This window comes from Pseudomonas sp. 1121_17 (genome assembly GCF_052850745.1).
The window spans coordinates 230,687-288,357 of record NZ_VXCX01000004.1; the positions used below are offsets into that span (position 1 = coordinate 230,687).

54 protein-coding genes (2 of these 54 running past the window's edge) are annotated in these 57,671 nt (G+C 62.0%); 2 read left to right on the forward strand and 52 right to left on the reverse strand.

What is annotated here, in order from left to right; genetic code table 11:
* Positions 1-1,316 carry the 3' portion of a flagellar hook-length control protein FliK gene (gene fliK, locus FW789_RS11190; RefSeq protein WP_446431456.1) on the forward strand. Its footprint begins 250 nt before the window's first position, so only the last 1,316 of its 1,566 coding nucleotides appear in the window; its start codon lies beyond the left edge, outside the window; the stop codon is at positions 1,314-1,316.
* Positions 1,313-1,651 carry an EscU/YscU/HrcU family type III secretion system export apparatus switch protein gene (locus tag FW789_RS11195; protein ID WP_340611527.1) on the forward strand — a complete coding sequence of 113 codons (339 nt, stop codon included), beginning with the start codon at positions 1,313-1,315 and terminating at the stop codon, positions 1,649-1,651. The genes fliK and FW789_RS11195 overlap by 4 nt, the downstream gene beginning before the upstream one ends.
* 66 nt (positions 1,652-1,717) lie before the next feature.
* On the opposite strand, the gene FW789_RS11200 is transcribed toward FW789_RS11195, so the two are convergent.
* The 52 genes from FW789_RS11200 to flgK form a co-directional block, all read right to left on the reverse strand.
* Positions 1,718-2,113: a DUF2802 domain-containing protein gene (locus FW789_RS11200; protein WP_103436666.1), complete on the reverse strand. Its 396-nt coding sequence runs from the start codon at positions 2,111-2,113 to the stop codon at positions 1,718-1,720.
* Between the two features lies 1 nt (position 2,114).
* Complete coding sequence (locus tag FW789_RS11205) at positions 2,115-2,594, reverse strand: chemotaxis protein CheW (protein ID WP_101317903.1); 480 nt, start codon at positions 2,592-2,594, stop codon at positions 2,115-2,117.
* 57 nt (positions 2,595-2,651) lie between these two features.
* Complete coding sequence (locus tag FW789_RS11210) at positions 2,652-3,557, reverse strand: chemotaxis protein CheW (protein ID WP_446431457.1); 906 nt, start codon at positions 3,555-3,557, stop codon at positions 2,652-2,654.
* Entirely contained in the window at positions 3,557-4,345 is a 789-nt protein-coding gene (locus tag FW789_RS11215) for a ParA family protein (protein ID WP_101317899.1), read from the reverse strand. The genes FW789_RS11210 and FW789_RS11215 overlap by 1 nt, the downstream gene beginning before the upstream one ends.
* Before the next feature lie 78 nt (positions 4,346-4,423).
* The gene (motD, locus tag FW789_RS11220) at positions 4,424-5,281 is read right to left on the reverse strand and encodes a flagellar motor protein MotD (protein WP_101317897.1); all 858 of its coding nucleotides are present in this window, start codon (positions 5,279-5,281) and stop codon (positions 4,424-4,426) included.
* A 3-nt stretch (positions 5,282-5,284) separates the two neighbouring features.
* Positions 5,285-6,025, reverse strand: a complete 741-nt coding sequence (locus tag FW789_RS11225) for a flagellar motor protein (protein WP_101317895.1) — start codon at positions 6,023-6,025, stop codon at positions 5,285-5,287.
* Positions 6,025-7,149 carry a protein-glutamate methylesterase/protein-glutamine glutaminase gene (locus tag FW789_RS11230; protein WP_340611519.1) on the reverse strand — a complete coding sequence of 375 codons (1,125 nt, stop codon included), beginning with the start codon at positions 7,147-7,149 and terminating at the stop codon, positions 6,025-6,027. Before FW789_RS11230 ends, FW789_RS11225 begins: the two co-directional genes overlap by 1 nt.
* Positions 7,150-7,195: 46 nt before the next feature.
* Complete coding sequence (locus FW789_RS11235; RefSeq protein WP_207072650.1) at positions 7,196-9,376, reverse strand: chemotaxis protein CheA; 2,181 nt, start codon at positions 9,374-9,376, stop codon at positions 7,196-7,198.
* A gap of 12 nt (positions 9,377-9,388) precedes the next feature.
* On the reverse strand, positions 9,389-10,177 hold the full coding sequence (locus tag FW789_RS11240) for a protein phosphatase CheZ (RefSeq protein WP_103436662.1): 789 nt from the start codon (positions 10,175-10,177) through the stop codon (positions 9,389-9,391).
* An 18-nt stretch (positions 10,178-10,195) separates the two neighbouring features.
* Positions 10,196-10,570, reverse strand: coding sequence for a chemotaxis response regulator CheY (locus FW789_RS11245; protein WP_181003786.1), 375 nt, complete (start codon positions 10,568-10,570; stop codon positions 10,196-10,198).
* 104 nt (positions 10,571-10,674) lie between these two features.
* Complete coding sequence (gene fliA / locus FW789_RS11250; protein WP_446431458.1) at positions 10,675-11,415, reverse strand: RNA polymerase sigma factor FliA; 741 nt, start codon at positions 11,413-11,415, stop codon at positions 10,675-10,677.
* Complete coding sequence (gene fleN, locus FW789_RS11255; protein ID WP_101317883.1) at positions 11,412-12,245, reverse strand: flagellar synthesis regulator FleN; 834 nt, start codon at positions 12,243-12,245, stop codon at positions 11,412-11,414. The genes fliA and fleN overlap by 4 nt, the downstream gene beginning before the upstream one ends.
* Positions 12,246-12,337: 92 nt before the next feature.
* Complete coding sequence (gene flhF / locus FW789_RS11260; protein ID WP_101317881.1) at positions 12,338-13,648, reverse strand: flagellar biosynthesis protein FlhF; 1,311 nt, start codon at positions 13,646-13,648, stop codon at positions 12,338-12,340.
* An 11-nt stretch (positions 13,649-13,659) separates the two neighbouring features.
* Positions 13,660-15,789 (reverse strand): flagellar biosynthesis protein FlhA, encoded by a 2,130-nt coding sequence (gene flhA, locus FW789_RS11265; protein ID WP_103436659.1) that lies wholly within the window; start codon positions 15,787-15,789, stop codon positions 13,660-13,662.
* Between the two features lie 93 nt (positions 15,790-15,882).
* A complete protein-coding gene (gene flhB / locus FW789_RS11270) occupies positions 15,883-17,025 on the reverse strand; it encodes a flagellar biosynthesis protein FlhB (protein ID WP_411561991.1) in 1,143 nt (380 codons plus the stop codon).
* Positions 17,026-17,027: 2 nt separating this feature from the next.
* On the reverse strand, positions 17,028-17,804 hold the full coding sequence (gene fliR / locus FW789_RS11275; protein WP_101317871.1) for a flagellar biosynthetic protein FliR: 777 nt from the start codon (positions 17,802-17,804) through the stop codon (positions 17,028-17,030).
* 6 nt (positions 17,805-17,810) lie between these two features.
* The gene (gene fliQ, locus FW789_RS11280) at positions 17,811-18,080 is read right to left on the reverse strand and encodes a flagellar biosynthesis protein FliQ (RefSeq protein WP_101317868.1); all 270 of its coding nucleotides are present in this window, start codon (positions 18,078-18,080) and stop codon (positions 17,811-17,813) included.
* 21 nt (positions 18,081-18,101) lie between these two features.
* Entirely contained in the window at positions 18,102-18,857 is a 756-nt protein-coding gene (fliP, locus tag FW789_RS11285; protein ID WP_103436657.1) for a flagellar type III secretion system pore protein FliP, read from the reverse strand.
* Positions 18,857-19,312, reverse strand: coding sequence for a flagellar biosynthetic protein FliO (gene fliO / locus FW789_RS11290; RefSeq protein ID WP_207072642.1), 456 nt, complete (start codon positions 19,310-19,312; stop codon positions 18,857-18,859). The genes fliP and fliO overlap by 1 nt, the downstream gene beginning before the upstream one ends.
* Positions 19,313-19,771 (reverse strand): flagellar motor switch protein FliN, encoded by a 459-nt coding sequence (fliN, locus tag FW789_RS11295; RefSeq protein WP_101317864.1) that lies wholly within the window; start codon positions 19,769-19,771, stop codon positions 19,313-19,315. It abuts the gene before it with no gap.
* 46 nt (positions 19,772-19,817) lie between these two features.
* Positions 19,818-20,786 carry a flagellar motor switch protein FliM gene (gene fliM / locus FW789_RS11300; RefSeq protein ID WP_101317862.1) on the reverse strand — a complete coding sequence of 323 codons (969 nt, stop codon included), beginning with the start codon at positions 20,784-20,786 and terminating at the stop codon, positions 19,818-19,820.
* 9 nt (positions 20,787-20,795) lie between these two features.
* A complete protein-coding gene (fliL, locus tag FW789_RS11305; RefSeq protein ID WP_103436656.1) occupies positions 20,796-21,293 on the reverse strand; it encodes a flagellar basal body-associated protein FliL in 498 nt (165 codons plus the stop codon).
* A gap of 161 nt (positions 21,294-21,454) precedes the next feature.
* The gene (locus FW789_RS11310) at positions 21,455-22,756 is read right to left on the reverse strand and encodes a flagellar hook-length control protein FliK (protein ID WP_411561992.1); all 1,302 of its coding nucleotides are present in this window, start codon (positions 22,754-22,756) and stop codon (positions 21,455-21,457) included.
* A 70-nt stretch (positions 22,757-22,826) separates the two neighbouring features.
* Positions 22,827-23,174 (reverse strand): Hpt domain-containing protein, encoded by a 348-nt coding sequence (locus tag FW789_RS11315; protein ID WP_186698644.1) that lies wholly within the window; start codon positions 23,172-23,174, stop codon positions 22,827-22,829.
* A 41-nt stretch (positions 23,175-23,215) separates the two neighbouring features.
* Positions 23,216-24,907: an ATP-binding SpoIIE family protein phosphatase gene (locus FW789_RS11320; RefSeq protein ID WP_446431459.1), complete on the reverse strand. Its 1,692-nt coding sequence runs from the start codon at positions 24,905-24,907 to the stop codon at positions 23,216-23,218.
* A gap of 8 nt (positions 24,908-24,915) precedes the next feature.
* Positions 24,916-25,221 (reverse strand): STAS domain-containing protein, encoded by a 306-nt coding sequence (locus FW789_RS11325; protein ID WP_101317852.1) that lies wholly within the window; start codon positions 25,219-25,221, stop codon positions 24,916-24,918.
* A 98-nt stretch (positions 25,222-25,319) separates the two neighbouring features.
* Positions 25,320-25,772, reverse strand: a complete 453-nt coding sequence (gene fliJ / locus FW789_RS11330) for a flagellar export protein FliJ (RefSeq protein WP_411561995.1) — start codon at positions 25,770-25,772, stop codon at positions 25,320-25,322.
* A gap of 3 nt (positions 25,773-25,775) precedes the next feature.
* Positions 25,776-27,137, reverse strand: a complete 1,362-nt coding sequence (gene fliI / locus FW789_RS11335; RefSeq protein ID WP_446431460.1) for a flagellar protein export ATPase FliI — start codon at positions 27,135-27,137, stop codon at positions 25,776-25,778.
* Positions 27,127-27,888: a flagellar assembly protein FliH gene (gene fliH, locus FW789_RS11340; RefSeq protein ID WP_103436651.1), complete on the reverse strand. Its 762-nt coding sequence runs from the start codon at positions 27,886-27,888 to the stop codon at positions 27,127-27,129. The genes fliI and fliH overlap by 11 nt, the downstream gene beginning before the upstream one ends.
* 127 nt (positions 27,889-28,015) lie before the next feature.
* Positions 28,016-29,035, reverse strand: a complete 1,020-nt coding sequence (fliG, locus tag FW789_RS11345; RefSeq protein WP_101317844.1) for a flagellar motor switch protein FliG — start codon at positions 29,033-29,035, stop codon at positions 28,016-28,018.
* Entirely contained in the window at positions 29,028-30,806 is a 1,779-nt protein-coding gene (fliF, locus tag FW789_RS11350; RefSeq protein ID WP_103436650.1) for a flagellar basal-body MS-ring/collar protein FliF, read from the reverse strand. The genes fliG and fliF overlap by 8 nt, the downstream gene beginning before the upstream one ends.
* 14 nt (positions 30,807-30,820) lie before the next feature.
* Positions 30,821-31,153 carry a flagellar hook-basal body complex protein FliE gene (gene fliE / locus FW789_RS11355; RefSeq protein WP_103436649.1) on the reverse strand — a complete coding sequence of 111 codons (333 nt, stop codon included), beginning with the start codon at positions 31,151-31,153 and terminating at the stop codon, positions 30,821-30,823.
* A gap of 107 nt (positions 31,154-31,260) precedes the next feature.
* Positions 31,261-32,643, reverse strand: a complete 1,383-nt coding sequence (locus FW789_RS11360) for a sigma-54-dependent transcriptional regulator (RefSeq protein WP_207072639.1) — start codon at positions 32,641-32,643, stop codon at positions 31,261-31,263.
* A complete protein-coding gene (locus FW789_RS11365) occupies positions 32,643-33,860 on the reverse strand; it encodes a sensor histidine kinase (protein WP_446431461.1) in 1,218 nt (405 codons plus the stop codon). The genes FW789_RS11360 and FW789_RS11365 overlap by 1 nt, the downstream gene beginning before the upstream one ends.
* Positions 33,861-34,000: 140 nt before the next feature.
* Positions 34,001-35,476 (reverse strand): transcriptional regulator FleQ, encoded by a 1,476-nt coding sequence (fleQ, locus tag FW789_RS11370; RefSeq protein ID WP_103436646.1) that lies wholly within the window; start codon positions 35,474-35,476, stop codon positions 34,001-34,003.
* A 167-nt stretch (positions 35,477-35,643) separates the two neighbouring features.
* Positions 35,644-35,940: a flagellar protein FliT gene (locus FW789_RS11375; RefSeq protein ID WP_103436645.1), complete on the reverse strand. Its 297-nt coding sequence runs from the start codon at positions 35,938-35,940 to the stop codon at positions 35,644-35,646.
* A 15-nt stretch (positions 35,941-35,955) separates the two neighbouring features.
* A complete protein-coding gene (fliS, locus tag FW789_RS11380) occupies positions 35,956-36,351 on the reverse strand; it encodes a flagellar export chaperone FliS (protein WP_150569774.1) in 396 nt (131 codons plus the stop codon).
* Between the two features lie 131 nt (positions 36,352-36,482).
* Positions 36,483-37,883, reverse strand: a complete 1,401-nt coding sequence (gene fliD / locus FW789_RS11385; protein ID WP_186698636.1) for a flagellar filament capping protein FliD — start codon at positions 37,881-37,883, stop codon at positions 36,483-36,485.
* A gap of 79 nt (positions 37,884-37,962) precedes the next feature.
* On the reverse strand, positions 37,963-38,334 hold the full coding sequence (locus FW789_RS11390) for a flagellar protein FlaG (RefSeq protein WP_150569776.1): 372 nt from the start codon (positions 38,332-38,334) through the stop codon (positions 37,963-37,965).
* Between the two features lie 73 nt (positions 38,335-38,407).
* Positions 38,408-39,259: a flagellin domain-containing protein gene (locus FW789_RS11395; RefSeq protein WP_186698632.1), complete on the reverse strand. Its 852-nt coding sequence runs from the start codon at positions 39,257-39,259 to the stop codon at positions 38,408-38,410.
* Positions 39,260-39,552: 293 nt separating this feature from the next.
* A complete protein-coding gene (locus FW789_RS11400; protein WP_186698630.1) occupies positions 39,553-40,488 on the reverse strand; it encodes a ketoacyl-ACP synthase III in 936 nt (311 codons plus the stop codon).
* A 162-nt stretch (positions 40,489-40,650) separates the two neighbouring features.
* Positions 40,651-41,829 carry a dTDP-4-amino-4,6-dideoxygalactose transaminase gene (gene rffA, locus FW789_RS11405; protein ID WP_186698627.1) on the reverse strand — a complete coding sequence of 393 codons (1,179 nt, stop codon included), beginning with the start codon at positions 41,827-41,829 and terminating at the stop codon, positions 40,651-40,653.
* Between the two features lie 51 nt (positions 41,830-41,880).
* Positions 41,881-42,567, reverse strand: coding sequence for a metallophosphoesterase family protein (locus tag FW789_RS11410; RefSeq protein WP_186698625.1), 687 nt, complete (start codon positions 42,565-42,567; stop codon positions 41,881-41,883).
* A complete protein-coding gene (locus FW789_RS11415) occupies positions 42,548-43,525 on the reverse strand; it encodes an ATP-grasp domain-containing protein (RefSeq protein WP_446431462.1) in 978 nt (325 codons plus the stop codon). Before FW789_RS11415 ends, FW789_RS11410 begins: the two co-directional genes overlap by 20 nt.
* Positions 43,522-44,370: an NAD-dependent epimerase/dehydratase family protein gene (locus FW789_RS11420; protein ID WP_446431463.1), complete on the reverse strand. Its 849-nt coding sequence runs from the start codon at positions 44,368-44,370 to the stop codon at positions 43,522-43,524. The genes FW789_RS11415 and FW789_RS11420 overlap by 4 nt, the downstream gene beginning before the upstream one ends.
* Positions 44,367-45,095 carry a class I SAM-dependent methyltransferase gene (locus FW789_RS11425; RefSeq protein ID WP_446431464.1) on the reverse strand — a complete coding sequence of 243 codons (729 nt, stop codon included), beginning with the start codon at positions 45,093-45,095 and terminating at the stop codon, positions 44,367-44,369. The genes FW789_RS11420 and FW789_RS11425 overlap by 4 nt, the downstream gene beginning before the upstream one ends.
* Positions 45,096-45,163: 68 nt before the next feature.
* Positions 45,164-48,697 (reverse strand): glycosyltransferase, encoded by a 3,534-nt coding sequence (locus tag FW789_RS11430; protein ID WP_446431465.1) that lies wholly within the window; start codon positions 48,695-48,697, stop codon positions 45,164-45,166.
* A gap of 19 nt (positions 48,698-48,716) precedes the next feature.
* A complete protein-coding gene (locus FW789_RS11435) occupies positions 48,717-49,418 on the reverse strand; it encodes a WbqC family protein (protein WP_186698615.1) in 702 nt (233 codons plus the stop codon).
* Between the two features lie 114 nt (positions 49,419-49,532).
* Positions 49,533-52,286: a glycosyltransferase gene (locus FW789_RS11440; RefSeq protein WP_446431466.1), complete on the reverse strand. Its 2,754-nt coding sequence runs from the start codon at positions 52,284-52,286 to the stop codon at positions 49,533-49,535.
* A 53-nt stretch (positions 52,287-52,339) separates the two neighbouring features.
* Positions 52,340-55,921, reverse strand: coding sequence for a glycosyltransferase (locus FW789_RS11445; protein ID WP_446431467.1), 3,582 nt, complete (start codon positions 55,919-55,921; stop codon positions 52,340-52,342).
* Positions 55,922-56,041: 120 nt separating this feature from the next.
* Positions 56,042-57,640, reverse strand: coding sequence for a flagellar hook-associated protein 3 (locus tag FW789_RS11450; protein WP_446431468.1), 1,599 nt, complete (start codon positions 57,638-57,640; stop codon positions 56,042-56,044).
* Between the two features lie 13 nt (positions 57,641-57,653).
* Positions 57,654-57,671, reverse strand: the 3' portion of a protein-coding gene (gene flgK, locus FW789_RS11455; RefSeq protein WP_186698607.1) for a flagellar hook-associated protein FlgK. The gene runs 2,022 nt beyond the window's last position; 18 of the gene's 2,040 nt are visible here — the last part of the coding sequence; its start codon lies off the right edge, out of view; the stop codon is at positions 57,654-57,656.

Below are 57,671 nucleotides of genomic sequence, written 5' to 3' on the forward strand. Positions count from 1 at the left end.
GCAGCCAACTGCTGCTGAGCCAGACCGACAGCAATCGCCTGGCAGTCATGGTGCAGCAGGCCAACGCCAACAATGTCACCACCCTCACCCGCCTCGACACCAGCCAGGTGCCGATCGGTACCCTGCTGCAGGGCAAGGTCCTGAGCAACCAGGCATTGCTTGTCAACCCCGGTGAAACTGCCAGTTTTCGCGCGTTGGTCAGCCTGCTCAACAGCAGCCAGGCCGGCGCCACCCTGAGTATCGACAGCCCGCGCCCGTTGCCGGTGGGCAGCCTGCTCAGCGCTTTGGTGCAGGGCGACCAGTCACTGCGCTTCGTGCCGTTGAGCGGGCGTCAGGATCAGTTGCTGATCAGCCAGCAACTGGCCAACCAGCAGGCTCGGCAAGCTTCGCTGCCCGGTGTGCTCAGCGCATTGCAGCAGCTCGCCAGCGATCCCGACACGGGCAGCCAACTGCGCGCCAGCGCCGAGCGCCTGCTGGCCAGCCTGCCGGATGCGCGCCAGCTCAGCGATCCCAAAGGCGTGGCGCAGGCATTGAGCAACAGTGGTGGTTTTCTTGAGGCGAAGCTGTTGGCCGGTTTGCCTGCGGGTATCGCCCCAGACCTCAAAGCGCAATTGATCAGGCTGGTTGCGCAGGCGCTGCCGAACGCCACCAGCCCCATGAGCAACCCCACCGTTGCTGCCAATACCTTGGCGCAGGTGATGCCCGGCTTCGCCCGCAGTGCACTGGGCATGCTTGACCGGGTCAGCCCCCGACCGCAACCAGGCAGTTTCCCACTACCGTCACGGTTGCTGCAGAGCCTGGAGCAGGAAGGCGATCTGGAGCAACTGCTGCGTCTGGCTGCGGCTGCCGTGTCGCGCTTGCAGAGCCACGCCCTGAGCAGCCTGCAACAGACCGGTGTGAGCGAAAACGGTAACCTGCAGACCACCTGGCAGGCCGAAATCCCGATCCGCCACGGCCAGGAGTTCATCCCTTTGCAAGCCAAGCTGCAGCGCGAAGAAACCCCGCAGCAGCACGCTGACGGCCAGCGCGAGCAACGCGATCCGCTCGAGTCGTTGTGGCGCATCGAACTGGCCTTCGACCTGCCGCCGCTCGGCCCGTTGCAGGTGCAGGCGCAGCTCAGTCAGGGCCGCTTGTCCGGGCAATTGTGGGCGGAGCTTGCGCAGACCGCGCAATTGATCGACAGCCAACTGGGCAGCTTGCGCACACGCCTGCTTGACCGTGGCCTCGAAGTCGGCGACCTGCAATGCCATGCCGGCACGCCGCCACAAGGTCCGAAAACACGTGTCGAACAACGCTGGGTGGATGAGACCGCATGAGTGACAAGCAATCACGTCAGGCCATTGCCCTCAGCTATGACGGTCAACAGGCACCGACACTGAGCGCAAAAGGTGAAGATGAGCTAGCTGAGGCGATCCTGGCCATTGCCCGCGAGCACGAAGTGCCCATCTACGAGAATGCCGAGCTAGTGCGCCTGCTGGCCCGCCTGGAGCTGGGTGATCAGATTCCCGAGGCGCTGTACCTGACCATTGCCGAAATCATTGCGTTTGCCTGGCAGTTGCGCGGCAAGGTCCCGGTCGGGTTTGCCGAGGCTGATGCGACACCGCGCGACATCACGCCCGCCAGCGTCCTGCTGGCGCCCCCGCAGTCTTGATTGACAACAGTTGCCTGGCACGTGCTGCGTGGCAGGGCCCAGATTGCTGGCCCCCGCCACGCAACTTCAGTTACCGCGATGCAATTTGCGCATCAGCTCCGCCTCGGCTTGGGTCAAACCACAGGTCTGGGTCAGCTCGCTGACACTGGCGCCCATGCCAACCAGCTTGGCCGCCTGGGAAAAGGTCACATCGTTGGGATCACGCTGCTCCAGTTGCTGCAGCTTGTCCGGCAGCGGCGCAACCACTGCACGCAACTCATGGATTGCCTCGCCCATGCGCACGGTGCCGTTCTGATAGTCGTCCACCCGCTTGGCCAGCTCCTTGATGCGTTGATCACGCACGGCATCGCCCTGGGCCTGCTGCGTTGCCAGCTCTTGCTGGTGCTTGCGGTATTTGAGGAAAAACCACAGGCTCAGCGCCCAAAGCAGCGCCAGGAAAACGACAGCAGCTTCGAAAATCAACTCAGATGTTCTCCAGCTCGGACCATTCTTCTTCGGTCATCATCTTGTCCAGCTCGACCAGGATCAACAGCTCGCCATTCTTGTTGCACACGCCCTGGATGAACTTGGCCGACTCTTCGTTACCCACGTTCGGCGCGGTTTCGATTTCCGACTGCCGCAGGTAAACCACTTCGGCAACGCTGTCGACCAGAATGCCGACCACTTGCTTGTCGGCTTCGATGATCACCACACGAGTATTGTCGGTGACCTCGGTCGGCACCAGGCCAAAGCGCTGGCGGGTGTCGATCACGGTGACGACGTTGCCGCGCAGGTTGATGATGCCCAGCACATAGCTCGGCGCACCCGGCACTGGCGCGATCTCGGTGTAACGCAGAACTTCCTGCACCTGCATGACGTTGATGCCGTAGGACTCGTTGTCCAGACGGAAGGTAACCCACTGCAGAATCGGATCTTCAGAACCCTGTGCGGACGACTTTTTCATTCCCCTACCCTCAAATGCCGCCAGCGGCGGTGTGCTCGGTGCGGCCGTGGCCGCGAATTATTGGTGTTTGGCGTGCATCTGCTTGACGGCGCCGCTGGCGATCAACTCGGCCAGTTCAGCGACGTCGAGCAACGCACACATGTGTTCGATGACCGTGCCGGCCAGCCAGGGCCGCTGCCCGCGCTGACTACGCCACTTGATCTCGTTGGGATCCAGGCGCAACGAGCGGCTGACCTGATGCACCGCCAGCCCCCATTCGTAGCCCTGCACTGAAATCACGTACTGCAAGCCCTCACGGAAGTCGTCGCGATAGCGATCGGGCATCACCCAACGCGCCGTATCGAGCACCTTGAGGTTGCCTGTCTGGCAGGTAAGGATGCCCAGGAACCAGTCCGGCTGACCGAACAATGGGGTCAGCTCCTGCCCGGCCAGGGTGTAAATCGAACCCAGGCACACCAGCGGCACCGCGAGGGTCAGCCCGGCTACATCGAACAACAGGCATTCGAACGGCTCCGCAGCCCAGGCCGGACGACCATCGCTGGTCGCAGGCGGCGTCGGCACATTGGCTGCCGGCAAGTGCACTTCGACCAACGGCGCGACCGGCTCAGGCGCTTCGACCTCGGTCAGCAACGGAATGCTCGCCTCAGCCACCACCGTAGTCTCGACAACGCTGAGCAGCGGTTCTGGCGCTGCCACAGCGGGTGCCAGCACGGTCGGCAGCAGCTTGGCCTGCGGCTCGGCAAACGGCCTGGCGCCAGCTACGTCGACAACAGCAGCCTTGCGCTGGGCATCACGTGCCTGCTCTTCGCGCACGGCGGCTTCGAAGTCGCTGCTTGGCGCCTCCTCGACCACTACTGCTGGCAGGTCAAGGTCGAGGGGCTCGGTAGCCTCCTGCAACAGGCCATCGAGGTAACTCTGCAAGGCCAGTTGCGGTTTGCTGGCAAGCTGTTGCGCGTGTTTCATCAGGCCACCTGCAATGCGGGTTTGTAGGTGAGCATATGTTTGAGCAAGGCCCGATAGGCCACAACGCCGCGGCTCTTGCCATCGAACTGCGATGGCGTGACCCCGGCCCGGCTGGCATCGCGCAGACGCGTGTCGACCGGGATATAGCCCTGCCAGACGCTGTCGGCATAGGTATCACGCAGCACCTTGAGGGTGCCCAGTGATGCCTGGGTGCGACGGTCGAACAGGGTCGGCACGATCTGATACGGCAGCGCCTGCTTGCGCGAGCGGTTGATCATCGCCAAGGTGCCGACCATGCGCTCAAGGCCTTTGACGGCGAGGAACTCGGTCTGCACCGGGATCACCAACTGCTGGCTGGCCGCCAACGCGTTAACCATCAGCACGCCGAGCAACGGCGGGCTGTCGATCAGGGCAAAGTCGAAATCCTGCCACAGCTGCGCCAGACTCTTGGCGATCACCAGGCCCAGGCCACTCTGGCCCGGCGACTGCCGCTCGAGCACCGCCAGCGCTGTGCTCGACGGCAGCAACGAGATACGTTCGTGGCTGGTCGGCAGCAGCAGCTGCCCCGGCAAGCCCTCGGGCACCGTGCCCTTGTGCAGGAACAGGTCGTAGCAGCTGTGCTCCAGCGCATCCGGGTTATGCCCGAAATAGCTGGTCATAGAGCCGTGCGGGTCGAGATCGACAACGACCACGCGCTTGCCCGCATCGGCCAGCAAGCCGGCCAGGGCGATGGTTGTGGTGGTCTTGCCGACGCCACCTTTTTGATTGGCTACTGCCCAGACTCTCATGGTGCGCTGCTTCCTCCCGGTATGGCCGCCTGCCCTCCCGGGAACGGTGTGAAATTCTGTGACGGGGATTTGACGGGGCTAGCCCCCTCCCGCCGCTACTGCGCTTGGCGGTGCACTTTGTGTGCCAGCCCGGCGCATCGCCGCATCCGGGGTCGCATTGGCGCTGCCGGTTGCGGTCAGGCTGCGGCGTACTTCCAGGTTGCGCGAAATCACCAGCACGACCCGTCGATTGCGCGCACGGCCCTCGGCCGTATCGTTGCTGGCGACCGGTTGATACTCGCCATAGCCGACCGAGGCCATGCGCCCGGGATTGACGCCGTTCATGGCCAACAGGCGGACGATACTGGCCGCACGCGAGGCCGACAGTTCCCAGTTGGTCGGGTACTGCGCAGTGCGGATCGGCAGGTTGTCGGTAAAGCCCTCGACGTGCACCGGGTTGGCGAACGGCTTGAGGATATTCGCCACCTTCTCGATGATCGCGAATGCAGCGTCGCTGGGCATGGCATCGCCACTGCCAAACAACAGCGCCGAATTGAGCTCAACCTCGACCCACAGTTCGTTGCCGCGCACGGTCATCTGGTTGGAGCTGATCAAATCGCCGAAAGCGCTGCGCACATCATCGCTGATGGTCTGCAGCGGGTCGGCGCTGGTCTGGCCGAGGCCCGCATCGGTCTGCTCGCTGTCTTTGATCAACGGCTCGGCTGGCTTGATGCTGAGCGGCTGTTCTTCGCCGATCGGGATGGCCCGCATGGCCCGCTCAGGGTCATTGAACACGCCGAGCAAGGCCTGCGAGACGACCTTGTACTTGCCCTCGTTGATCGAAGAGATCGAATACATGACCACGAAAAAGGCAAACAGGAGTGTAATGAAGTCGGCGTACGACACCAGCCAGCGCTCGTGGTTCTCGGGTTCTTCGGTATGGCGACGGCGACGCATGGCTTACTCCATGAAGCCTTGCAGCTTCAGCTCGATCGAGCGTGGGTTTTCGCCTTCGGCGATAGACAGCAGGCCTTCGAGCAGCATCTCGCGGTAGCGTGACTGACGCATGACGATGGCTTTGAGCTTGTTGGCGACCGGCAGCAGGATCAGGTTGGCACTGGCCACGCCATAGATGGTAGCGACAAACGCCACGGCGATGCCGTTGCCCAGTTGGGACGGGTCGGCCAGGTTGCCCATGACATGGATCAGGCCCATCACCGCACCGATGATGCCGATGGTCGGCGCATAGCCGCCCATGCTTTCGAACACTTTTGCCGCCTGGATATCGCGGCTTTCCTGGGTCAGGAAATCCACCTCGAGGATGCTCCGGATAGCCTCCGGCTCGGCGCCGTCGACCAGCAGTTGCAAGCCCTTGCGCGCATACGGATCAGGCTCGCCGTCAGCCACGCCTTCCAGGCCGAGCAGGCCCTCCTTGCGTGCGGTCAGGCTCCAATTGACTACCCGATCGATACCACCGGCCAGGTCGACCCGCGGCGGGAAGATGATCCAGCGAGCGATCTGCAGCGCACGCTTGAACGACGGCAGCGGTGCCTGCAGCATGGCCGCGCCGAGGGTGCCGCCGAGCACGATCAACGCAGCTGGCGCGTTGAGCAGCGCACCGACATGCCCGCCCTCGAGGAAGTTGCCGCCGACAATGGCGACGAAAGCGAGGATCAGGCCGATCAGGCTGAGTACGTCCATCAGACGCAGGCCTCGACCAGGTGCTTGCCGATATCGTCAAGACTGTACACCGCGTCGGCCAGGTTGGCCTTGACGATGGCCATGGGCATGCCATAGATCACGCAACTGGCTTCGTCCTGCGCCCACACCGTGCTACCGCCCTGCTTGAGCAGGCGCGCACCTTCACGGCCATCCGCGCCCATGCCGGTAAGTACTACCGACAGGACCTTGTCACCGTAGGACTTGGCCGCCGAGCCGAAGGTGATATCCACACATGGCTTGTAGTTGAGGCGCTCATCGCCCGGCAGGATTTTCACCATGCCGCGGCCATCGACCATCATCTGCTTGCCGCCAGGCGCTAGCAGCGCCAGACCTGGGCGCAGCATGTCGCCGTCTTCGGCTTCCTTGACGTTGATCCGGCAGAGCTTGTCGAGGCGTTCGGCAAAGGCCTTGGTGAACGCCGCGGGCATGTGCTGGATCAACACGATCGGTGCCGGGAAGTTGGCGGGCAGTTGCGTCAGGACACGCTGCAGCGCAACCGGGCCACCGGTCGAGGTGCCGATCGCAACCAGCTTGTAGGGCTTGCGCTTGGGCGCCGGCGAATGCGCCGCAGCAGGCGCTGCCGGGCTACGCACGGGAGCAGGCGTCGGAGTGCGCGGTGCAGGTGTGTGGCCAAGGCTGCTGGCCGGTGCAGGGCTGCTCGCAGCTGGCGCGGGCGCCGGTGCGGCATAGCTGCTCAAGCGGCGGTTGCTGCGCGAGATGGTATGTACCTTCTCGCAGAGCATCTGTTTAACCTTTTCTGGGTTACGCGAAATGTCTTCGAAGTTTTTCGGCAGGTAGTCGACCGCCCCGGCATCCAGCGCGTCGAGGGTTACCCGGGCGCCTTCATGGGTCAGCGACGAGAACATCAACACCGGCGTCGGGCAGCGCTGCATGATGTGCCGCACCGCGGTGATGCCGTCCATCATGGGCATTTCATAGTCCATGGTGATGACATCGGGCTTGAGCGACAGCGCCTGGTCGATTGCTTCCTTGCCATTGGTCGCGGTACCCACAACCTGGATCGTCGGGTCGGACGAGAGAATTTCCGAAACGCGCCGGCGGAAGAAACCGGAATCATCCACCACCAGGACCTTGACTGCCATAAACACTCCATTAGATGCCGCAACCGCGAGGCTGCGCCACCGAAAATCAATAACGCTTGGCGGCGTAACGCTTGAGCATGCTCGGGACGTCGAGGATCAACGCAATCCGGCCATCGCCAGTGATCGTCGCGCCAGACATGCCCGGGGTGCCCTGCAGCATCTTGCCCAACGGCTTGATCACCACCTCTTCCTGGCCGACCAGCTGGTCGACCACAAAGCCGATGCGCTGGGTGCCGACCGAGAGGATCACCACATGGCCCTCGTGCTGCTCTTCATGCACCTGGCCCTGGACCAGCCAGCGCTTGAGGTAGAACAGCGGCAGCGCCTTGTCGCGGACGATGACCACTTCCTGGCCGTCGACGACATTGGTGCGCGACAGGTCGAGGTGGAAGATCTCGTTGACGTTGACCAGCGGGAAGGCAAACGCCTGGTTGGCCAGCATCACCATCAGGGTCGGCATGATCGCCAGGGTCAGCGGCACCTTGATGACGATCTTCGAACCCTGGCCCTTGGCCGAGTAGATGTTGATCGAGCCGTTGAGCTGGGAAATCTTGGTTTTCACCACGTCCATGCCGACGCCGCGGCCGGACACGTCGGAAATCTCGGTCTTGGTAGAGAAGCCCGGGGCAAAGATCAGGTTGTAGCAGTCCGATTCGCTCAGGCGCTCGGCGGCGTCCTTGTCCATCAGGCCTTTTTCCACGGCCTTGGCCCGCAGCACGTTGGGGTCCATGCCTTTGCCGTCGTCCGAGATCGACAGCAGGATATGGTCGCCTTCCTGTTCTGCCGAAAGCACCACCTTGCCGGTGCGAGCCTTGCCTGAGGCGTCGCGCTCGTCGGGCATTTCGATGCCGTGGTCGACCGCGTTGCGCACCAAGTGGACCAGCGGGTCTGCCAGAGCCTCGACGAGGTTCTTGTCGAGGTCGGTTTCTTCGCCGACCAGCTCCAGGTTGATTTCCTTCTTGAGCTGGCGGGCAAGGTCGCGAACCAGCCGCGGGAACCGCCCGAAGACTTTCTTGATCGGCTGCATGCGGGTCTTCATTACCGCAGTCTGCAGGTCTGCGGTGACCACATCGAGGTTGGACACAGCCTTGGACATGGCTTCGTCGCCGCTGTTCAGGCCCAGGCGCACCAGCCGGTTACGCACCAGCACCAGCTCGCCAACCATATTCATGATCTCGTCCAGCCGCGCGGTATCGACGCGTACAGTCGTCTCGGCTTCGCTGGCGTGCTTCTCTGCGGGTGCAGCTGGCGCAGGCTTGGCAGCTGCCGGTGCTGGCGCAGCAGGCTTGGGCGCAGCTTTTACCTCAGCCTTGGCTGCTACCGGAGCAACGGCCACAGCAGCCGCTTCGGCGGCATCGGTCGAGAACTTACCTTTGCCGTGCAGCTCATCGAGCAGCGCTTCGAACTCGTGCTCGCTGATTTCGTCGCCGCTGGCAGCCGGCGCGGGGCTGGCTGCTGCCGCGGCAACCGCAGCAGTCGGCAGCGCATCTGCAGCAAAGGTACCCTTGCCATGCAACTGGTCGAGCAATGCTTCGAATTCGTCATCGGTAATCTCGTCACCGGCCGGCGCTGGCGCGACAGCCTCGGGAGCGACCGTGGCCGCCTCGACCGAGAACTGGCCCTTGCCGTGCAGTTGATCGAGCAGAGATTCGAATTCGGCGTCGGTGATTTCATCCGACTCGGCGCTGGCCGCGCCGTGCTGCGGCTGTTCGGCAGCCTCGGCCTCGGCCTTGACCGCATCGAGCGAGTCGAGCAGTTGTTCGAACTCGGTGTCGGTGATGTCTTCCTCGACCACCGCTGGCTCAGGCTCGACCACCGCAGCAGGCGCGGGCGCCGCACCCGGCTCGGCCAGACGCGACAGCGCTGCCAGCAACTCGCGGGAAGCCGGGGTCACCTCGGTGCGTTCGCGCACCTGGCCGAACATGCTGTTGACCGAATCCAGCGCTTCCAGAACCACGTCCATCAGCTCGGCGTCGACCCTGCGCTCACCTTTGCGCAGGATGTCGAAGACGTTCTCGGCAATGTGGCAGCACTCCACCAGCTCATTGAGCTGGAGGAAGCCGGCGCCCCCTTTTACAGTGTGAAAACCGCGGAAAATCGCATTGAGCAGGTCGGCATCATCCGGTCGGCTTTCCAGCTCGACCAATTGCTCGGACAACAACTCAAGAATTTCCCCGGCTTCTACCAGGAAATCCTGAAGGATTTCTTCATCGGCGCCGAAGCTCATTAAACGTGCTCCCTAAAAACCAAGGCTGGACAGCAGATCGTCGACATCGTCCTGACCGGACACAACGTCTTCACGCTTATCGGCATGAATCTGCGGACCTTCACCCCGAGTCGGATGTTTTTCTTGATCTTTTTCAGCGCGCAACTGATCGTGGTCATGTTCGATACCAGCAAAGCGGTCGACCTGACTGGCCATCAGCACGAGCTTGAGCAGATTGCTTTCAACTTCGGTGACCAACGCGGTGACGCGTTTGATCACCTGGCCGGTCAGGTCCTGATAGTCCTGAGCCAGCAAGATATCGTTGAGGTGCCCGGACACCTTGCGGTTGCCCTCGGCACTGTGCGTCAGGAAACTGTCGACCCGTTTGACCAGATCGCGAAACTCCGGCGCGGCTACTTCACGGCGCATGAAGCGCTGCCAGTCAGTGCTCAGCGCCTGGGCCTCACCGGCGAGGTCGTTGAGTACCGGGGTGCTCGCTTCGACCAGGTCCATGGTGCGGTTGGCGGCGCCCTCGGTCAGTTTGACCACGTAGGACAAACGCTCGGTGGCATCGGTGATCTGCGAGACTTCCTCGGCCTGCGGCATTGCCGGGTCGATCTGGAAACTGACGATCGCACTGTGCAGCTCGCGGGTCAGTTTGCCGACTTCCTGGTAAAGGCCACGGTCGCGTGTCTGGTTGAGCTGATGAATCAGCTGCACCGCATCGCCGAACCGGCCGCGCTCAAGGCTCTCGACCAGTTCCTGAGCGTGCTTCTTCAGGGTGTTTTCAAACTCACCCAAAGAGTTGTTGTTAGAGTCCATGGCGCCCCCTGGCGTGATTTAGCTATTCACGCGTTCGAAGATCTTTTCGATCTTCTCTTTGAGCACCTGGGCGGTGAACGGCTTGACCACGTAACCATTGACGCCGGCCTGGGCCGCTTCGATGATCTGATCACGCTTGGCTTCGGCAGTTACCATCAGCACCGGCAGCGTCTTCAGACGTTCATCGGCACGCACTTTGCGCAGCAGGTCGATGCCGGACATGCCGGGCATGTTCCAGTCGGTGACGAGGAAGTCAAAGTGGCCGCTTTCGAGCATCGGCATGGCGGTCAGGCCATCGTCGGCTTCCTGGGTATTGGTGAAGCCCAGATCACGCAAGAGGTTCTTGATGATCCGCCGCATCGTCGAAAAGTCGTCAACGATGAGGATTTTCATGTCTTTGTTCAATTAGACCTCCAAGCAGTCTTAAACGCGCTCGGCCCCGAGCGCGCATTCAATCAATTCGGTACACCGTCAAAACGACTGCAGCGACCCCGGTTTCAACGCGCTCGCCATTCACCCAGCCGGCTGCGCAGACGTGCCGCGCATTGGCTGTGCAACTGGCTGACACGCGACTCGCTGACCCCCAGCACCTCACCGATTTCTTTGAGGTTGAGTTCTTCGTCGTAGTACAGCGCCAGCACCAACCGCTCGCGTTCCGGCAGGTTGGCGATCGCATCGGTCAACGCCGACTGGAAGCGTTCTTCTTCCAGATCACGCAACGGTTCGACCTGCGCACTGGCGCCATCCTCGTGCAGACCTTCATGTTCGCCGTCCTGCAACAGGTCGTCGAAACTGAACAGTCGGCTGCCCAGGGTATCGTTCAGAATCCCGTAATAATCATCGAGACCTAATTGGAGTTCGGCAGCAACCTCGTGATCTTTAGCGTCGCGACCGGTTCTTGCTTCAACAGCGCGCATCGCGTCGCTGACCATACGGGTATTGCGGTGCACCGAACGCGGCGCCCAGTCACCCTTGCGGACCTCGTCGAGCATGGCGCCACGGATGCGGATACCGGCGTAGGTTTCAAAGCTGGCACCCTTGCTGGCATCGTATTTGTTGGAAACTTCGAGCAGGCCGATCATGCCGGCCTGGATCAGATCCTCGACCTGCACGTTGGCCGGCAAGCGCGCCAGCAGGTGGTAAGCGATGCGCTTGACCAGCGGCGCGTAACGCTCGACCAACTCGTACTGGGCGTCCTTGGAAGCCTTGCTGTACATCTGAAAACCGCTTGCACTCATAGCACTGGTCCCGCACTGGTGGGCTGCACCAGGCGCTCGACGAAGAACTCCAGATGCCCACGAGGGTTGGCAGGCAGCGGCCAGCTATCGACCTTCTGCGCGATGGCCTTGAACGCCAGCGCACACTTGGAGCGAGGGAAGGCTTCGTAGACTGCACGCTGCTTCTGCACCGCCTTGCGCACGCATTCGTCGTACGGCACGGCGCCGACGTATTGTAGGGCGACGTCAAGGAAGCGGTCTGTGACCTTGGTCAACTTGGCGAACAGGTTGCGCCCTTCCTGCGGGCTCTGGGCCATGTTGGCAAGGACGCGGAAACGGTTCATGCCATAGTCGCGATTGAGCAGTTTGATCAGCGCGTAGGCGTCGGTGATCGAGGTCGGCTCGTCGCACACCACCAGCAGCACTTCCTGCGCGGCGCGGACAAAGCTCACTACCGAATCGCCGATACCGGCAGCGGTGTCGATGACCAGCACGTCGAGGTTGTCGCCAATCTCGCTGAAGGCCTGGATCAGCCCGGCGTGTTGCGCCGGCTGCAGGTGGACCATGCTCTGGGTGCCCGAGGCGGCCGGCACGATGCGTACCCCACCAGGCCCCTGCAAGAGCACGTCGCGCAACTCGCAGCGGCCTTCGATGACGTCGGCCAGGGTGTGCTTGGGCGTCAGCCCCAGCAGCACGTCGACGTTGGCCAGACCCAGATCGGCGTCCAGCAACATGACCCGGCGGCCGAGTTCGGCCAACGCCAGGGACAGGTTGACTGAAACGTTGGTCTTGCCGACGCCACCTTTGCCACCGGTCACGGCGATAACCTGTACGGGATGCATGCTACCCATATTTGTTCTTTACCTTGTCGCGCTTGAACCGAGGCCACATGGAGGGCTGTGATTGAAGCCCTTGCTGTAGGTACTTTGCATTGTGTTCATCCTCAACCCACGCGTTTGCCGGAGTTGTGGTACAGATCAGCGAACATATCGGCCATGGCCTCTTCGCTGGGGTCTTCCTGCATTTGCACGCTGACGGCGCGGCTGACCAGTTGGTGCTTGCGCGGCAGGTGCAGGTCGTCAGGAATACGCGGGCCGTCGGTAAGATAGGCCACGGGCAGTTCATGACTGATCGCCAGGCTCAGTACTTCACCGAGACAAGCGGTTTCATCAAGCTTGGTCAGGATGCAGCCAGCCAGGCCACAGCGCTTGTAGCTGTGATAAGCGGCGGTCAGCACCTGTTTCTGGCTGGTGGTTGCCAGGACCAGATAATTCTTCGAAGCGATACCGCGCCCGGCGAGCGTCTCCAGCTGCATGCGCAGGGCCGGATCACTGGCCTGCAGGCCGGCGGTATCGATCAGCACCACACGCTTGCGCAGCAGCGGCTCCAGGGCCTGGGCGAGGGACTCGCCCGGGTCGACGTAGGTCACCGACACGTTGAGGATGCGGCCCAGGGTCTTGAGTTGCTCCTGAGCGCCGATACGGAAGCTGTCCATGCTCACCAGCGCCAGGTTCTGCGCGCCGTACTTGAGCACATAACGCGCTGCCAGCTTGGCCAGGGTGGTGGTCTTGCCCATGCCGGCCGGGCCAACCATGGCAATTACCCCGCCCTCCTCGATCGGTTCGATCTCGGGTACATCGATCATTCGCGCCAGGTGCGCGAGGATCATCCGCCAGGCTTGCCGCGGCTCGTCGATTTCGCCGGTCAGGTCGAGCAGTTCACGGGCCAGCGCACCGGTCAGGCCAACACGCTGCAGGCGCCGCCAGAGGTTGGCCTGCAGCGGTTTGCTGCCCTGCAACTGGCTCCAGGCAAGCGAGCCGAGCTGTACTTCGAGCAGTTCACGCAGGCCGGACAGCTCCGAGCGCATGGCATCGAACAGGCGCGGATCAACCGGCGCCACTGCCGGCGCAGCCGGGGCGGCGGGCTGTTCGACGTGCGGCTCGACCAATGGCTCGGAAGCGGTCAGCGAGAGGCCGGCAAACAACTGACGGTTGCCGTCATCGGCATCGCTGCGGCTGCTCAGTTCGGCCTGGGCGGTAGCGATGCGCGACTGGGTCTTGCGCAGCTCGTCTTCAAGCTCAGGGTTGGGCACCCGCGGCGCCAGCGCCGACAGCTTGTAGTCCAGTGCAGCGGTCAGCTCAACGCCGCCGGCAATGCGCCGGTTACCGATGATAGCGGCATCGGAGCCAAGCTCATCGCGGACCAGCTTCATGGCCTGACGCATATCTGCGGCGAAAAAACGCTTAACTTGCATACTCCACTACCTCAGCCGTTCGGGCCCACGGTGGCAACGATGGTGACTTGCTTGTTGTCAGGTATTTCCTGATACGCCAAAACATGCAAATTCGGTACAGCCAGACGGCCGAAGCGCGACAGCATCGCCCGGATCGGCCCGGCTACCAGAAGGATAGCTGGCTGACCTTGCATCTCCTGACGCTGGGCCGCTTCGATAAGCGAACGCTGTAGCTTTTCGGCCATGCTCGGCTCAAGAAGAACACCATCTTCCTGACCTTGCCCGGCCCTTTGCAGACTATTGAGCAAAATCTGTTCCAACCTTGGCTCCAAGGTGATAACAGGCAGCTCGGACTCAACGCCGACAATGCTTTGCACGATGGCGCGACACAATCCGACGCGAACTGCGGCGACCAGCGCGGCATTATCTTGACTCTTGCCAGCGTTGTTGGCGATAGCTTCGGCAATGCTGCGGATATCGCGCACCGGCACTTGCTCGGAGAGCAGAGCTTGCAGGACCTTGAGCAGCCCCGACAAGGAAATGACACCAGGTACCAATTCTTCAGCCAACTTAGGCGAGGCCTTGGCCAACACCTGCAACAGTTGTTGGACTTCCTCGTGGCCGATCAGTTCGTGGCAGTGCTTTTGCAGAATCTGGTTCAAGTGGGTCGCCACTACGGTGCTGGCATCGACCACGGTGTAGCCCAGCGACTGCGCCTGCGCGCGCTGGCCGATGTCGATCCAAACCGCCTCCAGGCCGAACGCCGGGTCACGCGCGGCGATACCATTGAGGGTACCGAACACCTGGCCTGGGTTGATTGCAAGCTCGCGGTCCGGGTAGATCTCGGCTTCCGCGAGGATTACCCCCATCAGGGTCAGGCGATAGGCACTTGGCTGCAGATCGAGGTTGTCGCGGATGTGAACGGTCGGCATGAGGAAGCCCAGATCCTGCGAGAGCTTCTTGCGCACGCCCTTGATCCGCGCCAGCAACTGGCCGCCCTGGTTGCGGTCGACCAGCGGGATCAGCCGGTAGCCTACTTCCAGGCCGATCATGTCAATCGGAGTGACGTCGTCCCAGCCCAGCTCCTTGGTGTCCATTGCGCGCTGTGGCGACGGCAGCAGATCCTGCTGGCGCTGCACTTCTTCCAGCGCCTTGACCGCCTTGACCTGCTGTTTGCGCCAGACCAGATAGGCACCACCGGCGGCCATTACACCGAGACTGAGGAAGGCCACATGCGGCATCCCCGGCACCAGGCCCATGACGATCATGATGCCGGCCGACACGGCCAAGGCTTTTGGCGAGTCGAACATCTGCCGGTTGATCAGCTTGCCCATGTCCTCGGAGCCCGAGGCGCGCGTCACCATGATTGCGGCGGCGGTGGACAACAGCAAGGATGGCAACTGCGCCACCAAACCGTCACCAATGGTCAGCAACGCGTAGACCTTACCGGCCTCCCCGCCCGACATGCCGTGCGAGAGGATACCGATCAGCACGCCGCCGATGAGGTTGATGAACAGGATCAGCAGGCCGGCAATGGCGTCACCGCGAACGAACTTGCTGGCACCGTCCATAGAGCCGTAGAACTCGGCTTCCTGGGCGACTTCGGCGCGGCGCGCCTTGGCCTGGCCCTGATCGATCAGGCCGGCGTTGAGGTCGGCGTCGATCGCCATCTGTTTGCCGGGCATGGCATCGAGGGTGAAGCGCGCGCTGACTTCTGAGATACGCCCGGCACCCTTGGTCACCACCACGAAGTTGATGATCATGAGGATGGCGAACACCACGGCACCGACCACGTAGTTGCCGCCGATCACCACCTCACCAAAGGCCTGGATGACCTTGCCCGCCGAGCCATGGCCCTCGTGGCCGTGCAGCAGCACCACCCGCGTCGAGGCGACGTTGAGCGCCAGGCGCAACAGCGTCGCTACCAGCAGAATGGTCGGGAACGCGGCGAAGTCCAGCGGCCGCAGGGCATAGACGCAGACCAGCAGCACCACCAGCGACAGGGCGATGTTGAAGGTGAAGAACACGTCGAGCAGGAACGGCGGGATCGGCAACATCATCATTGCCAACATCACCAACAGCAACAACGGCACACCCAGGTTGCCCCGACCGAGTCCGCTCAGGTTGCTGCGCGCGTTGCTGATTAACTGACTGCGATCCACCGCGATTCCTCTTCAAGCAAAACTTTGACGCCTGTAGAGCGCCTGCGCTGCCTTTGCAAGAAGCTGTCCAACTTTGCCAACGGGTGCCTGCGATCAGCTGTCGCGGCGCAAATCGTCCGGAATCGGCAGGTCTTTGTTCAGCGGATCAGGGCGCTTGCCCTTACCGGCGCGGTGCTGGCGGACCTGGAAGACGAACGCCAGCACTTGGGCTACCGCAAGGTACAGGCCGGCAGGGATTTCCTGCTCGATCTCGGTTGAGTAGTAGATCGCCCGCGCCAGCTCCGGCGACTCGAGAATCTGCACGTTGTGCGCGGCGCCGATCTCGCGGATCTTGAGGGCGATGAAGTCGCTGCCTTTGGCCAGCAGCAAAGGCGCAGCTCCGCCCTTCTCTGGGTCGTACTGCAGGGCAACGGCATAGTGAGTCGGGTTGGTGATGATCACGTCGGCATCAGGGATCGCCGCCATCATGCGCCGCTGCGAGACCTCGCGCTGCAACTGCCGGATGCGCTGCTTGACCTCGGGTTTACCGTCCGAATCCTTGTGCTCGTCGCGCACTTCCTGCTTGGTCATCTTGAGCTTTTTCTGCGTCTGCCAGAGCTGGAACGGCACGTCCGCCGCAGCGATCAGCAGCAGTCCCGCCGAGACCCACACCGCGCTCCAGCCGACCACTACCGCACTGTGGATGATCGCTTGCTCCAGCGACTCGTTGGCAATGGACAAAAGCGCTACACGGTCATTGAGCAGCACCATCCAGCCCACAAACAGGATCAGCACAAACTTGGCCATCGCTTTGAGCAGTTCGGTCAGCGCGTTCAGCGAGAACATCCGCTTGATCCCGGCCAGAGGATTCATCCGGCTGAATTTGGGTTGCAGCAGGCTGCCGGAGAAGATGAAGCCACCCAGAATGATCGGCGCCACAAAGGCAATCACGAACAGCATGATCAACAATGGCTGCGCCGCCCACAGCGCCTTCTGGCCTGATGCCAGCAGAAAAAGACCCATCGAGCGCTCGTCGATCAACACCTCGCGCGACAGCGAGAAATTGATTCGCATCAAGTCCATCAGGGTGTCAGCCAGATGACCGCCGAACACCAATAAGCCACCGGCGCCGGCCAAGGTCACCGCCACCGTATTGAGTTCTTTGGAACGGGCAATCTCACCTTTCTTGCGCGAGTCACGCTTGCGCTTGTCGGTGGGGTCTTCCGTCTTGTCCTGGCCGCTCTCGCTTTCTGCCATGCTCAGCGCGCCCGGGCCAGATCACGCAACCACTGCAGCGCTTCGCTGGCCAGTGCCTGGTAATGCGAGAGGATGTCGGCCAGGCCGACCCAGAACAGGCCAAGGCCGAGCACCAGGGTCAGCGGAAAACCGATCGAAAAGATGTTCAACTGCGGCGCCGCACGGGTCATTACGCCAAACGATACGTTGACCACCAGCAGCGCGGTGACCACCGGCAGAATCAACAGCACCCCAGCGCCAAATACCCAACTCAGGCGCCCGGCTATTTCCCAGAAGTGCTGGACCACTAGGGCATTGCCGACCGGCAAGGTGGTAAAGCTTTCGCTGAGCACCTCGAACACCACCAAGTGGCCGTTCATAAGCAGAAACAGGATGCTCACCAGCATGGTCATGAACTGGCTGACCACCGCCACGTTGACGCCGTTGACCGGGTCGACCATAGAGGCGAATGCCATACCCATCTGGATCGCGACAATTTGTCCGGCGATGACAAACGCCTGGAACAGCATCTGCAACGAGAAACCAAACAGCGCGCCCACCAGGATCTGCTCACCGCATAGCATCAGCCCGCGCAGGCTCAGCGGGTCGAACTCCGGCATTGGCGGCAGCCCCGGCACGATGGCCACGGTAATCGCCAGCGCGGCATACAGGCGCACCCGCGCCGGCAGCATCTTGGTGCCGAAAATGGGCATGGTCATCAGCACCGCAGTGACGCGGAACAAGGGCAGCATGAAGGTCGCTACCCAAGTGCCGATCTGCGCGTCGGTAAGCTCCAGCATCGCCGGCTAACCGATCAACTGCGGGATGCTGGTGTAAAGACCAAGCATGTATTCCATGAACTTGGTCACCAGCCAGGGCCCCACCACGATCAGCGTCACCAGCATCACCAGCAGGCGCGGCAGAAAGCTCAGGGTCTGTTCGTTGATCTGGGTAGCGGCCTGGAACATCGCCACCACCAGACCGACCAGCAGGCTCGGCACTACCAGCACGGCGACCATCAGGGCGGTCAGCCAGAGCGCATCACGGAACAGGTCAACGGCAACTTCAGGGGTCATGCCACGCTCTCCTTGACGGTGTCAGAGGCCACCGAAACTACCGGCCAGGGTGCCCATGATCAGTGCCCAGCCATCGACCAGCACAAACAGCATGATCTTGAACGGCAGCGAGATGATCAGCGGCGACAGCATCATCATACCCATCGCCATCAGCACGCTGGCGACCACCATGTCGATGATCAGAAACGGGATGAAGATCATGAAACCGATCTGGAACGCGGTCTTCAGCTCCGAGGTGACGAACGCCGGTACCAGAATGGTCAGCGGTGCCTGCTCGGGGCTGGCAATGTCGGTGCGCTTGGACAGGCGCACGAACATGTCCAGGTCGCTCTGCCGGGTCTGCGCCAGCATGAAGTCCTTGAGCGGCCCCTGGGCCTTGTCGATGGCCTGCTGAGCCGTCATCTGCTCGCTCAGGTACGGCTGCAGGGCGTCCTTGTTCACCTTGTCGAACACCGGCGCCATGATGAACAGGGTCAGGAACAAGGCCATGCCGGTGAGCACCTGGTTGGATGGCGTCTGCTGCAGGCCAAGGGCCTGGCGCAGGATTGAAAAGACGATGATGATGCGGGTGAAGCTGGTCATGAGAATGACGAACGCTGGAATGAAACTCAGCGCAGTCATGATCATCAGGATCTGCAGGCTGACCGAATACTCCTGCTGGCCGTCGGCGCCACTGGACAAGGTAATGGCGGGGATCGACAGCGGGTCGGCGGCCAGCGCCAGCGGCGCGGCCAGCAGCAGCGCCAGGGTCAACAGCATGCGCACGGCGCCGGTCATCACTTGGTGTCCTTCTGATCCTTGCCCATCAGCTCCAACAGCCGCTGGGCGAACTCTGGGGTCGCCGGGCGGGCACTGGCAGGCACCTCGACCGGCTCGGCCAGCACATGCAAAGCCTTGATGCTGCCTGGGCTGTGCCCGAGCAGGATCTGTTCCTTGCCGATCTGCACCAGCAACAGCCGGTCGCGCGGGCCGATGGTGCGACTGCCGATGATCTCGATCACCTGGCCACCGCGCGGCGCGGCGCCCTGCATGCGCCGCAGCAGCCAGGCCAGCGCGAAGATCAGGCCGACCACCAGCAACAAACCAAAGACCATCTGCGCCAGTTGCCCGCCCAGACCACCTGGCGGCGTCGCGGCGGTAACCGGGGCAGCAGCAGGCGCTTGCGAGGCAACCACCACTTCGCTGACCAGCAGCGTGGCGACAGCGGCCACAGCGCGTATCACCGGCTTCACTCAGCGCAGCTTCTTGATGCGTTCGCTAGGGCTGATCACGTCGGTCAGGCGGATGCCGAACTTCTCGTTGACCACAACCACTTCGCCATGGGCGATCAGGGTGCCGTTGACCAGCACATCCAGCGGCTCACCGGCGAGGCGGTCGAGCTCGATCACCGAACCCTGGTTGAGCTGCAGCAGGTTGCGGATGTTGATGTCGGTGCTGCCGACTTCCATCGAAATGCTCACCGGGATGTCGAGGATCACATCCAGGTTCGGCCCTTCGAGGCTGACGTTTTCATTGGGCTTGGGCGAGCTGGCGAACTCTTCCATCGGCAGACGCCCGGCGCCGCCACTGTCGGCGGCCAGCAGTGCATCGATGTCGGACTGGCCGGCATCACCGGTTTCTTCCAGCGCAGCGGCCCATTCATCGGCCAGGGCCTGGTCCTCGGCAGAGGTGATTTCGTTTTCGTTAGCCATAGTGTCCTCGACAAGCATTCAATTCGGGGTTGCGACCGGCACGCCGTCAGCGGCGCTCGATCGGATCGATGATCTGCAGGGCCAGATTGCCCTTGTGCGAGCCCAGCCGCGCCTTGAACGACGGCACGCCATTGGCGCGCAGCACAAGGTGCTCGGGCAGCTCAACCGGGATCACATCGCCCGGCTGCATATGCAGGATGTCGCGCAGTTTCAGCTGGCGGCGGGCAACCGTGGCGGTGACCGGCACGCTGACATCGAGCACGTCCTCGCGCAGGGCCTTGACCCAGCGCTCGTCCTGATCGTCGAGGTCGGACTGGAAGCCCGCGTCGAGCATCTCGCGCACCGGCTCGATCATCGAGTAGGGCATGGTCACGTGCAGGTCGCCGCCGCCGCCATCGAGCTCGATGTGGAAGGTCGACACCACTACCGCTTCACTGGGGCCAACGATGTTGGCCATGGCCGGGTTGACCTCGGAGTTTATGTACTCGAAGTTGACCGGCATGATCGCCTGCCAGGCTTCCTTGAGGTCAACGAAGCACTGATCCAGAACCATGCGCACCACGCGCAGCTCGGTCGGGGTGAACTCGCGCCCCTCGATCTTGGCGTGACGCCCGTCACCGCCAAAGAAGTTGTCGACCAGCTTGAATACCAGCTTGGCGTCGAGAATGAACAACGAGGTGCCGCGCAACGGCTTGATCTTGACCAGGTTGAGGCTGGTGGGCACGTACAGCGAATGGATGTACTCGCCGAACTTCATCACCTGCACACCACCGACCGCCACATCGGCGGAGCGGCGCAGCAGGTTGAACATGCTGATCCGGGTGTAGCGGGCAAAACGCTCGTTGATCATTTCCAGGGTCGGCATGCGCCCGCGCACGATCCGATCCTGACTGGTCAGGTCGTAGCTCTTGATGCTGCCGGGGTCGGCAGCACTTTCGGTCTGTACCAGGCCATCGTCGACGCCATGCAGCAGCGCGTCGATCTCATCCTGGGACAGCAGGTCCTGTACGGCCATTACGGACTCCTACTGCAACACGAAGTTGGTGAACAGCAACTGGTCGATGACCGGTTTGCCGACTTCTTTTTGCGCCACTTCCTGGACCACCGCAGTGGCCTTCTGGCGCAGCATCTCCTGGCCCACCGAACTGCTGGCCAGGGTGTCGAAGCCTTGTCCCGAGAACATCATCACCAGGTTGTTGCGGATCACCGGCATGTGCACCTTGAGTGCGTCGATGTCAGCCTGGTTACGGCCCTGCAGGGTGATGCTGACCTGCATGTAGCGCTGGCGGCCATTCTGGTTGAAATTGACCACAAAGGCCGGCGCCAGCGGCTCGTAGATCGCTGCCGGCTTGACGTTGGCCAGGGCCGGGTCGGTGGCTGGCGCCGCTTCGCTCTTGTGCATGATGAACCAGGTAGCGCCCACCGACAGGCCAACCGCCAGCAGCAGTGCCACTACCAACAGCAGGATCAACTTGAGTTTGCCTTTTGCGGCGGGGTCTTTCACTGCTTCGCTCTTCGCCATGCCAATAATCCGTCGTCCATCAGGGGTTCGTAGGTGGATGACGTGGCTTGAGCAAGTGTTATGCCAGATATTGCAACGTAGACAAAACGCCGGGCCCGCCCGTCGTCACCCAACAGAGTGACGGCAGACTGGCTCGGCGTTCGGGATCAGCAAAGGCTGGGTCAGGCGTAGTAATCGACTGCGCTGTCGCCGATCACCACTTGCTGCTCGGCCGTGCGTGAAGCCTCGCTCAGCTCGCCTTGTTCACCCTGCTCAGCCGCAGCGGCGGCGCCGCGCCGTGCCGCCACACCGGACAGCTGCGATGCCTCTTGCTGCGCCTGCTGTTGCTGACCGCGGGACTGATCGGCAACGTTGACGTCAGGCTGGGCCAGGCCCTGCTGCGCGAACAATTCACGCAAACGGTGCAGCTGGCTGTCGAGGCTGTCACGCACGCCGGCGTGACCACTGACGAAGGTAATCTGCGCGGCTTGGTCGGTGGCAATATTGACGCGGATGTCCAACCGACCCAGTTCGGCCGGCTCAAGCTGGATATCCGCCGACTTGAGGTTCTGGCTCGACAGGTACATGACCCGGTTGACCAGGCCTTCGGTCCAGGCGCCCTGGTTCATTGCCAACGGCTGTTGCAGCGGGCTGGGGTTGACCGGCACGGCGTTGGCGGTCTTGGCGGTGGCGGCCTGGGTCAGCGTGGCCAGGCGGTCAGCGAAGTTGTCGACGCGGGTATCACTGCTGGCGCTCTTGATGTCTTTCAGGCCGTCCTCGATCAGGCTGCCGAAGGCTTTGTGGCCTGACTCGGACTTGTCGCCTTCGTGCTCACCTTTCTCGACTACGTTCGCCAAGGTATTGACGGCAGCCTGGTTGCCGTCTGCCGGTGCCTTGCCAGTTTCTGACTGATTGGCCGCATGCGCCGAGGTCGTGCCTTTGGCCTGAGCACTGTGCTCAAGTGCAAAGCGCAGGCTTGGCAGGCCTGCCAAGGCGTCAGCTTCGGGGTCGAACGCAGCCTCGGCCGGCTCGCCGGTTTGCGGCGCTGCAGTTGCCGGCACACCCGCCTGCAAGACGGGAGCAATCGCCTGCGCCTGAGCCTGGATCAGTTGGGCACCGGCTGGGGCGTCGGTGACCTGGCCAGCAACCAGGCTGGCATCCACAGAAGCCTTGTTATCGCCGTCAGTGCTGGCGTCGGCCTGCTGCACCGGGTCGCTGCCTGGCAAGTTATTGCCGTCAGCGGCAACCTCAGGCTTGTCTGCGGTCTCGGCCTTGCCGGCCGAGGCGGCGTCGGGCTTGTCCTTCGGCTTGGCCGGGGCTACCTTGTCGTCACGTTGGCCGACACTGTCGCGGGCCTGCTTTGCCATCACTTGATCAAAGCCTTTATCCTGCGCAACAGCGGCCACTGGTGGCTTATCGGCGCCTACCCGGGTCTGCTTGATGGGGGCGCTGGCTTGGATCAGTGGGTTGGGTGCGACAGGCATCGAGGGTCTCCGCGCCGGCTTGCGGCAAAATCGTCTGCACAGAGACAGGCAAGACTCGCGCCAGTTTTGCTCAACTGCCGGAAACGCGCTCACATTCGAGTAGGTAGAAGCACTTCACCTGGCGGTATTCGGAGTCGATACGGTTGACCAGGTCTTCAACACCATAGGCCGGTGACTGCTTGACCCGCTCTTCGAGCTGCTGGCAAAGGGCGGCCAAACCGACCGCACCCATGTTGCTGCTGCTGCCCTTGAAGCTGTGCGCGGCCATGCCCAACTCACTGGCATTTCTCGCGCCATGCAATTGGCTCAGGCGCCGCTCGGAGTCTTCCAGAAAAATCTCCAGCAGTTGCTGATAGCCACCCTCCATGATTTCCTGCAAGTCACGCAGGACCCGCTGATCGATGTGCATGTCCATCATCCGTTCACTCCCTGTTGAGGCGGCTGGGCCTGGCAGCGTGCTCACCAGAGCACCTCTACCTTGGCGCATCGACCGCCCTCGATCCATTGTGCATCCTGACTCAGGCGCCGCACCAGCTGTATTCCGCGCCCACTGAAGGCATCCTGGCGTGGCAGCCGTGCCAGCACCTGCTCGACATCGAAGCCGACACCGCTGTCACGGATTTCAATGATCAGACGCCCTCCTCGCTCCCAGGGTTCAACCTTGAGATCTATCCGAATGTAACCGTCGACCTGCTGCGCAAGTCGCTCACCGCGCAACCGGTAAAACTCCGCAAACCCTGCCGCATCGCCCTTTAGCGCTGAATCAAGGCCGAGCACGCCGTGTTCCAGGGCATTGCTATAGAGCTCGGCAAAGACGCTGTGCAAATGTCCGGCAAGCGGTCGCAGGCCATGGATTTCCTGTAGCAGCTGCAGCAGTTGCGGAACTGGGTTGACCCACCGCAACGTCTCGCCGCGCAGCTCGAAGCCTAACGACCAATCGAGCGGGCTGCTGCGCCCCCTATCGGCATGACCGGCATTGGCGGGTAAATCCGCGGCTGGCTCGAGCATGCGGATATCACACAGGCTGACATCATCCCGAGCGCGTCCACCAAACGCCTGCAAGGCTTGCAGCAGCTCCTCGAACAACAGTGCGGGGGTGCGGTTCAGGGCGATCACCTGCTGCAGGCGCTCAACCCCAAACAGTTGCCCGCCGGCGTTGCTGGTCTCGATTACACCATCGGACAGGAGCAACAGCCGCTCACCTGGCGCCAGCGGCATCACCTGGGTACGGTCATCGAAGCGTTCCGGGGCCAGTACACCCAGCGGTAGCTGGGTAGACGGCAAGCTCGCCAGCAATTCGCCGCTGGCCGCCAGATGATAGCCATCGGGCATCCCGCCACCCCAGAACTCCACGGTGCCGCGCTGATAACTGATGTTCAGCAGCAACGCACAGCAAAACATGTCTACCGGCAGGATGCGCTTGAGCTTGGCGTTCATTTCGCGCAGCGTCTGCGCCAGACCATAGCCCTTGCCGGTCATGCCATAAAACGCCTCTGCCAGCGGCATGGCGCCGACCGCTGCAGGCAGGCCATGGCCGGTAAAGTCACCCAGCAGAACATGCAGGTCACCCGACGGCGTGTATGCCGCCAGCAGCAGGTCGCCATTGAACAGCGCAAAAGGTGACTGCAAATAGCGGATATTCGGCGCCTGCAGGCAGCCGGTATGGGCCACCTTGTCGAATACCGCCTTGGCCACACGCTGCTCGTTGAGCAGATGCTGGTGGTGCAGGGCTATTTCGTCGCGCTGCTCGAGGACCTTGGCCTGCAACCTGTGCAGGCGCTCCATGGCGCCGATCTTCGCCGCCAGAATCACCGCACTGTAGGGTTTGGCGATGAAGTCGTCACCCCCGGCTTCAAGACAGCGCACCAGCGCCTGCTCCTCGCTCAGTGACGTGAGAAAGATGATCGGCACCAGGGTCTCGCCGGCCAGCGCCTTGATCTGCCGCGCGGCCTCGAAGCCATCCATCACCGGCATCAAAGCGTCGAGCAGCACCAGTTGCGGCCGGTGCTGGCGAAACAGCGCCACCGCCTCGGCGCCGTTTTCGGCCGTCAACACCTGATGACCCTGGCGGCGTACGATCTGCGCCAGCAACAGGCGATCGGCAGCGCCATCCTCGGCAATCAGCACGTGCAAGGTGGCTTCAGCCGGCATGAGCGCGGTCAACTGATGTCGAACAGTTTTTCGAAGTTGGAGATCGCCAGGATCTTGCGCACATCGGCTGTGGCGTGCACCACGCGCACGTCGGAGTCGTCACCGCCAACATGGTCGCGCAACAGCAACAGCATGCCCAGCGCAGAACTGTCCAGATAGGTCGCCTCACTCAGGTCGACCACGACCTGCTCGGGCCGGCCGTTCTGCCGCTCGTAAGCATCGCGAAACGCCTGATGCTTGGCGAAATCGAAACGGCCCTTGATCGCAATCGTCAGCTTCTTGCCGTCGGGGGAAAGCGTAGGTTCCACTGCCATGCTAGCGATTCCTTCGATGATGGCGGATGCAGCTTCAGAAGGTTTAGAAGACGCGCCGACAAGTTGCAAGCGACAGCGCCAACAAACTCGACAATGCCCTAGTAAGCGCTGGATCGCGGCAGGCGCTGGGACAGCTCGTCCAGCAGCTTCTGCTCGCGCTTGTCTTCGAGCCGGCGCGCCTCGTCCATGTAGCGCTGCACCAGCTTGCGCAAGCCCTCAACCCGGGCGTAAGCCTGCTGCCATGTGGCACGGGCATTGTTGAGGTTGCCCTGGTGCCAGGCCAGGCTCTGCCGCTGCTGGGTCATGGCCGTTTCCAGCTGGGCCAGAAAGCGCTGATAGTTGAGCAGCCAGCTGCCGTTGACGCCCTGCCCACCGCGGTTGATCCACTGCAGCTGGTAGTCTTCGCGAAAGCGCTCGAGCTCGGCCAGCTTGGCCTGGGCCTGGGCTACCTGCTGCTGGAAGTGACCAAGGCGCTGGACCGCTTTGCGCTCAGCCTCTTCGGCAATGTTCACCACCGGCGCCAGGCGCGCGGCACGGCTTGGCGTGCTCATGGCTTAGCCACCGCCTGTGGGCGTGGCAAACACGCCGGCCAACTGCTCACGGCTCTGCGTGCCGCTGACGTTTTCGTCCAGGCCCTGACGCAGGAAGCCGACCAGGCGCGCCTGCAAGGCAATCGCCAGGTCGGTCTCGGGATCGCCGCCTGCAACATAAGCGCCCACGCTGATCAAGTCGCGGCTCTGCGACAGGCGCGACCACAACTGCTTGAATTTCTGCGCTTGGCGCAAGTGATCGGAGTCTACTACCTGCGGCATGACCCGGCTAATCGAGGCTTCGATGTCGATCGCAGGGTAATGACCTTCTTCAGCCAACCGCCGCGACAGCACAAAGTGGCCGTCGAGCACACCCCGCGCCGCATCGGCGATCGGGTCTTGCTGGTCATCACCTTCGGACAGCACGGTATAGAAGGCCGTGATCGAGCCACCGCCGGCCTCGCCATTACCGGCGCGCTCGACCAGCTTGGGCAGCTTGGCGAAGACCGACGGCGGGTAGCCGCGGGTCGCTGGCGGCTCACCGATGGCCAGGGCGATTTCGCGCTGGGCCTGGGCAAACCGGGTCAGCGAGTCCATCAGCAACAGGACATTCTTGCCCTTGTCGCGAAAGTATTCCGCGATGCGCGTGCAGTACATCGCAGCGCGCAGGCGCATCAGCGGCGCATCGTCGGCCGGCGAGGCGACTACGACCGAACGCTTCAGACCTTCCTCACCAAGGATATGTTCGATGAACTCCTTGACCTCCCGCCCCCGCTCGCCGATCAGGCCGACCACGATGATTTCGGCTTCGGTGAAGCGCGTCATCATGCCCAGCAACACCGACTTACCGACGCCGGTACCAGCGAACAGACCCAGGCGCTGGCCGCGGCCGACGGTAAGCAGACCGTTGATGCTACGGATGCCGACATCCAGTGGCTGGCTGATCGGGTCACGGTTCAGCGGGTTGATGATCGGCCCATCGATCGGCACCCAATCTTCGGCCTTCATCCCACCTTTGCCATCCAGCGCCCGGCCAGCGCCATCGAGCACCCGGCCAAGCATGCTCATGCCCATCGGCAGGCGCCCGCTGTCATCCAGCGGCACCACCCGCGCGCCCGGCGCGATCCCGGCAATGCTGCCAACCGGCATGAGGAACACCTTGGTCCCGGCAAAGCCCATCACCTCGGCCTCGACCTGCACCGGGTGGTAGCTGTCGTCGTTGATCACCAGGCAGCGACTGCCGACTGCGCCGCGCAGGCCTTCGGCCTCAAGCGTCAGGCCGACCATGCGCAACAGGCGACCCTCGACCACCGGCTGCTCAGGCAGGCTGATCGCCTCGGCGTAGCCGCCCAGGCGCTTGCCGAAGCTGGTGCGGTCAAGGCGCATCGGTGCTGCCCAGGTCCAGGCTGATATCGGCAGGCGCCGGATGCAGCGCCTGATCGTGCAACTGATCGAACAGCTGCGCTACGGCCTTCTCGATGCGGGTTTCCATGCTGGCGTCGATGCGGCTGTGGGCGGTTTCGATACGGCACCCGCCGGGCAACAACGCTTCGTCTTCAAGGATTTTCCAACTCTCTTCGTGGCGTTCGCGCAGGGCCTTGGCCAGTTCGAAGTCCTGCGGATTGAGGTGGATGCGAATATTGTCGGCGCCCATCGGCAGCAGCTTCAGCGCGCTGCGCAGCACCTGGGTGATCTGGCTCGAATCAGTGCGTAGCTCACGGCCGATGACCTGCCGCGTCATGTGCGCCACCAGGTGCACCAGCGAGCGCTCGATCTGGGTGTCCTGCTCGGCAATCGGCTCCAGCAGATGCGCCATCAACTGCTCAAGCTCACCCAGCTTGGCGGCGAGGGCTTCTTCGGCTTCCTGGCGGACCTTGAGCTGAGTGCTGTGGAAACCCTCGCGCTCACCAGTGGCAAAGCCTTCGTTGTAGGCTTCCTGGCGAATCGCTTCGAGCTCTTCGAGGGTCAGCGGCTGGACCTCGTCGAGGGGCACCTCTTCGATTTCCGGCTCGATGACTTCAGGCTCAGGCTCCGGTGCTGGCGCAGGCGCAGGGTCAAAGCTGGGCAGCGCCCAGACATCGACGCCTTCTAGGTCGCGGGCACGGATCAGGTCGCTGGGGTGTTCGGTGGTGGACATGCTGTGGGGCTCTCAAAAACCATGTTCGGCCAACGTACGCCCGGCTCGCGCGCGCGTCGGTGGAAAAATCCAGCGTGCCAGCGCTGGCGCCTGAGGTCGAACCTTTCAGCGCCAGCCTGAACAAGGCTTAGATCATTTCTTCGGCGCCCTTGCCGCCCAGCACGATCTCGCCGGCATCGGCCATACGCCGCGCGATGGTGAGGATTTCCTTCTGCGCGGTCTCGACGTCGCTGACCCGCACCGGGCCCTTGGCTTCGAGGTCGTCACGCAGCAGCTCGGAAGCACGTTTGGACATATTCTTGAAGATCTTGTCCTTGACCCGCTCGTCGGCGCCCTTGAGCGACACCACCAGCACGTCCGAGGCAACTTCGCGCAACAGCGCCTGAATGCCACGGTCGTCGACGTCGGCAAGGTTGTTGAAGACGAACATCAAGTCTTCGATCTGTTCGGACAGGTCGCCATCGATCTCGCGGATCGAATCCATCAGCTGACCTTCGACCGAACTGTCGAGGAAGTTCATGATATCGGCAGCCCGCTTGATACCACCCAGGGTGGTCCGCGCGGCATTGGAGTTGCCGGAGAACTGCTTCTCGAGGATCTGGTTGAGCTCCTTGAGCGCGGCTGGCTGTACGGTGTTCAACGACGATACGCGCAGGATGATGTCCAGGCGCACCTTGTGGTCGAAGTTACCCAGCACCTCACCGGCCTGGTCAGGGTCCAGGTAGGCCACCACGATGGCCTGGATCTGCGGGTGCTCGAAGCGGATCACGTCAGCCACGGCGCGTGGCTCCATCCACTTCAGGCTGTCCAGGCCGCTGGTGTTGCCACCGAGCAGAATGCGGTCGATCAGGCCGTTGGCCTTGTCCTCACCAAGGGCTTGGTTGAGCATCTTGCGGATGTAGCCGTCGGAGCCGACGCCAAGGCTGGTCTGCTCGCCGACGATTTCGACGAACTCGCTCATCACCTGCTGGACCTGGTCGCGGTGGATGTTGCCCACCTGCGCCATGGCCACGCCGACTCGCTGCACTTCCTTGGGGCCCATATGGCGCAGGACCTGCGCGGCATCGGTTTCGCCCAGCGACAGCAGCAGGATCGCGGCCTTGTCGGTGCGGCTCAGTTTGGCGGTAACGGCTCGGTTATCACTCATCGGCGTTGATCCACTCTTTCACGACCTGAGCGACACGGCCCGGGTCTTCGGCCACCAGGCCTTTGATTGCGTTCAACTGCGCCTCATATCCCTCACTCGGGCTTGGCAACAGAATGCTTTGCGGGCCACCCAGGCTGACACGGTCGTTGGCCAGATCGCCATCCAGACCAATCATCCCACCCAGCTCCATGTCGCCGTCGGCAGCAGACTGCTTGCCACCGCCGGTGATGTTGTTGAGCACCGGACGCAATACGCCGAACACCAACACCAGAATGAACAGCACACCCATCATCTGCTTCATGATGTCCCAGAACCAGGGCTGCGAGTAGAACGGGATATCGGCGATTTCCAGGCTGCGATCAGCGGCGAACGGCACGTTGATCACGGTCACGCTGTCGCCACGACTGGCATCGAAGCCCACCGCGTCCTGGACCAGGCGGGTGAAGCGCGCCAGATCTTCGGCGCCCCACGGTGCACGGGTGGTTTCGCCAGTCGCTGCGTCGAGTTTGGCCTGATCGTCCACCACCACTGCCACCGACAGGCGGCTGAGGCGGCCCTGTTGCTGACGGGTATGGCTGATCGAGCGGTCCAGCTCGAAGTTCTTGGTCGACTGCTTGCGCTTGTCGGCCGGGTACGGTGCGAGCATAGGCTGGCCGGTGGCCGGGTCCATGATCTGCGCGCCATTGGCATCCAGCAATGGCTGGCCAGGCTGAATGGCACCCGCTGGGGTTGCCGCGGCGGTGGCGTTTTGCGGTGCGGCAGCGGCAGCTGGCGGCTGGTTGCTCAGAGCACCCGGCACGCCTTGCGGCCCCTGGCTGCTGGTGCGCTGCTCGTCGACCGACTGTTCGCTGCGCAGGGCTGGCTGATCAGGGTTGAACTGCTCGGAGGTCGACTCGACTGCACTGAAGTCGACATCGGCCGACACTTCAGCCTTGTAGCGGTCATTGCCCAGCACTGGCTGCAGAATGTTGTGCACGCGCTGGGTGAGCATGCCTTCCATGCGTCGGCTGTAATCGAACTGCTTGCCGGCCATGGTCAGCGAAGAGTCCTGCAGTTGATCGGAGAGCAGGTTGCCTTTCTGGTCGACCACCGTGACCTGGGTCTTGTCCAGTTCCGGCACGCTGGTCGCCACCAGATTGACGATCGCCATCACCTGGCCCGGCTCCAGCGCACGGCCCGGATACAGTTCAACCAGTACCGACGCACTTGGCTTGCGCTCGTCGCGCACGAATACCGAGCTTTTCGGGATCGCCAGATGGACGCGGGCGGCCTTGACGTTGTTCAGGCTCGACACGGTGCGCGCCAGCTCGCCTTCCAGGCTGCGCCGGTAGCGGGTCGCCTCCATGAACTGGCTGGTGCCCAGACCCTGCTCTTTGTCGAGCATCTCGAAGCCGACGTTGCCGTCGCTTGGCGCCACGCCAGCGGCTGCCAGTTTCAGGCGCGCACGGGAGAGGTCGTCGGCCTTGACCAGCAGAGCGCCGGAGTTGGGCTCCACGTTGTAGGGGATGTCGGCGGCGCCAAGCACTTCCATGACCTGCTTGGTGTCCATGCCGGCCAGGCTGCCATACAGCGGCCGGTAGTCCGGCTGCTGCGACCAGAGCACCACGGCAAAGCCGATAGCCACACTGGCAGCCAGGCCGACCAACAGGCCGACCTGACGCAGGGCGGGCATCCGCGAGATGTTTTCCAGGAACGACATGCCGAACAGCGGCGGCTTGGCCACTGGCGGCCCGCTCTTGGCGGGGGCGTTATCGACGACTGCTTCGGCCATGAGTCAATTAGTCCTCAAACCGGCATCTGCATGATGTCCTGGTACGCCTGAACCAGCTTGTTGCGCACCTGGGTCAACGCCTGGAATGACACCGAGGCTTTTTGCGAAGCAACCATCACGTCGGTCAGGTCCACGCCGCTCTTGCCAATTTCGAACGCGTTGGCGAGCTGGCTCGAGGCCTGCTGGGTTTCATGGACCTTGCCAATGGCCTGGCCGAGCATGTCGGCAAAACTGCTCTGCCCTGGCGCCAGCTCAGGCGCAGCTGCCACTTTGGGCAGGGACATGGCATCGGCCTGCATGGACCGCATGTCCAACATCAGACGATTGAATTCAATACCTTGGCTCATGAACTTCTCTCTCCGGCGGCCGCATTTTTTTGACACTCATGCAGCGGATAGGCTGGTGCTAGCAAGAGCGATGCCAGCCATCCTGTAAGCGGGTTAATTAAGGTGAATCAGCCGAACAGGCTGGCCTCGACATCAAGGCCGGCATCGCGCATCTGCGCCAGCTTGTAGCGCAGGGTGCGTGGGCTGATGCCCAGCCGATCGGCCGCTTCCTTGCGCCGCCCGCGCTCGGCGCGCAGGGTGTCGATGATCATCTGGAATTCGTGCCGGCGCAGGTCGTCGCCCAACACCCCGGAATCAGCAGGTAAATCGCTAGCGACTGCCAATGCAGGCGCGACCAGCGCTGCCGGTGCAGACAAGGCAATGACCCCACCCAGACAAAAATCCGCCGCCTCGATCAAGCCGCCCTGCTGCAGAATCAGCGCCCGCTGCAGGGCATTGTCGAGTTCGCGCACGTTGCCCGGCCACGGATGGTTCTGCAGGCAGTGGCGCGCCTCGGCAGACAACCGGACCGGCGCGTGCTTCATCTTCGCCACATGGCGCGCCAGCAGGCGCTCGGCCAGCGGCAGAATATCGCCGCTGCGCTCGCGCAGCGGGCACCAGGCCAAGGGGAACACCGACAATCGATAGAACAGGTCTTCACGGAAGCGCCCCGCCGCTACTTCAGCGCCCAGGTCGCGATTGGTGGTAGCCAGCACGCGAATATCCAGCGCGATTGGCTTGCGTCCACCCACCCGCTCCACTTCGCGCTCCTGCAACACCCGCAGCAGCTTGGCCTGCAAGCCCAGCGGCATTTCGGAAATCTCGTCAAGGAGCAAGGTACCGCCATCGGCCTGCTCGAATTTGCCTGGCTGAGCGGCAATGGCGCCGGTGAAGGCACCCTTCTCGTGGCCGAACAAGGTTGCCTCAAGCATGTTGTCCGGGATTGCTGCGCAGTTGATCGCCACAAACGGCTGCGCCGCTCGCGAGGACCGGCGATGGATGTACTGCGCCAAGACCTCCTTGCCGGTTCCCGATTCGCCAGAAATCAACACCGTCGAATCACTCTGGGCGACGCGCGCAGCCAGCTCCAGCAAGCGCCGGCTGGCCGGCTCGCATGCCACCGGGCCGTCTTCATCGGCACCGCCGACGCGACCGCCAGCATGACGCGCCACCAGACTTAACAGCGCCTGCGGCTCGAACGGCTTGACCAGGTAATCCACCGCGCCTTGGCGCATGGCCTGGACTGCACGCTCAACCGCAGCATGGGCGGTCATCAGCAGCACCGGCAATTGCGGATGGCTGCTGCGCAATTGCAGCAGCAACTGATGGCCGTCCATGCCAGGCATGTTGACGTCACTCACCACCAGACTGAACGCTTCACCGGCCACAGCGGCCAACGCCTCTTCGGCACTGCCCACCGCCCGGTAGGCAAAACCGCCGATCTCGAGGGTATCGCCAAGCGCTTCACGCAGCACCCGGTCATCCTCGACCAGCAGCACCTTGATCCCCATCAGCGCGCCTCCCCAGGCAACTCGCCCAGCAGCGGCAGGATCACCTGCACGCAGGTGCCCCGACCTACTCGCGAGCGCATGTGTACTTCGCCCTGATGTGCACGCACCACCGCCTGAACCACGGCCAGGCCGAGTCCGGTACCGGTAGTCTTGGTGGTCAGAAACGGCTCACCGAGGCGCGCCAGCAGCGCCGGCGCGATGCCGCAGCCGGCATCACTGACGCACAGGTGCAGCGCATGCCCACGACGGAACAAATGAATTTTTACCCGCGCCGGCAGCGTGCTTGCCTGCAGGGCGTTTTCCAGCAAATTGAGCAGTGCCCCGACCAGGGTGTCGCGATTGCACAGCAACTCACCCAGGTGGGTGTCGCACTGCCAACGCACCGCATGGCCCTGCACATGCACCTGCGCGGCTTGTTGCAACGCTTGGAACAAACCCTTGGGGCTGACCCGATCAGCCAGCGGCAACTCACCGCGGGCGAACACCAGCATGTCGCGCACCTGATGCTCAAGCTCGTGCAGTCGCTCCTTGAGGTTTCCAGCAAAGCGCTGACGGGTTTCGCTGGTCAACTGTTGCTGCGGATCCGCCAGGTGGCTGGCATAGAGCATGGCCGCCGACAGCGGCGTGCGGATCTGATGCGCCAGCGAGGCAACCATGCGCCCGAGCGAGGACAAGCGCTCATGCCGGGCGAGTTGATCCTGCAGGCGACGGGTTTCGGTCAGGTCAGTCAACAGGACCAACTGGCCAGGCTCGGCATCCAGCGAGCGGGTGGCGATAGACACACGGCGGCCATCGCGCAGGGACACTTCATGGCCGTCGTCCTTGCGTGGGGCGAAACTGCGGGCAATGATCTGGCGCCACAATTCGCCGAGCAAGGGCTCGCCCAGCAACTCGCAGGCCGCAGGATTCGCCTCGCGCACCCTGCCGTGCTCATCAATCACCACCACCCCGCCAGGCAACAGGTCGAGCAGGTTCTGCAGGCGATTGGCCAGGCGTTCCTTTTCGTCCAGTTCAGCCATGCGCTGTGCACTGACTACAGCAAGCTCGCCCTTGAGCTCGCGCACCCGCGCCTCGAGCATGCCGTAGGATTGATTCAGTTGGCTGGAAACCTGATTGAACAACGCGAATGCGTGCTCAAGGCCCTGTCGGCTTTCCTGCTCGACCGGGATGCGACCCTGCGGATCAGCGGCTCGGGAAATCGGGGCGGCGTGGGGCATGGTGCTCTCTCGCGTGGCTGACCGTCATAAAAACGGTGTGTTGCCTGCGATATAGCAATAGCCGTGCCGGAGATAGGGTTAACGGAGTGGAGGGCTTATCAGGGCTGCGCTGCAGCCCTATGCAAGGGGAACGGCAGGCGTCAATCCTCTGCCTGTTCCTCGCCGTCGCGACGGCTCATGCCGTATTTGCGCATTTTCTCCACCAGCGTCGTACGGCGAATCCGCAAGCGCTCGGCGGCCCGCGCAACGATGCCATTGGCGTCGTCCAGCGCCTGCTGGATCAAACCTTGCTCGAGGCTACCGAGGTAGTCCTTGAGGTCGAGGCCTTCGGGCGGCAGCATCGCGTGATTGGAGAAATTCGGCGTATGGCCGTTGATCGCAACACGCTCTTCCAGGTCGCTGCGCATGCTGTCGACCAACTGCTCGTCTTCATCGTCGACGTAGCGGAATTTCTTCGGCAGCTCGGACACCCCGATCACACCGTAGGGATGCATGATCGCCATGCGCTCGACCAGGTTGGCCAGCTCGCGAACGTTGCCAGGCCAGCCATGGCGGCACAGCGACATGATCGAGGCCGAATTGAACCGAATCGACCCACGCTTCTCGTGCTCCATGCGCGAGATCAGCTCGTTCATCAGCAGCGGGATGTCTTCAACTCGCTCACGCAGCGGCGCCATCTCGATCGGGAACACGTTCAGGCGATAGTACAAGTCTTCGCGGAAGGTGCCCTCTTCGATCATGACCTCAAGGTTCTTGTGCGTAGCGGCAATGATGCGCACATCGATGCTCTGGGTCTTGTTGCTACCCACACGCTCGAAGGTACGCTCCTGCAACACACGCAGCAGCTTGACCTGCATCGGCAGCGGCATGTCGCCAATCTCGTCGAGGAACAGCGTGCCGCCGTTGGCCAGCTCGAAGCGCCCAGCGCGACTGGTGATCGCACCGGTGAACGCGCCCTTTTCGTGACCAAACAGTTCGCTTTCGAGCAACTCGGCCGGGATCGCGCCACAGTTGACCGGCACGAACGGTGCTTCACGGCGCTTGGAATGATAGTGCAGGTTACGCGCGACCACTTCCTTGCCAGTGCCCGACTCGCCGAGGATCAGCACGCTGGCGTCGGTGTCGGCCACCTGCTGCATCATCTGCCGCACGTGCTGAATGGCGCGACTGGTGCCAACCAGGCTGCGGAACAGGTTCGGTTCGCGCTGACGGCCACGCTCGCGGGCATGGTCGTACATTTCGCGATAGACCTGGGCGCGGTGCAGGGAGTCGAGCAGCTGGCTGTAGCTGGCAGGCATTTCCAGGTTGGACAACACCCGGCGGCGCAGGTCCTCAGGGAACTCCGCAGCAGAAACATCGCCAAGCAGCAACATCGGAAGGAACTCATCCCAGCCTGCCACTGTCTTAAGCAGCCCTTGCACACTGGAAGGCGCGTTGACCGCACCGATAAGTACGCACAGCACCTCACGACTGGAGGCCAGCGACTCTACCGCTTGCTGCCAGTCCTGGCTTGAGCAAGACAGGTTGTCTTCGCCGAGAAAGTTCAGAACCACTGCCAGATCGCGGCGGCGGGCGCTGTCGTCATCGATCAGGAGAATCTTGGTTTCACGCCACATGCAATAGCAACTTCCCTAGTCATATCGGCGCCCTGAGGGCGTGCTCGACATCATTCCGACTGAATGGTCAGTGTTCGGACGTCTGAAATTCGAATACAGCCACTAGTAAAGTCAAAAAAAAACGCACAGTCAAATTTATGGCGCTCAGTTTTTGCATCTCATCAGTGTCAGCTGAACAGATGGTATACCTTAGCGGCATTTTTCGCCTGACGGATTTGCGTCATCTCGTCGACTAAAGTTTGACGTTCCCCACTTGCAACATCAATCAGATGCCGATAGACCTCGAGCAGCTGCTCCAGGCTGGCACGTACCTGGCTTTCATTGTGCGATGCTTCGGACAACACGTCATCGACGCACAGGCGGCACTCGAGATCGAGTTCGCTCACTGCATCCCAGTCGCGGCCGGCGAGCGCTGCCAGCAGCGCCTCTCGGGTCTGTTCGATACGCTCGATCACCATGCTCATGCCACGCTCCTTGGATCAGCCTTCCGGCTGTTGGTCAGCGATCGCATCCCAGCCTTCCTTGACCGTGATCAGCAGGCGGGCGACTTCGTCGATGATCGCGGTGTCGGTCTTCAGGTTCGCCTCGACCAGGCGCCGGCTCATGTAGGTATACAGGTTGTCCAGCTCGGCCAGGCTGTCGGCGTGGTTTTCCAGGTCGAGACCTTCACGCAGGCCGCCGATGATGTCGATGGCTTTGCTGAGGAGGATGCCTTGCTGGGCGATATCTTTGCGCGCGATAGCACCCTTGGCTTGCGCCAGGCGGTCCAGCCCGCCCTGCATGAGCATCTGCACCAGACGATGCGGGCTCGCCTCGGACGTCTGCGCCACACCGTTGACTTTCTGGTACTGCCGAAGGGCCAGCATCGGATTCATGGATCTGCCTCGTTACCGCGAAAAAGGTTGCGTATACCCTGTATATCGCCGCCACGTCAAAAAACTTTAGCCGCGAAAAAAAACCCGGTGCGTCTTGGCAACGCTACCGGGCTTGTTTCATCTGCTCATGTTCAGGACTTTCTGGCCTGCGCATTGATGGCTTCGAAGATCGAGGTAATCTGGTTGGCCTGAGCCTTCATCTTGCCCAGAGCGGTGTCCAGCGCTACGTACTTCTTGGTCAGCGATGTGGTCAGCGCCTCGGTACGACGATCCAGGGCAGCCTGCTGATCGGCAAGGTTCTTGGCGACCTTGTCGAGGTTGTTCTTGCGTGTCACCAGGCTGCCATCGACCGCGTTATACGGATCAATGACTTTGGTCATGCGCTCGAAAATACCATTGGTGCCACTGAACAGCTGCTGTATCTCGCTGCCAAGTTTCTTGTCATTCATGGCACTGTCGAACTTGCTGCTGGTGAACTCCAGCGTGCCGTCTTTCTGCGTGTTGATGCCAAGCTGACTCAAGGTGGTCAGCCGGTCACCTGCGCCAACTTCGGCCAGAACACCGCGCACATCGGCCAGCAGCGACCGGGTCGTCGGATCGTTACTCAGCGGGCCGAGCGTTACGCTGCCATCAGCATTGGTGGTGGCTTTGGTCAGCGCAGCAACCGTTTTCTGCAGGGTGTTGTATGCGTCGACGAAACTCTGCACCGACGTTTTCAAGCCGTCGGTGTTGGATGCCACGGTGACCTTGGTCGGCGACCCAGCGAGGCTGGCGCCGGTCAATTCGAGCGATAGCCCGCTCACTGCAGTGGTGACGGTATTGGAAGCGCTCTTGACCTCCAGGCCGTCCACCAGCATGACCGCATCCTCAGCTAGCGCAGTGATATAGCCAGCGCCTTCGGTCTTCATCGATTTGGTGCCGTCGATCTCCAGATCAGGGATACCGCTGACCTTGATATCGGTATTGGCGCCTGTGGTAGTGGAACCCAGCACCAAACGAGCACCATCTTCACCGGTGATGATGTTGGCAGAGATGCCGCTGGCGCTCAGCTCCTTGTTGATCTGGTCGCGCACAGTCTGCAGGGTCGCATCATCGCCAACAGTGATCTTGTAGCTCTTGCCACCTTGCTCGATGACCAGCTCGCCCGGATCAATGCTTTTACTCGGACCTTCAAGGAACGCCTGGCTGGCGACCTTGGAACTGGTGGCGAGGTTTTTCACTTCGATGCTGTAAGAGCCCGCCACAGCCGTGTTGCTGGCTTTGGCCTTGACCACGCTCTCGCTTGCCGACGTTGCCGCGTAGGCATTGAACGACGGCGCATTCTTGTCGTTGAGCTTGCCCATCGACGTAGTGAAAGCAGTGAGGGCACTACGCAGCGCGCCAACCCCGGAAATGTACGCAGCATTGTTGCTGGTCTGCCGGGTGATCTGAGCCTTCTTGGCGGCAGTATCGGAATCGACCAGCACTTTTACGATTTCAGTGATGTTGATTCCAGAGCCGAGGCCCAAGGAGGAAACGATCGAGCTTGCCATGGTGGTGCTCCTCTCTGCTTGTGCGGTCACCCAAGGTTACAGGGCCGCCACGATTCATTATTGCTGAATTCGCCGCCAATCATACCTTGGCGTCGAATAGAAGACTGTTGACATCACTCAAGCTGCTGGCGATCCGCAACGCCTCTTCCGAGGGTAGCTGACGAATGAGCTCGCCAGTTTCGCTGGCGATGACCTTGACCACGATCTTGCCGGAATCCTCATCGGTGGAGAACTCCAGATTACGTCGAGACGTGCTCAGGAATTTTTCTATTTCCGATACCGCATTGCGAACCTGCTCGGCATCGATCACGGCCGGCGGTTGTTTCGTTTCACTGACACGATCAGTATCTGCCGAGCGCAACACAGGCGCATCTGCTACTGGCTTGTCGGCGACCACCTCGACCGGACGCACGGCCGGGTAAGACTGGTTCAGCTTGACGCTCATGTCCATGTCTGCCACCTCGCAACGAAAAAAGCGGAGAAGCGCAGCATCCTGCGCTCCTCCGCCAACGACCAATCAACTATTACTGAAGCAGCTTCAGTACAGCGGATGGCAGCTGGTTGGCCTGAGCCAGAACCGAAGTGGAAGCTTGCTGCAGAGTCTGCTGCTTGGTCAGCTGGGCAGTTTCAGCGGCGAAGTCGGTGTCTTGTACGCGACCACGAGCAGCTTCGGCGTTTTCGTTGATGTTTTGCAGGTTGTTGATGGTGCTGGTCAGACGGTTCTGCACGGCACCCAGGTCAGCACGAGTGGTGTTGATGGCGTTCAGGGCGTCATCGATCGCGCTCATGGCGGCGGTGAAAGTGGCCTCGGCCGCGGAGCTGTCTGCACCGGTGATGTTCTGGCCGGTCAGACCGCTCAGTGCACCAGTGGTGTTCAGCGCGTCGCTCAGGTTGATGGTGATCTGGTTGTCAGTACCGGTGTTGGAACCGACCTGGAAGGTCATCTCGCCAGCGTCGCCGTTCAGCAGGTTCTTGCCGTTCAGCTGAGTGCTGTTGGCGATACGGTCGATTTCTTTCAGCATCGACTGGAACTCTTTGTCCAGTGCGGCACGGTCGTCTTCGCTGTTGTTGTCGTTTCGCGACTGAACAGCCAGTTCACGCATACGCTGCAGAATGTTGGTCTGCTCTTGCATCGCGCCTTCAGCAGTCTGGGCGATCGAGATAGCGTCGTTGGCGTTTTTGATCGCCATGGTCTGACCTTTGATCTGCGAGGTCATGCGGGTAGCGATCTGCAGGCCGGCAGCGTCGTCTTTGGCGCTGTTGATTTTCAGGCCGGAAGACAGACGGGACATCGAGGTGCTGAGTGCGTCGGTAGCACGGTTCAGGTTCTTCTGAACGCCCAGGGAGGTAGTGTTGGTGTTAACGGTCAAAGCCATGACGAATTCCTCGTTAATTGGGTACTACGGCTTCCGGCCTTGGCAATTCGCCGGGTGGGGGCACAGAGAACCTTCGTAATAGTTATCGTCGTCAGCGGGCGTTGCTTTAGCGGATTTTCGAAAAAAATTGGTGGCATCCTGCCAGCCCAGAGAATTCGCGGACTTGACGCCATGATTCAGGCGCGCATTTAAAGACCGCAGGGCAAAAATATCCTCCTGACGCAAGCTTGCCAGCACACCAACAAAAACGCCGCCCGGGATATGGCGGCGTTCTATGCATACAGCGGCAGTGCTCAGTCACATCGTTCGATGATCGCCGAGCCCCATGACAAACCTACGCCGAAGCCGCTCAACGCGACGCGCTGGTGACGTGAGCCAAATACGTGTTTTTCCAGTAGCAAGGGAATGCTCGACGACACAGTGTTACCCGTCTCGACCATGTCCTTGACGAACCTGGCCTTGTGTTGCCCTTCCTGGAAGCGCAGCGATACCGCATCGACGATCGCCGCGCTACCCTGGTGCAGGCAGAACAGGTCAATGTCATCAGCCTGCAATTGGCTGGCATCGAGCAACTGCTGCAGGTGAGCGGGGATCTTCACCAAGGCAAAGTTGTAGACCTGGCGGCCGTTCATGTAGAACTTGCCTTCAGTGGTGCGCAGGTGTTCAGCGCCACTGCCGTCGCTGCCGAACAGCGACTTGCCGAGCTTCCAGCTGGCGTCCTCACCCATCCAGGTGGCGGTTGCAGCATCGCCGAACAGCATGGTGGTGTTACGGTCTTCCGGATCGACGATCTTCGAGTAAGGATCGGCGGTGATCAGCAAGCCATTCTTCAGGCCCGCGGCTTCCATGAAGCCCTTCATGGCATACAGACCGTAGACATACCCAGAGCAGCCAAGAGAAATGTCGAACGCCGCGATATGGGTGGGCAGGCCCAGCTTGTGCTGGACGATCGCAGCGGTATGCGGCAGCCCTTCGGCGTCACCGTTCTGGGTAACGACGATCAACACATCAATTGCCGCCGGGTCCAGCGCTGGATTATTTGCAAACAAGGCTTTGGCAGCCTCGACAGCCAGATCGGATGTTTCCTGGCCAGCGTCCTTGCGCGGCAAGAACGTCGAACCGATCTTGCCGAAGATGAAATCCTGGTCTTTGCCAAATTTCGCACCCTGGGCGTAGTTGTCCACCCCTTCGGTGGGCACGTAGCTGGCAATGCTTTTAATGCCAATCATATGGCTTCCCAATTCAATAACAGCGAAACACCCACTGCATGCACAACGACAAAAAGCCAGGCGATACGGTGACTACCGATCCCTGACCCGTTTTGCAGGCGCTATGCAGCGGCTCCCGGTTTCCGACAATATACAGTGAAGATGCGCGTTCTGACTCTCAAGTCACGCTCTTTTTGTCGAATACGCGTTTGCTGCGGACTGCCCGGTCAGGCAATCGCCGAGCACCTCGACGAGCCGATCCTGGCCCGCTCGCGGCAGCCCCCACCAGAGTGGCAGACGCAACAGCCGCTCAGCACTGCTGTCGGTGACTTGCATCGAGCCGTGCACGCGTCCGTAGCGTTGTCCCGCAGGGGACGAGTGCAGCGGCACATAGTGAAACACGGCATAGATCTCGTGCTGCCTGAGCGCATCGATCACAGCCTGGCGATCAATCCCGGGCGCGAGCAGTACATAGTACATATGGGCGTTGTGCTGAACGTCGAGGGGGATGATCGGCCGACGCAGCAAGCCTTGCTGCTCGAGCGGCTCCAGGGCGCCATGGTAGTAATCCCAGCTGGCCAGGCGGTTGTCGGTGATCGCTTGCGCTTCCTCGAGCTGAGCCCAGAGAAACGCTGCAATCAACTCACCAGGCAAGAACGACGAGCCGACCTCCTGCCAGGTGTACTTGTCTACCTCGCCGCGGAAGAAGCGACTGCGGTCAGTGCCCTTCTCGCGGATGATCTCGGCGCGCAGCACCTGCTTCGGGGTATTGACCAACAGCGCTCCGCCTTCACCGGAAATGACGTTCTTGGTCTCATGGAAGCTGAATGCACCCAGATCACCAATGCTGCCCAGCGCCCTGCCTTTGTAGCTGGACATCACACCTTGGGCGGCGTCCTCGACCACGGCCAGGCCATGCTTGCGGGCAATGGCCATGATGCTGTCCATTTCGCAGGCCACTCCAGCGTAGTGCACCGGCACGATCGCCCTGGTTCGCGGGGTGATGGCGGCTTCGATCAGGCGCTCGTCGAGATTGAGCGTATCGGCACGGATATCGACGAATACCGGCACAGCGCCACGCAGCACGAACGCGTTCGCAGTCGAGACGAAGGTGTAGGAAGGCATGATGACTTCATCGCCCGGCTGGATATCCAGCAACAGCGCCGTCATTTCCAGCGCGGCGGTACAGGAGTGGGTCAGCAGGGCCTTGGCGCTGCGGGTGTGGGCTTCCAGCCACTGGTGGCAGCGCTTGGTATACGGGCCATCGCCAGCCAGCATGTTGCCGAACTTGGCCTCGGCAATGTAGTACAGCTCTTTGCCCGTCATGTGCGGGCGATTGAAGAACATCTTTTCTGTGTTCATTGCTGATTTTCCGCAGTCGCCACCCGAAGCCATGGGTCGCTGGTTAGCCATTCAGAGCCCCGGAACGGTGCTGATCCTGCCACCTATCTGAGTGCCCTTCTCAAGGTTCTGGTAAAAGTATGGGGTGAATCCGGCAGCGGCCATCGCCCGCTGCGTCCTGCCGATGTCATAGGCGACGCGGTGCAGTACAAACGTCTCACCGTCCCAGGTGGCGAAACCCGCGCGCGGGTCTCCGTCACGCGGCTGGCCAACCGAACCCGGATTGCAATAGACCTTGCCTTGGCCTTGCCATAGAAACTGCACATGGGTGTGCCCTGAGGCGAAGCGACAGCCCGGCAGCGCATCGAAATAGCCTTGCGAGGGACGCAGATATTCATCCAACGGATCATTCCAGCCGCCATGCACCATGTGGATGTCCTGCTCCACGGCATGCGTGGCCAGGCGTTTCAACCAGTCAAGGTTACTCGCGCTGATAACACCCGCCTGATAGTCCAGGCACGCATTGGCACTGTTCGAGCGGGGGCAGCGCTCTTGATTGGCCAGGTACCAGTCGTGGTTACCCATCACCGAAAGCACCTGGCGCTCGCGCAGTGCATCGCAGCACGCATTGACCTCGCTGTAGTAGCCAGCGGTGTCGCCCAGGCAGATGATCCGCGACACGCCAAGTGCATCAAGCCGGTCAAGCACCGTACACAGTGCGCTGTAGTTGCCGTGGACGTCAGAAATGATGCCGATCATAGACAACGTGATCCTCTATGTAGCGGACCGCGAAGCCCTGCCTGAGTGTCGGCTGCTGGGCAATCCTACCGTCCAGATAATAGTCCAGGCACATCGCCGCCTCGTTGTAGCCAAAGGCAGTACGGATCGAGCTGGTCGAAGAAATCCGCGGATTGATCTCGAGCAAGCGCCAGCCGCCCTGGTCATCGCGGCGAAACTGCAGATTGGTCGGACCCACCGGTTTGAACGCACGGCACAATCGGGCGACGGTGCCGTCCAGGCTATCGGCCTGATAGACCCACGCCTTGGCGGTCGAACCGTCGGAGGCCAGACTGCGCTGGAAGGCAATGCTCGCACCGGCATTGCCCAGGCCGTCGCCGAACACCGCCACGGTGTACTCCTGAGCTGCAGTGCCAATGATCGGCTGCGCCATCATCACCTCACCGACAAGCGGCGCATAAGGCGTGAAGTCCTGCTCCTGGTGGACCCATACCAGCCCTTTGGAGGCATAACCCTTGCGCGGCTTGAGCAGAAACGGCAGACCCAGAGCCTGCTTCAGCGAATGGAAATCACCAGCGATCAGGCTTGGGATGCGGCAGCGCTCGTCAAGCGCCAGCAGGGCCTGATCCATGGCCCACTTGTCGCGCGACAAGTCGATCAGAGCCTGGGTATTGAGCGCCACCTGAGTACTCGTCTTCGCCAGCAGCGCACGGTGGTCGCAAAGCCAGTGGACATCCTGCTCGATGCCCGGAATCAGCAAGTCGACCTGGTACCTGAGCACTACCTGCTGTAGCCAGTGGCCGTAGCTGGCATCGGCAGTCAGCGGCGCCTGTTCGAACACATCGCACCATGCCCGGCCGACCGCATCGTCATAGATATCGGTGCCGACCAGGCGCACTGCGGGGTCGGCCGCACGCAGCGATTTTAGCAGGCCATAGCCCATGATGGCGCCCACGCCGGTGACCATTACCGTTCTCATCCGTGCATCCCTCGCTGTGCCCGCATCAATTCGAAGCCGCGCCGGATATCCACCTTGGGCGCGTAGCCAATCCGTTCGAACAGCGCGTGCGCGCAGGCGAACATTGGCAGATCGGGGATATCGGCCCGATCCGGCAGAAACTGCACATCAACCGGCTGACCGAAAGCCTCGAACGCCGCTCGGGCAATCTGCGACAGGCGCGGGTCTTCTGGATGGCCACAGTTGTGCAAGCCCTCGACCCGCTGCTCGGCGACCCGTGCGCAGATCTCGGCGAGATCATCGACGTGCAGGTAGTTGCGACGAGGGTCGTTGCTGCCGTACAGCTTGACCGTGTTGCCGGCGGCTGCACTGTCGGCAATGGCGTACAGCAGCGGTTGGTGGATTCGACACTGGGCCTGACTGTCATAGACCTGGCTGATACGCAGAATCGTCAGGGCCATGCCCCGTGACTGACAGTACAGGCTGACGACTTCTTCGGCGTGCCGTTTGGACAGCGCGTAGATACCGTAATACGGGTCTTGCGCTTGATGCGCGGCCCAGCGCGATGACAACAGAATGAAGTGCCGCGCGCCACACTGTTCGGCCAGGCGACAGGCTGCCAGCGCACCGACGCTGTTGACCTGCTCGGCACGCACCAGATCGTCAGGTTCTGAGCCACCGAAATCGGCTGCGGCGTGCACCACTACATCGAACGATTGCCCGCAGACCGGCCTATCCAACCGACTCAGGTCAAACACAATGTCAGCCTCGCGACGCCCCGCCAACTGGACCGGGCCGTGGCGTGTCAGCGCCTGGGCGATTGCTTTGCCAAGGGTCGAAGTGCTGCCGATCACCAGGCTTTTCATAGGTCGGCGACGGTCGCTTCGAGCATCAGCGCGCAGCTGAGCTCCGGGTAGTCGATGGCCACGGTGCACATGGCAGTGGTAATGCTTTCGCTGAGTTCGAGTGATTTCATCTGCGAGGTCATGAACGGCTTGAGGAACAGGCCTTCCTTGCGCACAACCTGCAAACCCGCCTGCTCGAGCTCTTGCGTCAGTGTGTCCAATGAGTAGGCGCGCAGATGCCCCAGTTCATGATCGCCCTGCCCCAGCACCATCATGTCATCAAGCAGCCCAGCGGCATGGCCGAAGCGCCGGTGCAGCGATTGTGCATTGGGCACCAGAACAAAACAGCGGCCATTGGGCTTGAGGTACTGGCGGAAGTGGCGCAGCACTACCTGCGGGTCTTCGACATGCTCAAGGACAAAGCCCATGACGATAAGGTCAAAACGCTGATCGGTTTCGAAGGTTTCAAAATAGCCTTCGACGATGTGCGCCGGGCTGTCCGGGTGTTGCGCCTGGAACTGGGCAATTACCGAAGGCGAACCATCGATCACGGTGTGCGAGTTGAAATAGCGAGAGAATCGATTGGTTGAGAAACCATGCCCGATACCCAGTTCCAGCAAGCTGAGCTCAGGGCCGCAAAGCTCCATGATCCGCCGCGGGTACCAGTTCAGCATGATGTTGTTGTCGTAGGCGTAGCCGAAACTGTCGCTGTAAGCGCCAATGAAAGTATCGAGTGTGTTGTTCATCTATGCCGTTTCTCCTGCATGGATCGGAGCGATGTCCGCCATGATCGTTGTCATGTGGCTGACGCCGCTCAATCTGGCAACCAGGCACGCCGCCATGCTTGCAGTCGGTCGCCTTCGAGTAGCCAGTCGTTACGTACCTGGGCCTGCAGGGCAGCGCCCAACTGGGCTGACGCCTGTTGATCGTCCAGGTGCAGTCTGATTGCCCGGACCCAATCTGCCGCTTCATTGCTTACGCGCGTCAACGGCAACACCTCGCCACCGACAAACCCTGCAACCCGGCTGCAGATCACCGGCTGGCCACAGGCTGCATGCTGCAGAATGCGCAGGTCGCCCGAGCAGGCGTTGGCAAAGGATTCACGCATGGGCACCAGTGCCAGATCCAGATCCAGCTCTGCCAAAGCCTGGCCCAGACGGCTGTCGTCGACCTGCGGATGCCAGGCTGTCAGCCAGCCACGCAAGGCGGCTGGGCAATCGCCCAGCACGACCCATTCGACCGCCCCTGCCAACGCCGGTATGACCTCGGCAAGCAAGTCCGCGTCTTTGTCGCCCAGCCAGCCCACACGCGGCTTGCTGCCCTTGCCGCGGCCGCCTTGCAGGCGCCCCCAGCTACTCGGCAACGCGCTTTCCAGCAGGCGCACATCTTCATGCTCAGCCTGCAACAGCTGCGCCAGCGCCGGAGTGCTTACCAACACCCGATCGGCCTGGCTGATGCCATGCTGCAGCCGCTGCTGCAGCTCGGCGGCAGAGAATCCACCGGGCAAGGACATCTCCGGCAGATAGCCGTCCAGATCGTAAACTTTGAAAACCGCCGAAAACGCCCGCAGGCGCCGCAGCGCAAGCAGACCGGCGTCATCGCAGGGGCGCTGGACAATTACGCTGGTCGGTTGGAAACGCTCGATTTCGACCGGCGACAGCATCCCGGCAGTCACCGCGCCATCGAGCTCGCCGCAGTCGCGCAAGGCCATGAACGGCAACAGCAAGCGCGCCCTGCCCAGGGGCTGCGGACCTGCCGCGCAGGCCAGCACTGTTGGCAGGATGTGCTGTACCGGCCGCCAGCTCAACGCGTTGGTTTCCAGGCTGAAGCTTTTTCCGGCAGCCAGCGACAGATTGCGGTTATAGGCTGGATCGCGCGCCAGCGCGGGCAACCAGCGGGCATACAGCGCATCTTCCTGATCAGCGCTGGGCGCCGGCACTGGCTCGGCATCGAGCAGCAGCCGCGCATGCGGTGTCCAGACATTCAGGTAGCCGGAACGTTGCAGCTTCAGACACAGATCGACTGCGGTCCAGCAGGAGAGCAAAGGAGCGGCATCAAAGCCGCCCATTTCAATGAACAGCGCCCGACGTAGCATCAGGCATTCACCGCCCAGCGCCGAGTAATTCTGGTCCAGGCAAAGGCGGTCCATGTAGCCGGGGGCCTGGGCGGATACGCCTGCAAATGCCGGCCCGACCGAGCCCGCCAGGCCGAGTACCAAACCTCCCTGAGCAATGCTGCCGTCGCGGTTGAGCAACTTGCTGCCCACCGCGCCGACTTCCGGGCGCTGCGCGTGATTGAGCAGCGCCTGCAGCCAACCTGGCTCGAGCAGGATGCTACAGGCACTGAGCCAGAGCAGATACTCGCCGCGAGCCTCCTGCGCCGCCGCGTTGCACATGGCCGCAGGCGCCTGACCGGGGGCAAATCGCAGCACCTCGAAACGGCCCGCACCTATCTGCTCGAGCTGGTCGAGCCAGGCCTGGCGAGCAGGGTCGTCTGTGCCCGGCTCGATCAACAGCACCTGGTAATCGCTGTAGGACGTCTGTGTCAGCAGGCTGTCGAGGCAGCGTTGAAACTGCTGCAGTTGCCCCTCCAGGTAAATCACGATACTGACCAGTGCCGGAGACTGCAGTCCATATTCAATGCGATAGCCACCGTGCGACTGCGCCAACACCCGCGCGTCGACATAACCGCGCGCCTGCAAATGAGCGCCGATCACCACCTGTTCGTCGCTGCACGGCACCTGGCCGGGCACCTGCGCTATGAGCAGCGTTTGACTGGCGTGGGCGACACAGCCCAGGCCGTGTTCGCTGAGCAGGCGCAGCTGCAACTCAAGTTCGAACGCACGCCCGGCAGCGCAGCTGAATCCCTGCTGTAGGGCTTCACGCCGGTATAGCCAGTGCCTTGCCAGCTCTGCTGGGCGCGACAGCAACAGGTCGAGATTGAGATCGGGGCGCAAGCAGAGTTCGACGGCGCCATCATCGCCACGCGACGCCTCGTCTGCGTATACCGCCAGACAGTCGCTGGCGGCTTCAGCCAAGCCTACTGCGGTCAGCAGCAGGCCGCTGTGGATGAATGTCGTGCCCGCCTCGACCAGCATCAGCCAGGGGCTCTGGCTACCGCTCAACCACGCATTGATAGCAGCCAGCGGCTGCTGTGGATCCGTCGCCAGCCATTCGATATTGCTCTGCTTGGGCTGGCCCCTGCCCAGAACGACGATCTGCAGCTGCTGATAGCGGCTGTGAACCAGACTGTCCACGGTGGCAGCCAAAGCCACCTGATCGCCTCGGTCAATCACCAGCACGGCAATGCGCGGCGCCCCCAGTTGCTCCAGACGCTGCTTGATGGCCTGCAGTTGCGCGGGCTGAGGGCGGCGCTGGCGGATCCAGTCGAGGATGCCCAGCAGATTACCTGCAGCTTCAAGGCGCGCGGCACGCTGGGTTTTGTCGATGAACACGTCAAGCTGCTGCCAGAACGGTGCGGTGCGCTCGACGTAGCGCGGCAAGGCAGCACCAAGGCTTGCCCTGGCGCGCTGCAGCGCATCCGTTTCATCACTCATGGCAAAACCGATGCAGCCAAAGAAGCTGTTGTCGAGGAACTCACGGTCGATGCCGACCCCCGCCATGAAGATGACCGGGCATCCGCAGAGTACGGCGATCACGCAGGTCATCGACCATTCGTAGGTGTAGAGCACCTCGGCCTTGCGCAACACCTCGGCCAACTCGGACAGGCTCAAGGGGTTGGCGATACTGAGCAGGCGAACCTGCTCCGGCAACTGGGTGTAGTCGATGCGCTCGAGTGGATAGCGGTTGTGATACAGGTAGCTGCCTTCACGCACCACTGCGGGGGCACCGCCTGCAAACAATTCGATATCGATGGTAGGCAGGCAAAGCAGGTCGCCATCCGGAAAACCCTGCGCTTCGGCAAGCCGCGCCGCGTAGTAGAACATCAGGTCGTCGGGACTTGCCTGCATGTCCTTGCCGGTGATGAACTTCTCGAAGTTAAGCATGAACCGCGCAACCACGGCTGCCAGCAACGGATTGCCCGAGACCACTTCTGGATACACCGCAATCGGCACCTTGCCTTGTGCCCGGTGCCGTTCACGCACGCCCGCATCGAGCGCTGGCGTCTTCAGCTCAGGGTTCACCGCGCCGCTGGCGTGGATATACGCCTCGCGACCACTAAGGTTGAGCACGTGACACAAGTAGTGCATCGAGACGATGCCTGACGATGTCTCGCGATATCCAGGCGCCATGATGTAGTAGGGATGCTCTGGCTTGGCATACATCAAACGCAGTCGCGCGAGCGCTGCGTCGTAAGGTTGAGCGCCTGGTTGCGCGGTATTGGACATCAGAAACTCCAGGATCAGTTCAGGCCGGACGGCGCTGCAGGAACGCTGCAGCATCACTGCCGGTGTTGAACAGCAGGTCGATCACGCTTACGCCGTGCAGAAACTCGCCATGCAACTGCGGGTAAACCGGATAGCCGTCATAGTTCATGTAATCCAGCCCCAGCCCTGCTGCAGCGAATGCCGCTTGGTCCAGATAGCAACTGGCCGCAGGCCCGGACAGGTAATCGCTGGCGCCGAGTGCCTGGCACAGGTGGATCAGGCGCTCGTTCTTGCCGTCAGCTCGCCCCAGATCTTCCGAGCGGTACAACCGCGTGGAGATCCCCAGCAGCGGACACAAAGCGCTGATCAAGTGCTGGTTGATCTGCGACAGGAGGCTGAGCTCGGCCGCTTGCTCGTAGATCGCCCGTACCTTGCCTTCCATCTCGGCGAAACACGGCGCGCGACGGTAGCTCATGGCAATGGTTTTCCAATGCTGCTCGGCCCAGCCTGGATCGCTGACTTCGACTTCGTTGATCAACTGCTCGAAACGGCCTTTGTTCTTGACCGGCACCGTCAACCAGTGTTCGCCTTGCGCGGTCTTGATCTTGTTGCGGTTGCGCCAGTCGCGCCGGGTGTACTGCACATCGTCGTAAAAGACGAAGGCATCAACGCTGGCGATCAGGTCAAAATAGCCCTTCCATGGAATGTAATTCGACTGCAGCACAGCGACTTTCTTGTGCATCCCCGATCCCATCGCGCAGCGCGCCTACATCAGGCCTGTGACCTGTCAATAAATTGCCACCGGCATAAAAAAGCCGGGTCCATGACCCGGCTTTTGCAATTCCCGCGCCAGCTATTACAGCTGCGCGAGCCACGCTTGCTGCGAGTGTGGGAGGCAGGCGTGGCCGAACTGCGCCTCGCCATGGAAGGCCCCAGGCCAGCGCTCGGCAAGCGCTGCTGCAGGATCTGCAACCACGCTGTCGGCAGTGCTGAGCAGCAACTGCGAACGTGGTGTCCACACCACCATCAGGCCGGCTTCCTTGGCAGCCAGGCACAGATTGATATCGGCCCCGGCCAGTCCTTGCAGACCACCACATTGGTCGAACAAATCCTTGCGCACCATCAGGCAATCCGCCGAGACCGCCGCACAGCTGCGCACCGATGAGGCCCAGCTGTTGCTGGCTGCCTGGAGCATCGACAGGCCCTGCCATGGCGAATACACCTGTGGCCCGGCGAGCAGCTCGTAGCCGGCATGCGCCAGGCTGCCGTCAGCAGCTTCAAGCAGGCGGGCACCGACCACCCCTACCTCAGGGCGCTGGGCTTCGTTGAGCAAGCCTTCAATCCAGGCCGGGGTCACAACATGACAGCGCGTGGACAACAACAGCAGGTAGTCGCCGCGCGCCTGGCTGGCCGCCAGGTTCAGCAGATCACTGCGCGACGCACCAGGCGCCGCGCTGACCAGACGTACACGCCCGCCCAATGCCCGTGCAGCCGCCTCGCTGGCAAATGCCTGATCGGCACCCGCGACGATGATTTCGTAGCGCGGGTAACGGGTACGCTGCAGTACCGAGGTCAGGCACGCCTGCAGTTGCGCCAGGTTGCCCTCGAACGCCAGCAGAATGCTCACCAGCGGTGTGCTGCTGTGACGGAAATCAATCACCAGCCCAGACGCGCCCTGATCGTTGACCTGGCTGCGATAGCCCAATTGCGTCAGGTGGCGATTGACGACTGCTACTGCGTCGCGCTTGGACGCCGGCGACGCTTGGCGCCCAATCACAAGGAACTCGTCCATGTGCGCCAGGCTGGCCACCCCCTGGCTTTCGACCAGGCGCAGCAACACGTCAAGCTCAGCCGCGTTGGGATGGGCTTCGCTGTAGCCACCCAGATCGAGCAAGGCCTGACGGCGCAGCAACCAGTGCCGCGCCATCAGCCCAGGCTGGCTACGCAGCAGGTCGAGGTTGGCACCCGGCCGCGTGACACTATGCAGCCGACCCTCGTCGTCACGCTGGACTTCATTGGCAGCGATCGCCTGGCAGGCAGGCGCTTCGCTCAGTTCAACCTGCAGCCGGAGCAAACCGCCCGGGAGCAATACGTCGCCAGCCTCGAGCAGCAGCAACCATTCGCTTGGCAGTTGCGCCACAGCTTGATTGAGATGCTTGACCCAGTTGCTATCACTGACTTGGATGAAATGCAGAGTGTCGCGCGGCGTGGTGATGGTCGGCGGTTTGCCGGCTTTGAGCACCAATAGTTTGAAGTTGCGCAGGCCGCTGGCCAGCAGGCTGTCAAAGGTCGCTTGCAAGGCAAGGTCGTCGTTTTCCAGGTCAAGCACGACATAAGCGAGCTGCGCAGGGGCGTGCTTGTGCAGGTGCGCCAGCACGCGCTTATGAGCGCTCGCGTCCGGGGTGGCTGCAGCAATTGCGGCAAGCACGTGCCCCGACGGCGTGACCTGCAATTGCTGTAGATTATCCACAGCAGGCACTCGCTCCAGCCGTACCAACCAGTCCACCAGCTCATGCCGGCGTTGCGCATCTGCCTCGGCAGAGAGGCTCGCCAGCAGCTCACGGCACACATCAGCGTTGAACATGCCCATGGCGAAGGCTTGCCAGTAGCGGTACTGCAAACTCTCGGCAGTGTCGTTGGGGTGTTGCACCAGCAGATCGCGCTGACGTACCCATACCCCTTCAAGGGCCTGCTGGTGCTGCTGGCCAGTCGGCCAGGCGTGATTGAGAAACTCAAGCTCGGTCAGTTGGGCAAACAGGGCGCCATTGTAATAAGGCAGTTGCACGTCCTGGCGCGGCTCAAAGTCGCGCTGCGGATCGTCGATCACGCTGGTCCACTTTGAAGTGAAAATCAACGGCGCCGCGATCAGGTCGTAACTGTTGCGAACAAACTGGTTGAGCAGGACGAAGCCGTCATCACCGGCACACAAGCAATCGCGCGCCTCGTCCCATTCACGCAGGGCGCGGACAGTCTGGGTCAGGCGCTCCTCGCGGGCGGAACAGGCCGCGTCACCAGCTTGCCACTCGGTGAGCACGTCGGTCTGTTCAAGCTGAACAACTTCACCCTGAGCCAGCAGCGCCAAGGACAACGCCACGCGCATGCCAGCGAAATCCAACTCGCTCGGCACTGCTGCCACTGCGCCTTGCAGGATCGCCACGCGCTGCACTGCGCGCCAGGCCTGCTGCCCGGCCTGGGCATACTGCGTCAGCCGCGCGACAGCGTCAGGCGCTTGCAGCGGCGCAAACGCCGAACCAACCTTATGATATGCAACCTCACTGCTGGCGGCTGCGTAAGCCAACACATAACCTTGTGCAGCCACGGCCTGAGGCTGCGCGTGCAAACACGCTGCCGCCTGATCAAGCGCGGTGGGCAAGACAAAATCGGTGTCCAGCGCCAAGCTGACGAAAGGCGTCTGCACTTGCTTGAGCAACATGCTCAGATGATCAAGCCAGACCCCGGCGGCGCTCATTTCGGAAAGCGGCTCGAGGGCCATGCAAGGTACGCCAGCCTGAGCATAGTAATGCAGTGCGCGGGCACGGCTGCCTGACTGATCGTGTCCCAGCAGGACAACGGTCACATCACTGCGCGAGCCAATTGCGGTTTTGATCATAAAGCACCTGTTCAGTGGTCATTGCAGCGCGGGGCCAGGCCCGGCGCCAGGGTTCAGTCTGCCAGCCAGGCATTGGCCCAATGCTGCAAATGGTGCGGCATCAGCATGTAGTCGTGGAGCACGGCTTCGCGCAAGGCATCACCCTGGCGATAGCTGGCCTGCGGGTCGGAGAGGTGCATGCGGATCGCATCCAGCCATTGTTCCGTACTGTTGTCTTTCACCCGCGTGCAGGGCAGATAGCCGGCATAAGCCCGCGAATCGGTACAGATTACCGGGAAGCCGCACGCGCCATATTCGAGCAGGCGCAGGTTGCTCTTGCAGTCATTGAAGAGGTTCTGCTCGAGCGGCGCCAGCGCCAGATCGAGATTGAGGCTGGCCAGCTTGCGCGGGTACTCGGCCAGCGACACGGCGCGGTGAAACTCCTTGACATAGGGGCGTAGCGGCTCTGGGCACATGCCAAAGAAGACCCAGTCGACCTCGCCAACCAAGGCTTTGATGACGTCCAGCAGTAATTCCAGATCGCCCCGGTGGCTGGTACCACCGGCCCATCCGACGCGCGGGCGAGCACTGGTCTGGCGGCGACTGGCGAGGCCCTTCCACATCGGTGCAGACAACATGTTCGGCACCACGCGGATGTCCTGGTGCATGCTCGACAGGGCGTCAGCCAGGGGCTCGGTGGACACTACCACGCGGTCACACAAGCCAATGCCCTGCGCTACCAGCTCACGGATGTTGCTTGGCAGATTGCGCGCGTGGTCGTTCTTCTTGGGTGGCTCGACGATGTAGTCGTCCAGCTCGTAGATTCGTCTGGCATTGGAAAATCGCTTGAAGCGGGCCATTTCGTGCAGGTTTGTCGGGGTGTAGCGACACTGCAGGATCATCACATCCGGCTGCTCTCGCTGCAGTTCGATCAACCCGGGCGTCATGTAGTTGATACGCCCTTGAATCCAGCCGGCGCGCTCCAGCTCGGTGAATGGCTGAATGACCCGGTAATGGCCGATGGCCGTGGTATTGGTCGGCAGCGCCAGCACCGAAGGCATGACCCTGGCGATGAACGGATCCCAGCCAGTGCGCAAGCCAGGCTCAAGATTGAAATTACCCAGCTTCAAGCTCAGGTTAGGGTTGTAGGCTGGGTCCAGCGCCACCGACGGCAGCCAGCGGTCGTAGCAGGCTTGCGTGTCGGCCAGTTGCACTTGATCAGGCGTTGCCGATGCGGCCGCGCGCGACAGCTTGGCCACTCGGGAAAAAGGCGTCCAAACCACCAGATAGCCTGCGTCGCGAGCGCGCAGGCAGAGGTCAAGGTCGAACTGCGATGCCTGCAGGTGGGCAGTATCGAGCCCCTGCAACTGCGCAAACAGCTCACGCCGCACCAACAGACAATCCAGGCTCACCGCACTCCAGCTCTGCACCAGGCGCTGGCGGTTCAGGTAGCCATCTGCGTTCAGGTTGTTGCTGGCGAAGGGGCTGCCGGCGGCAGCACCGCCCAGGCCAAGTACCAGGCCAGCGGACACTACCTTGCCATCGCCCGCGCACAGCATCGGCCCCACCACACCCACTTCCGGGCGCTGGGCTTGCTCCATGAGCGCGCTCAGCCACTGCCCGTCAAACAGCGCGCAACCGCTCTCAAGCAGCAGCAGGTAATCACCTCGCGCGTGCTGGCTGGCTTGATTGAGCACTGCGGCCCTGCCCTGCGCCTGCACCTCGACCACCTGCAGCTGATCCGCGCCGACGCTACGCATGGCCTGCAGCCAATCGCGGACGTCGGCAGGCTCGTCACCAGTAGCCACTACCAACACTTCGAAGTAAGCGTACCGGGTGTGTTCAAACAGCGATTCGACACACTGCCTGAGCGCCTGCAGGTCGTGTCCTGCGCTGATCAGCACCGACACGCTCGCTGGCGATTCATGCAGGTAATTGACGCGACAGATCAGGCTGCCCGGCTGGCCCTGCACCTGCGCCTTGACGCCAAGGCGACGCAGATGAGCCTCGACCACGCGGGCTGCCTGCTGCTGCGCATCCGCCTCGGCCAACCATTCGGCATAGCCAGACTGGCACTGCACCAGCACCTGTGGGACATGCTCTACGACGTGCAGGCCCTTGGCCTCGACCATGCGCCAGAGCAGGTCATGGGCCGCCATGCCGGAAAACTCAGTATCGAAGCCGCCCAAAGCGCGCAGCGCAGTTACGTTGAACGCAAGCATCCGCCCTACATAAGGCAGGCTACGCATCAGATCGAGGTTGAAATCCGGCTTGAAGATCGGCCGACCCGGCTCAAGGTTGTCGAAGCCGTCTTCATCGGTATACAGGCACAGGCTGTCGGTGCGCAGGGCCATGCGCTCGGCGAGAATCACCAATGCGTGAGCATGGACCCGGTCGCCGGCGCGCAACAGCCATACCCAGTCGGCGGGTTGCTCAGCGGCGCTCAGCCACTGATTGAGCTCGGCCAGACCGGTGCCGTGGACGACCTGGTAGCGGACTCCTGGTGCATTCACGCCGGCCAGCTCAGCCGGGCCCTGCACCAGAATCTGCGCGCCTGGATAAGACTGTACAGCCAGGCTATCGAGGGTTTCCTGCAATGCCGCCTCATCACCCTGCTGGCAAACGATGACCGGCACGATGCGTGGCTGGTTGGGCCATTGCTCGATGCGCTTGGGCAACAGTTGCAGTTGCCCCGGCGACAGGTTGCGGCAGGCCAACCACTGCGCATAAAGCTCGGCAAAGCTCAGTGCTTGACTGCCGACCTGCTGCTGGAAGTTGGCGATTTGGCCGGAATAGAAACGGCGGATATCAAACTCTTCCCAGCGCTGATCCGGCTCGCCATTGAACGCTGCCAGTGGCAGGTAACGGACCCAGCCATTGGCGGGCGGCAGGTCGCCAGTACGTGCAGCAAGCATCTGTTGCAGCCACTGGGTTTCGACCTTGAACGCTTCGATAACGCCAACATTGTGGCTGAGCCTGGCCGCGTGAACCCGCTCGACACTGAGCACCTGCTCCAGGCTGGCCAGATGGCCCCGGCGCAGCACACATGCATACAAGGCAAGGTCAAGGCGCGCGGTAAAGCCCTGGCCGTCGAGCACCAGATGGCTTAGGTATTCTTCGACCTGGGCGCGGCGGAAAAGCGCGTGGCTGATCCCACCGAACAGGTTCGGCGCATTGTCGGCAATGCTCGCCAACAGGTCTGTGCCGATCAGCACGGCACTCTGCGGGGCAATGACGCTGTTGAGCGAGCGTGAAGGCAGCAGGATGTCATCAGCCGAGCACACCAGGCGCTGGCAGATGACCATACTGACCTGCGCCAACTCCTGCAGAACCTTGGCCTGGCGACTGATGCAGCTGTCGAGCAGCATGTCGTCATCGCAAAGAAACTTGATCAGCTCACCCGAAGCCTGTGCCAGACACGCCTGCAGATTGCGGGCAAAGCCCAGTCGCACCGGGTTGCGCAGGTAACGCAGCGGCACCGCGCTGTCTTTGCCAAGCTCGGCGCAGATGGTCTCGATCTGCTGATCGCCACTGTCGTCGCAAACGACGATCTCAAGATTGGGGTAATCCTGGGCGATGGCACTGGCCAGCGTGGCGCGGAAGAATTCAGCATTGAAGGCGGGGATGGCAATGCTGACGACGGGCTGATCACTCACGATGACGACCTTGACAAGGTTTACGGTTCACTGTGACAGCCAGCATGGCGAATCCAGTGTGTGGCACGCTGCAGGGCCCTCACGGGACCCTGCATGGATGGCGATGCCGGCCTGGAACAATCAGATGTAGTTGACCAGCGACAACCCGGCGACCTTGGCAAAGGCCTGCAGCGACGCCTGCAGCATGTTGGTCTGGCGCTGCAGACGCAGCATCACTTCGGCCGGATCGCTTTCGCGAATCGAGGTCTGGGTCTTGCTGTTCTCGGTGCTCAGCGCTTCGTTGGTTTCTGCCTGCACATCCAGTGCCTGGCCACGGCCGCCGATCGCACTGACGGACGAGCTGACCTGGTTGATCGCACTGCCAATGTTGCCAATGGCTGCATCCAGCGAAGCCTTGAAGTTCTGCTTGGCGACCGGGTCCGAATCGATCGGCGTGCGCAGTGCCGTGCGCAACTGGGCGAGGGTGTCGAGCACATTCTGGGTCTGGTGAGTATCAGCCTTGACCGAGAACGAATCGCCTGCATCCGGGGCGGTCGACAGCGTGAACGTCACCCCGGCCGCAGTAGCGGTATACGGGTCAGCGGCGGTGCCGGTGCCGCTCAATGTACCGCTGCTGACCGGGCGACTGTCAGCGCTCAACGGCGCGGCGTAAAGGTCGAACTGGGTCGGGTCGATTTCAGAAATCTTGAGGATTGCGCCGCCAGCGGGGAATGCCGCCTTGTACAGGGCTTCATCGCTGATGCTTGCGCCGGTGACCTGGCTGCCGGACGGGCCATTGCCGGCACTACGGGTGCCGCTGATGCTGTCTGGCTTGGCGCCGAGAGTAAACGAGTGGCCTTGCAGCGCGGCATCATAGTCGGCTTCGTCACCAGGCTTGAAGCTGATATCAAGGCGCAGGTCAACACCGCGGAAGTTGATCGAGGTATTGGTGCCCTTGGGGTCGAACTTACCGCCCTGGGACGCTTCGTTGGTCACGTCATCGCCATTGGCGGCCGTGATCTTGAACTGAGTGCTGCTGGTGAACTCGATGGTGTACGGCTCGCCGCTGCGGAAGCGGTCGTTGAATACCGAGCTGCCCGCGACCTGACCATTGGACATGTTGATGCGCGAGTCTGCCGCGGCAGGCGAGGTCAACTTGGCTTCGGTGCGGCTGGTATTGAGCGCCTGCTCGAAGGCATCGTAACCGGTCTCGTTGGCGGCCAGGCTAAGCATGTCACCCACCTGCAGCTGCAGGCTGGTCTGGTCACCTTTGTAGCTGTAGGTGCCGTCAGCGTTCTTCACATAAGGCTGGGTATCGCCTTTGGAGCCGGAGAACAGGTACTTGCCGTTCTCGTCCTTGCTGTTCATGAGCGAGAACAGTTGCTCTTCCAGCGAGCCGAGTTCATCAGCGTTGGCCTTGCGATCGGAGTCGGTAAAACCGGCGTTGCCCGAGCTGATGGCCAGTTCGTTGACCCGCTGCAGAATATTGCCAATGGCATTCAACGTGCTCTCGCTGGTGCCGAGCGCGTTACGCACGTTGGTGATGTTGCCGCTGTACTGCTTGAGCATGTTCTGTTGCTGCTCAAGCTGCAGGAGACGCGCGGCGCCTACCGGATCGTCGGCCGCGGTACGGATGCGCAGGTTGTCGCTGGCTTCCTGCTGGCTCTTCACCGTGTTGGCAAGGTTGCGCTGATAGTTGGCGCTGGTGGTGTTGTAGAACTGCGAAGTGGAAATGCGCACGGTCTACGGCTCCTTAAAGGCTGTTGATCAA

What these genes read in the sequence shown, in the direction of transcription:
- FW789_RS11195 (WP_340611527.1), top strand. Translation starts at nt 1,313, where the DNA reads ATGAGTGACAAGCAATCACGTCAGGCCATTGCCCTCAGCTATGACGGT.
- FW789_RS11205 (WP_101317903.1), bottom strand. Translation starts at nt 2,594, where the DNA reads ATGAAAAAGTCGTCCGCACAGGGTTCTGAAGATCCGATTCTGCAGTGG.
- FW789_RS11210 (WP_446431457.1), bottom strand. Translation starts at nt 3,557, where the DNA reads ATGAAACACGCGCAACAGCTTGCCAGCAAACCGCAACTGGCCTTGCAG.
- FW789_RS11215 (WP_101317899.1), bottom strand. Translation starts at nt 4,345, where the DNA reads ATGAGAGTCTGGGCAGTAGCCAATCAAAAAGGTGGCGTCGGCAAGACC.
- motD (WP_101317897.1), bottom strand. Translation starts at nt 5,281, where the DNA reads ATGCGTCGCCGTCGCCATACCGAAGAACCCGAGAACCACGAGCGCTGG.
- FW789_RS11225 (WP_101317895.1), bottom strand. Translation starts at nt 6,025, where the DNA reads ATGGACGTACTCAGCCTGATCGGCCTGATCCTCGCTTTCGTCGCCATT.
- FW789_RS11230 (WP_340611519.1), bottom strand. Translation starts at nt 7,149, where the DNA reads ATGGCAGTCAAGGTCCTGGTGGTGGATGATTCCGGTTTCTTCCGCCGG.
- FW789_RS11235 (WP_207072650.1), bottom strand. Translation starts at nt 9,376, where the DNA reads ATGAGCTTCGGCGCCGATGAAGAAATCCTTCAGGATTTCCTGGTAGAA.
- FW789_RS11240 (WP_103436662.1), bottom strand. Translation starts at nt 10,177, where the DNA reads ATGGACTCTAACAACAACTCTTTGGGTGAGTTTGAAAACACCCTGAAG.
- FW789_RS11245 (WP_181003786.1), bottom strand. Translation starts at nt 10,570, where the DNA reads ATGAAAATCCTCATCGTTGACGACTTTTCGACGATGCGGCGGATCATC.
- fliA (WP_446431458.1), bottom strand. Translation starts at nt 11,415, where the DNA reads ATGAGTGCAAGCGGTTTTCAGATGTACAGCAAGGCTTCCAAGGACGCC.
- fleN (WP_101317883.1), bottom strand. Translation starts at nt 12,245, where the DNA reads ATGGGTAGCATGCATCCCGTACAGGTTATCGCCGTGACCGGTGGCAAA.
- flhF (WP_101317881.1), bottom strand. Translation starts at nt 13,648, where the DNA reads ATGCAAGTTAAGCGTTTTTTCGCCGCAGATATGCGTCAGGCCATGAAG.
- flhB (WP_411561991.1), bottom strand. Translation starts at nt 17,025, where the DNA reads ATGGCAGAAAGCGAGAGCGGCCAGGACAAGACGGAAGACCCCACCGAC.
- fliR (WP_101317871.1), bottom strand. Translation starts at nt 17,804, where the DNA reads ATGCTGGAGCTTACCGACGCGCAGATCGGCACTTGGGTAGCGACCTTC.
- fliQ (WP_101317868.1), bottom strand. Translation starts at nt 18,080, where the DNA reads ATGACCCCTGAAGTTGCCGTTGACCTGTTCCGTGATGCGCTCTGGCTG.
- fliP (WP_103436657.1), bottom strand. Translation starts at nt 18,857, where the DNA reads ATGACCGGCGCCGTGCGCATGCTGTTGACCCTGGCGCTGCTGCTGGCC.
- fliN (WP_101317864.1), bottom strand. Translation starts at nt 19,771, where the DNA reads ATGGCTAACGAAAACGAAATCACCTCTGCCGAGGACCAGGCCCTGGCC.
- fliM (WP_101317862.1), bottom strand. Translation starts at nt 20,786, where the DNA reads ATGGCCGTACAGGACCTGCTGTCCCAGGATGAGATCGACGCGCTGCTG.
- fliL (WP_103436656.1), bottom strand. Translation starts at nt 21,293, where the DNA reads ATGGCGAAGAGCGAAGCAGTGAAAGACCCCGCCGCAAAAGGCAAACTC.
- FW789_RS11310 (WP_411561992.1), bottom strand. Translation starts at nt 22,756, where the DNA reads ATGCCTGTCGCACCCAACCCACTGATCCAAGCCAGCGCCCCCATCAAG.
- FW789_RS11315 (WP_186698644.1), bottom strand. Translation starts at nt 23,174, where the DNA reads ATGATGGACATGCACATCGATCAGCGGGTCCTGCGTGACTTGCAGGAA.
- FW789_RS11320 (WP_446431459.1), bottom strand. Translation starts at nt 24,907, where the DNA reads ATGCCGGCTGAAGCCACCTTGCACGTGCTGATTGCCGAGGATGGCGCT.
- FW789_RS11325 (WP_101317852.1), bottom strand. Translation starts at nt 25,221, where the DNA reads ATGGCAGTGGAACCTACGCTTTCCCCCGACGGCAAGAAGCTGACGATT.
- fliJ (WP_411561995.1), bottom strand. Translation starts at nt 25,772, where the DNA reads ATGAGCACGCCAAGCCGTGCCGCGCGCCTGGCGCCGGTGGTGAACATT.
- fliI (WP_446431460.1), bottom strand. Translation starts at nt 27,137, where the DNA reads ATGCGCCTTGACCGCACCAGCTTCGGCAAGCGCCTGGGCGGCTACGCC.
- fliH (WP_103436651.1), bottom strand. Translation starts at nt 27,888, where the DNA reads ATGTCCACCACCGAACACCCCAGCGACCTGATCCGTGCCCGCGACCTA.
- fliG (WP_101317844.1), bottom strand. Translation starts at nt 29,035, where the DNA reads ATGAGTGATAACCGAGCCGTTACCGCCAAACTGAGCCGCACCGACAAG.
- fliF (WP_103436650.1), bottom strand. Translation starts at nt 30,806, where the DNA reads ATGGCCGAAGCAGTCGTCGATAACGCCCCCGCCAAGAGCGGGCCGCCA.
- fliE (WP_103436649.1), bottom strand. Translation starts at nt 31,153, where the DNA reads ATGAGCCAAGGTATTGAATTCAATCGTCTGATGTTGGACATGCGGTCC.
- FW789_RS11360 (WP_207072639.1), bottom strand. Translation starts at nt 32,643, where the DNA reads ATGGGGATCAAGGTGCTGCTGGTCGAGGATGACCGGGTGCTGCGTGAA.
- FW789_RS11365 (WP_446431461.1), bottom strand. Translation starts at nt 33,860, where the DNA reads ATGCCCCACGCCGCCCCGATTTCCCGAGCCGCTGATCCGCAGGGTCGC.
- fleQ (WP_103436646.1), bottom strand. Translation starts at nt 35,476, where the DNA reads ATGTGGCGTGAAACCAAGATTCTCCTGATCGATGACGACAGCGCCCGC.
- FW789_RS11375 (WP_103436645.1), bottom strand. Translation starts at nt 35,940, where the DNA reads ATGAGCATGGTGATCGAGCGTATCGAACAGACCCGAGAGGCGCTGCTG.
- fliS (WP_150569774.1), bottom strand. Translation starts at nt 36,351, where the DNA reads ATGAATCCGATGCTGGCCCTTCGGCAGTACCAGAAAGTCAACGGTGTG.
- fliD (WP_186698636.1), bottom strand. Translation starts at nt 37,883, where the DNA reads ATGGCAAGCTCGATCGTTTCCTCCTTGGGCCTCGGCTCTGGAATCAAC.
- FW789_RS11390 (WP_150569776.1), bottom strand. Translation starts at nt 38,334, where the DNA reads ATGGACATGAGCGTCAAGCTGAACCAGTCTTACCCGGCCGTGCGTCCG.
- FW789_RS11395 (WP_186698632.1), bottom strand. Translation starts at nt 39,259, where the DNA reads ATGGCTTTGACCGTTAACACCAACACTACCTCCCTGGGCGTTCAGAAG.
- FW789_RS11400 (WP_186698630.1), bottom strand. Translation starts at nt 40,488, where the DNA reads ATGATTGGCATTAAAAGCATTGCCAGCTACGTGCCCACCGAAGGGGTG.
- rffA (WP_186698627.1), bottom strand. Translation starts at nt 41,829, where the DNA reads ATGAACACAGAAAAGATGTTCTTCAATCGCCCGCACATGACGGGCAAA.
- FW789_RS11410 (WP_186698625.1), bottom strand. Translation starts at nt 42,567, where the DNA reads ATGATCGGCATCATTTCTGACGTCCACGGCAACTACAGCGCACTGTGT.
- FW789_RS11415 (WP_446431462.1), bottom strand. Translation starts at nt 43,525, where the DNA reads ATGAGAACGGTAATGGTCACCGGCGTGGGCGCCATCATGGGCTATGGC.
- FW789_RS11420 (WP_446431463.1), bottom strand. Translation starts at nt 44,370, where the DNA reads ATGAAAAGCCTGGTGATCGGCAGCACTTCGACCCTTGGCAAAGCAATC.
- FW789_RS11425 (WP_446431464.1), bottom strand. Translation starts at nt 45,095, where the DNA reads ATGAACAACACACTCGATACTTTCATTGGCGCTTACAGCGACAGTTTC.
- FW789_RS11430 (WP_446431465.1), bottom strand. Translation starts at nt 48,697, where the DNA reads ATGTCCAATACCGCGCAACCAGGCGCTCAACCTTACGACGCAGCGCTC.
- FW789_RS11435 (WP_186698615.1), bottom strand. Translation starts at nt 49,418, where the DNA reads ATGCACAAGAAAGTCGCTGTGCTGCAGTCGAATTACATTCCATGGAAG.
- FW789_RS11440 (WP_446431466.1), bottom strand. Translation starts at nt 52,286, where the DNA reads ATGATCAAAACCGCAATTGGCTCGCGCAGTGATGTGACCGTTGTCCTG.